Origin of the sequence: Agrobacterium vitis, assembly GCF_013337045.2 — a bacterium.
Classification (GTDB): Bacteria; Pseudomonadota; Alphaproteobacteria; order Rhizobiales; family Rhizobiaceae; genus Allorhizobium; species Allorhizobium vitis_B.
On record NZ_CP118259.1, the window covers coordinates 3,721,431 to 3,779,101 of the forward strand.

The window sequence follows — 57,671 nt, forward strand, 5'->3', positions numbered from 1 at the left end:
CCGACCGGCGGGCTGGATGTATCGGTGCAGGCCCGGCTTCTGGATCTGGTGCGTGGGTTGGTGGCTGATCTTGGCCTGTCGGTCATCGTCGTCACCCATGACCTCGCTGTTGCAAGGCTGCTGTCGCACAGGATGATGGTGATGAAGGACGGCCATGTGATCGAGCAGGGTCTGACCGACCGGGTGCTGGACGACCCGCGCGAACCTTATACGCAATTGCTCGTCTCCTCGATTCTTCAAGTGTGATTGGATAGACCCATGCCCACACCTCTTATCGTTTCCGATGTCGCCAAAAGCTTCACCATGCATCTGCGCGACGGGCTTGTCCTGCCGGTGGTGCGCAATGTCAGCTTTTCCGTGGAAAGCGGCTCCTGCTCCGTGCTGGGCGGTCCGTCCGGCATTGGCAAAAGCTCGATCCTGAAAATGCTCTACGGCAATTACGCCGTCGATAGCGGGCAGATCCTGGTGCGCCATCACGATACGGTGGTGGATCTGGCGTCGGCCATGCCACGCATGGTGCTGGATATCCGCCGCGATACGATGGGCTATGTCAGCCAGTTCCTGCGCACGGTTCCAAGGGTGTCGGCGCTGGATGTCGTGGCTCAACCGCTGACGGCGCGCGGCGTGGCCATCGACGAGGCGAGGTCGGTGGCAAGTGATCTGCTGGCCAGGCTGAACCTGCCCAAGGCGCTCTGGCAATTGCCGCCTGCCACCTTTTCAGGCGGCGAACAGCAGCGCGTCAACATTGCTCGCGGCTTCATCACCGATCATAAAATTCTGCTGCTGGATGAGCCGACGGCCTCGCTCGACGCGCAAAATCGTGCCGTGGTCATCGACCTGATTGCCGGAAAAAAGGCCGAGGGCGTCGCCATGCTCGGCATTTTCCACGACGAGGAAGTGCGCGAAGCAGTTGCCGACACCATTCTCGATGTGTCGCAATTCTCACCTAGAGGCCGTCAGGTTCAGATTGAACCAGCCATCCTCTAGCTTTCTTGTTTTCGTTTGTCTTTTCGGGAAAACCGGTACCCACTTTTCCCTGACAAACTCTAGGAGCATCGCCGCATGAGCACCCGTCTTGGGCTTGAGCCCCAAATCAACCCGACCGCCAGCGTCACGAACAGCGCGCTTGGGCGCTACACCGAAGTCGCTGAGCGCAGCCGTCTCGATGAAGTTGAGATGGGCGACTATTCCTATGTGATGCAGGATGTTTCCATCTGGTGTGCCACCATTGGCAAATTTGCCAATATTGCCGCCAGTGTCCGCATCAATGCCCCCAATCATCCCACCTGGCGCGCCACATTGCACCATTTCACCTACCGGGCCGTCGATTATTTCGAAGGGGCGGATATGGAAACGGATTTCTTCGACTGGCGGCGGGAAAACCGGGTGGTGATCGGCCATGATGTCTGGATCGGCCACGGCGTCACCATTCTGCCCGGCGTCACCATCGGCAATGGCGCGGTCGTGGGCGCAGGCGCGGTAGTTTCCAAGTCGGTGGAGCCTTATACCATCGTCGGCGGGGTGCCAGCCAAGCCGATCAAGCCCCGGTTTGGACCAGGTATCGGCGCGCGCATGGACAGACTTGCCTGGTGGGATTGGCAGCATGAGCGGCTTCACGCTGCCCTTGCCGACTTCCGCACACTTTCCGCCGAAGATTTTCTCGCCCGACATGAAGTCTTAGCCTGAAGTATAGGCCTTTCTACCCTCTGATTTTAACAGAAATGTCATGAAACTGACATGGGCGCTTCACCGACCTGAACTATAGCTCGCTCTGGATTTGGATATGACATCGGAACAAGCGCATGAATTTCGAACTGACCGAGGTGACGCGGCGTTTTGGCAAGAAGATTGCCGTGGAGGCCGTGACCCTGTCCATTCCGCATGGGCAGATGGTCGGCATTATCGGTCGCTCCGGTGCGGGAAAGTCCACTTTGCTGCGGATGATCAACCGCTTGGCCGATCCGACCTCCGGGTCGATGCGGTTCGGCGATCAGGACGTGACGCGCCTCAAAGGCTCGGCGTTGCGCAGCTGGCAGCGCGATTGTGCGATGATTTTTCAGCAGTTCAACCTGGTACCGCGCCTGGATGTGCTCACCAATGTCATGCTGGGGCGTCTCAACCATCGCTCCACGGCGCTGAGCATCCTCAATATCTTCTCCCGCGAAGAGCGGATCATGGCGATTGCCGCTTTGGAGCGGCTTGGCATCGAGCAGACGGCCTTGCAGCCAGCTGGCACGCTGTCGGGTGGTCAGCAGCAGCGGGTGGCTATTGCCCGCGCACTGATGCAGGCGCCGAAAATGCTGCTGGCCGACGAGCCGATCGCCTCGCTCGATCCGCTGAACGCCAAGATCGTCATGGATGCGCTGCGCGACATCAACGAGCGCGAAGGCATTACCGTGATCACCAATCTGCACACGCTGGATACGGCGCGGTCCTATTGCGAGCGAATCATCGGCATGGCGGCGGGCAAGGTGGTGTTCGACGGTCCGCCGGATGCGCTGACGGCGCAGGCGGTGCAGGAGATCTATGGCACTGGCCAGGATGGCAACGGCATTGACGAGAGCATGACATCGACCGCGATCCGCCTGCCGAAGCCGGAGGTTGCCCTTTCCGTGCCGATGGTGGCGGCCACCGCAAGCTGAACTGCTAATTATGCTCTAAAACCAATAGCTTTGCTGTCGAGGCTTTTCAGCCTGATGGCACCGCCTTCGCTTGCCCGCGTCAAAGGCGCCTTTCTTATACCAAGAGACAGATTCCGGCCCTGCGGGAAAACCAGACCGGAAAACCAGGAGAGAGACCATGTTGAAGAAAATTCTGCTTGCCTCCGTGACGCTTCTGTCGCTGGCCGGCGTGGCTGCTGCCGAAGACCTGAAGGAATTCCGCATCGGCATTCTCGGCGGCGAGAACGAAGCCGACCGGTTGCGCAATTACAACTGCCTGTCCGATCACCTGAAGAAGGAATTCGGCTTCACCAAGGTCTCGCTGTTCCCGGCATCCGACTATGACGGCGTTATCCAGGGTCTTCTGGGCGGCACGCTTGATTACGCCGAGCTTGGCGCTTCCGGCTATGCCAAGGCTTATCTGGCCAACCCGAAGGCCGTTGAGCCGATCCTGACCACGGTACAGACCGATGGCTCGATGGGCTATTATTCGATCATGGTGGCCCGCAAGGACAGCGGCATGACCAAAGTCACCGACATCAAGGGCAAGAAGCTCGGTTTTGCCGATCCTGACAGCACGTCTGGCTACCTGATCCCGACCGTGACCCTGCCTGACGCGCTCGGCGGCAAGCCGGTCAAGGAATATGTGGCATCGACAGGCTTTGGCGGCGGCCATGAAAACCTGGTTCTCGAAGTGCTGAAGGGCACGTTCGATGCTGGCACCACCTTCGGCTCCGGCGTTGGCAATTTCAAGGACGGCTACACGTCAGGCAACCTGCGCAAGATGGTTGATAAGGGCGTCCTCAACATGGACGACCTGGTGGAACTGTGGAAGTCGCCGCTGATCCCGAACGGCCCGATCGTCATCCGCTCCTCGATGAACGACGACATGAAGACCAAGGTCAAGGCCTTCATGATGGACCTGCCGAAGACCGACGCCGCCTGCTTCTCCGCCATCGAAGGCGGCGATTTCAAGGGCTTTGCGGCTGTGAATGTCGATTTCTACAAGCCGGTCATCGACGCCCGCAAGGCAACCATCGGCGGCTGATCGCAGCTGAAAGCATCAGAGCCGCCGGAGCAATCTCCGGCGGCTTACCCATTTGTCCATTTTGGAAAGTGCCAGATGAGCCATACCGCCAGATTGTCCTTGTTGAGCGAACAAGGGCGTGTGATCGAGAGCCACTGGAATGCGCTGGCGCAAACCCGCCGCCTTTACACAGTAGCCGGTCTTGCCGTGTTGTTTCTGGCACTGGCAGGATCGCTATGGTTTGCCAATGATACCAATTCCGGAAAATTCTTCGACCGTCTGCCGCATCTGTTCGATTTCGTCGAAACGCTCATTCCGCGCGATGGCAATGAGATCTGGCGGGCGATGTTCGACCTGCCGTCGCCCTATGACGATGGCAGTCTGAAATACAATTATCCTGAAGGGCGCTACTATCTCACCCAGACGCTTTATATCCCGGAATATTTCTACAAGATGATCGAGACGCTGAATATCGCACTGGTCTCGACCCTGATTGGCGGCATGTTGGGCTTTTGTTTTTCCTTCATGGCGGCCCGCAATATGATGCCGAACAGGTTCATCCGCTGGCCGGTGCGCCGCTTCATGGAATTGCTGCGAGCCTTTCCGGAAGTGGTGCTGGCCGGGTTTTTCCTCGCCATTCTCTCCATCGGCCCGATCCCGGCGATGATTGCGGTCTCAGTCCACACGGTCGGCGCGCTCGGCAAGCTGTTTTTCGAAGTGGTGGAAAATGCCGATATGAAGCCGGACGAGGGCCTGCGTGCCGTCGGCGGCAGTTGGCTGGAGCGGCTGTGGTTCGGCATGGTGCCGCAGGTCATGCCGAATTTCATCAGTTACGCCCTGTTGCGCATGGAAATCAATGTGCGCGCATCAACGATTATTGGTGCGGTCGGCGGTGGCGGCATTGGCGAACCCTTGCGCCTGTCGATCAGCCAGGGCCATGCGGCAAAAACCGTCGCCATCATCATCCTGCTCCTGACCACGGTGATCGCCGTCGATCAGTTTTCGGCCTGGTTGCGCCGCAAACTGGTTGGTGAGCAAGCCTTCCATGCTGTTTCCTGAGGTCCGGCCATGACACATCTCGACGCCACCCAAATGGACCTGATTGCCGCCCGCCATCCGGAGATCTTCCGCCGCAGCTTTTGGCAGCGCTACCGCGTGCCGCTGACCATTGTCCTGCTTGCGCTGTATTTCACCTTTTCCTGGTGGTTCTTTGCGGTTGGAAAAGTGGTCTCCAGCGCCAGCTGGGGGATTGCCGGCAACTACCTGGCCGATTGGGTTTCCTATGAGATCCGGCCCGAAATCAATATCGCGCCCGATGGGGCGATTTCCATTGCCTATTCGCGCTTCGACCCGATTGGTTCCAATCCGAACCCGGATTGGCTGGTGACCAAAAAAGAGATGATGACCCGCACGACTACTGCTGCCGATGCGCCAGCGGCAGCGGCACCCGCGCCAAAAGCTTCCAGCTTCAATTTCATGGCAGCAGCCCCGCAACAGGCGCCGGTCGCGGCCCAAGCAGCGCCGGTCACGCGCCAGGAAGAGGTGATCAGGGAGGCCGATGTCAACCTCGGCTCCAGCGCTTCGCTGCTGGTCAGCCCGGAAAGTGTAGTCCTGAACCGGGGCGCTGAGCGCGTCACCCTGATGCTTGACCGCAAGGCGGGCACCGTCCTTGCCGATGGGCCACTGCCGGGCTGGGTCGAACAGCGCGAACGCGGCGGCCGGGTCATGGCCTATTTCGGCTTTCAGGGCTGGGCGGATATCAGCGCCGACCGGGTCAGGGTGCGGAACCGGTTTTTTGGCTGGGCCAATTTTCTGTTCGATACCAATTCCGCATTTTTCGGCAGGCCCGCAACCGAAGTGGTCAGCCTGATCGCCACCGGTCCAAGGCTCGATCCCGACCGGTCCAACCTGTCGCTGGCCTGGAACGACATTCTCTACAATCCGTCCTGGCAGCATCTGGATGTCTGGACCAAGCTGGCGCAGACCCTGGTTATGGCCTTTGTCGGCACGGTGTTTGCCTCGCTGATCGCCTTTCCGCTGTCCTTCATCGCGGCGCGCAACATTACCCGCAACCGTCCGGTCAACCAACTGACCAAGCGGTTCTTCGATTTCCTGCGCTCGGTGGATATGCTGATCTGGGCGCTGTTTTTCACCCGCGCCTTCGGGCCGGGGCCGCTGGCCGGGATCTCGGCGATTTTCTTCACCGACACAGGCACGCTCGGAAAGCTCTATTCCGAAGCGCTTGAAAATATCGATGACAAGCAGCGCGAAGGGGTGAAATCGGTTGGCGCTTCGCCGCTCGCCGTGCAGCGCTTCGGCGTGTTGCCGCAGGTTTTGCCGGTCTTTGCATCGCAGGCTTTGTATTTCTGGGAATCCAACACCCGCTCGGCCACCATTATCGGTGCGGTCGGGGCGGGTGGCATTGGCCTGAAGCTCTGGGAAGCGATGCGCACCAACCAGAATTGGGAAAATGTCTGCTATATGGTGCTGTTGATATTGCTGGTGGTGTTTATCTTCGATGCCGTGTCCAACCTGCTGCGCTCAAAACTGATCGGCGCGCAAAAATGATCTTCCTCTGGTGCAGTTTCGGCATCGCCGCCTGCCAGACAAGGCTTGCTTCCATCGCTTGAGAAGGGTCAGATACAGGCTCTTCCAAGCTGATTCCCGGGATAGGATTGCCGTGCGTTACGCCCTTTATTTTACACCGCCCAAAGACGATCCGTTGACCCTTGCCGCCAAGCGCTGGCTGGGCCGCGATGCCTTCACCGGCGCGGATCTTGACCGGCAGCCGGTGGAAGGGTTTTCAGACGATGAGATCACCGCCTTGACCGCCGATCCGCGTCGCTACGGCTTTCATGCCACGCTGAAAGCACCGTTTTCCCTAAAGGAAGGTGAGAGCGAAGCAGCGTTGCTGGAGATGTTTTCGCGCTTCTGCAAGGCGACGCCCGCCTTTGAGATCCCGAAGGTCGTGGTCAATCAACTCGGCCCGTTTTTTGCCGTGGTTCCCGATTCGGCCCATCAACCCTTGCAGGATTTTGCCGCGTCGGTCGTTGAGGCTTTCGAGCCGTTTCGCGCCCCCTTGAGCGAGGCCGATATTATCAGGCGCAAGCCGGAAAATCTGTCCGAGCGCAAGCGAGCCCTGCTGGAAACCTGGGGCTATCCATATGTCATGGAGGAATTCCGCTTTCACATGACCCTGACCGGACCTGTGGACGCCGAGCGTAGCGATGCGATGCGCGCTGTGCTGGAGAACCGGTTCGCTGATTTTACCAACCGGGCGCTGCCGATTGGCGGGCTTGGCCTGTTTGTCGAGCCGAGCCGCAATGCGCCCTTTACCGTTCACCGCTGGTTGCCCCTTGCCGGGTCTGAAGGAAGTCTGTGATGTCGAATGAAACCGTGCTGTCCAATGCGACTGTGGTGCTGGAAAGTGGGCTGCTTCTGAAGGGCGCTGTGGTCATTCGCGATGGGTTGATTGCCGAAATTTCAGAAGGCAACAGCCGCATAGGCGAGGATTTCGGCGGCGATTATCTGATCCCCGGTCTGGTCGAGCTGCACACCGATCATCTGGAATCGCATTATTCGCCACGACCCGGCGTGCGTTGGAACAAGACGGCGGCCATTCAGGCCCATGATGCGCAGATCGTCACCTCAGGCATTACCACCGTGTTCGATTGTCTGCGGATGGGGTCGGACGAGGATGGCGGGTTTGAGAAGGGCGAAATGCGCGATATGGCCGATGCCATCCAGGCCGCCGAGAAGGATGACCGTCTCCGCGCCGAGCATCTGCTGCATCTGCGCTGCGAAGTGGCGTCTGACAATGTCCTCGACCATTTTTCTGATTTCGAACAGGACCCGCATGTGCGGCTGGTGTCGTTGATGGACCATTCCCCGGGTCAGCGCCAGTTCCAGACGATGGACCAGTACACGCTTTATTATAAGACCAAGAAGGGGCTCACCGACGAGGCCTTTGCCCGCTTTGTCGAAAAGCGGCTGGAGGCTTCCGCGCAATATTCCGGCCAGCACCGTGATACGCTGGCCCGCATCTGCGCCGAGCGCGGCATTACGGTTGCCAGCCATGATGATGCGACGCTTGCCCATGTGGAAGAGGCCAAGGGCCATGGTGTGCGTCTGGCCGAGTTTCCGACCAGTCTTGAAGCCGCCGATGCCTCGCACCAGGCGGGGATGAGCGTGCTGATGGGCGCGCCCAACGTGGTGCGCGGTGGCTCCCATTCCGGCAATATTGCCGCAACCGATCTGGCCGAGCGCGGCGTGCTCGACGTGCTGTCTTCCGATTATATCCCGCTCAGCCTGCTGCACGCGCCTTTCGTGCTCGCCCATCGCTATGAGGCGATCAGCCTGCCGCAGGCTCTGGCCATGGTGACTTCGACGCCGGCCCGCACCGTCGGGCTGGAAGATCGGGGCCGGATTGCCCCTGGCCTGCGCGCCGATCTGGTGCGGGTGCGCTACAGCGAAAATCACGGTGGCGTGCCGGTGGTACGCTCCGTCTGGCGCCAGGGCAGAAGGGTTGCGTGATGGCGCCGCATTCCGCCATGCCCGGTAACGTGCCTGATCATCCGGGTGCCAAGGCTGAAGATAAGGGCCGGATGATCGTCGTGGTCGGCCCAAGCGGAGCGGGCAAGGATAGTCTGATTGCCTATGCCAAGCGGTATTTTACCGAACAGGTTGATGCCCAGTTCTGCCCCGTACATTTCGTCCAGCGGGTCATCACAAGGGCCGCCGATGCGGGCGGCGAGGATCATCGCCCGGCCAGTCCTTCCGAGTTTGATGATCTGAAGGCCGCTGGCTGTTTTGCGGTCGATTGGGATGCGCATGGCCTAAGCTATGGCATTCCTGACGATGTGCATCGCTGGCTATCGAATGGCAGCGTGGTGATCGCCAACGGCTCACGCTCGGTACTTCCCCGGTTTGCACAGGTCTTTCCGCGAATGCTGGTGGTCAATGTCACCGCCCGCCCCGAGGTTCTGGCCGATCGGCTGGAGGCGAGGGGCCGGGAAAGCCGCGAGGACATTCTGCAAAGGCTACAACGCAGCCCGCCTGACATTCGCGGCGACTACCCTGTCGTGACCATCGACAATTCCGGCCCGTTGGAAGAGGCGGGCAGGCGTTTCATCGAGACGATTGAAGCGGCTAAAAAATTCTAATCAGCACGAACCAAACTTAAGGCGTTGCAACGTTCTTTGTGGGTTTTATAAATTGCACTGTGCTGTAGAGTTTGCTTGGTGCTGTCTCAGAGCAGACCATAGCCTTTTTTATGAAGTTACCGAAGAGGGGTTGCCGCCACGCTCGTATCCTTAGCAGGGGTCTGATCCTTAGCGGCGGGCTGGGCAGGTTTCCTGACGGGGTTCTGGGCTGTGTCCTTGGACGCCAATTGTTTCCAGGTATTCTGCTGGTTCAGCATGGTGCGCAGATAGGCCACATTGGCCTCTGCCTGGTCGGGTGAAAGTTCGGCTCTTGCAATCCGGTCGGCCTCGTCGAAACGGCCTTGAAGGCCGACGACAAGGGCAAGGTTCTGGCGAACCCGGCTGTCGGCGCCGGGTTGCTGGGATGCGCTGCGCAGATAGGTTTCAGCGGTTTTCAGATCGCCGCCGAGCAGATAGGACATGCCCATATTCGACAGGATCGAAGGTTCGTTGGGCTGGATCTGCAAGGCTTGCTGATAAGCGGCGCGCGCCTCCTGGGTGCGGCCGAGCTGGTCGAGAACCGCGCCCTGGGCAGAATACAGCCGCCAATCTGGCCGGTCGGGGGTCTGGGCACGGCCAATCGTCGTCAAGGCCTGTTCCAGCTGGCCGGCGGCGGCCTGTGCCTTGCCGTAGGCGGCAAGCACTTGGCGGTCATTTGGATTGGCGATCACCACTTGCTGCATGACAGATAAAGCCTGCGGCGCGCGGCCGCCCATCTGTAACAGATTGGCATAGGCCACGCCAACCTGCGCGTTCTTGCGATTTTTCTCATAGGCCCGGCCCATGCTATCGGTGGCCATGGCGATTTCGCCCGGCGTCATCTGATCAACGGGCTTGGTCATGCTCGGGATCGAGCCGGTCGACATTTTGTCGGTATTGGAGGTGGTGGCGCAGCCCGTCAGCGCCAGCGCCAGAGCAAACACCGAAAGAGCCGGCAGTGCCCCACAAATCTGAATGGATGAACGCCAAACAGCCATCACTCTATCCCCATACCCCTGAATTCACAGGCGGACGAATCACCGCCATCGACCCTGCAACCATAGAAAAGCAATAATCTGTTAACCCTAATGGAGTGTTAAAATGCCTCTGGTCTACGAGACCATCCGGCGTTTGACATTTTAGTCAGCCGTATATCTGCGGGAAAAATCGGACCCGGCCTTCTCACCAGAGAAAACCTCCGCGAAGGAACCGATTCTAAGGAATTTTGCGGTAAAGCTGACTGTGAAGTGATGGAACAGCAAAAGGGCAATCATGGCACCCTATCAATATATTGAAAGACCCACCCCGTTTCTGACCAAGGGCGGTAAGTCCCTGCCGATTTTCGCGGTGACGCCGGCCCATATCGAAACCGGAGCGATTGACCCTGTTGCGCTCGATTGGGCGAAGAAGGCAGGTTACAAGGCGGATGTGGGTTCGCTGCTGTTGATCCCCACCAGCGATGGACAATTGGGCGGAGCGCTCCTTGGCCTCGGCGGCGCGCCAGGAGAAAATCCGTTTCTGGCGGGCAAGCTGGCGCGGGCATTACCGGCTGGCGACTGGCATATCGAGACCGCGCCATTGACGGCCAACCGGTTGGTTCTGGGCTATGGCCTGGGCAGCTATCGTTTCGAGCGCTATAAGGCCGAGCGTTCGGATCATCCCAAACTGCTGATGCCTCAGGATGCGGATGCCAGCGACATTGCCCGCCAGCTGGCAGGCGTTTTCCTGGCCCGAGACCTGATCAATACGCCCACCAATGACATGGGGCCGGTAGATCTGGAAAAAGCCTTCCGGGCGCTGGGCGATCATTATAAGGCAGAGGTCAGCGTGGTGATCGGCGATGAGCTGCTGCACCGGAATTTCCCGCTGGTTCACACCGTGGGCCGGGCCAGCGCCCAAGCGCCGCGGCTTCTCGAAATGCGTTGGGGCAAGAAGGGCCACAAGAAGATCACCCTGGTCGGCAAGGGCGTTTGTTTCGACACCGGCGGGCTGGATATCAAGCCGTCTTCATCCATGTTGCTGATGAAGAAGGACATGGGCGGCGCGGCCAATGTGCTGGGCCTTGCCCTGATGATCATGGATGCCAAGCTGAAGGTGGATCTGCGCGTCATCGTGCCTGCCGTGGAAAATTCCATAGCCGGCAATGCGTTCCGGCCCGGTGACATCTATACAAGCCGTCAGGGCCTGACGGTTCAGATCGACAATACGGATGCCGAGGGACGGTTGATCCTGGCCGATGCCCTGACCTATGCCGATGAAGAGGAACCGGACCTGCTGATTGACATGGCGACACTGACGGGGGCTGCCCGTGTGGCGCTCGGGCCGGATGTGCCGGCCTTCTTCTCCAATGACGATGCGCTTGCCTATGAGCTGGCAGATGCAAGCCTTGAAACTGACGACCCGATGTGGCGCCTGCCGCTTTTCCCTGGTTACGAGAAAATGGTCCGCTCGCAGATTGCCGACCTCACTAATGCACCTGCGGGCGGCATGGCAGGGGCAATCACCGCTGCGCTGTTCCTGAAGCGCTTTGTCACCCGAACGGCAAGCTGGGCGCATTTCGACATTTTCGGCTGGGCGCCGCAAGAGCGGCCTCATAGCCCGGTTGGTGGCGAGGCACAGGCGATTCGCGCGCTTTATCGCTATATCGCTGCGCTCAAATAAGCGAAAGCGTTGATGATGCTGTCTTCACCCTCGAGAGGTTTGAAAATCTCTCGAGGGTGAAGGTGCGCCGAAATCTGAAATCCGGCAATCTATCTTCAGTGACCATTCCTTAAGGCCGCTGCACTCATCATTTCTCAGTTGAAGAACCTGACGCCAGTTTGGGGTTATCAGGGCCTCAGTATTGTTGTGCCGTTTGACAGACTGTTCATCATCTGTTGACGACAAAGAGGCTATCGTTCATTTTTTATTTTGACTATGATTATCGTGTTTTGAGCGCCAGGAGCCGACTATTCCCAATGCCAGGTGTAAGACCTCTCCTTGATGAGTCCAGAGCGGTTATTCACCTAAACATCGTCAGCTGATCTCGAAAGCCTTTATTTTCAAAGCATTACAGGCCTGTTTGAAAAGCCTGATATCGCGCTAAAGCGCAAAAAGAACCGGTTTGGAGGGATTTTTATTTGAATTAAAATAATTATTCGGCATTTCAATTTTTACATGTTAAATTTCAAGACTTAGAAAATTCAAATTTTTTTTATTTTACATTGGCATCTCCGCTCCACACGTTTTCGGCGCATGGAACGGAAAAAGGAGATTGATTTAATGAATTTCAATATGAGAAAAATCGTTATAAATTCAGTATTTATTGGAATGGCAACAGGTTTTGGTGGCCTGACCATTGGCGGCGTGGCAACAGCTTCGGCGCAGGATGCCCAGGGTGCGCCGCCCGCTGGTGTTTATAAGCTAGACCCGACCCATGCCGACCTGACATGGTCGGTCAAGCACAATACGATTTCCAACTACACGGCCCGGTTTGGAAAGCTGGAAGCGACGCTTTCTCTCGACCCGGCGAAAATCGAAGCCTCCAAGATCGAGGTAACCATTGATCCGACGTCGGTGGATGTACCCTATCCAGCGGATTATAAAGCCACCCACGCCAAATCGCCTTATGCGACCTGGACTGAGGAGATCAGCAAGGATCCGAAAAAGCTCAACAGTGACGCCTTCCCGAAGATCACTTTCGCATCGACCAGCGTGAAGAAGACCGGTGACAAGACAGCGGAAATCGTCGGCAATTTGACATTCCTGGGTGTCACCAAGCCGGTGACACTGAATGCAACGCTGAACGGGGCGATTGACAGCCATCCATTTGCAGGCGTTCCCGCCATTGGATTTGCCGCGGAAGGTACGTTTGACAGAACGGCGTTTGGCCAACCTGTCGGTTACGTTGGCAAGGATGTGACGATTCGCTTTGATGGTGAGTTCATCCAGGACCCGGCAGCATCTCCATCCAAGTGATGGTTGACCTGAAGTGATGATGAAAGCAGCGCGTGAGGCACAGGCTTCTGCGTAAATGCCTTTGGGCCGATGGGATTGGTGGCGTAATCAGCATCCTCAATCGGCCCAGAGCCTGCGTCGCAACGGGCATTCGGCTCGCAGAATTTTCCGAATTTTATCATTGATAAATATAGGTTTTAAGAGCCATGAACACTGCGTTTCAGCACCAGACAATACCGCGGGCTGCGGTACGCTATACCGGCGTTGCCATCGCGTTGCATTGGGCGATCGCGCTGATGATCCTGTCGATGATCCCGATGGGATGGTGGATGGTGAGGGCCTTGAAAAAGCCTGAGACCCAGCAACTGGCCTATCAGCTGTTTCAGATCCACAAATCTATCGGCTTTGCCATTCTGGCTTTGACCCTGCTGCGCATCGTCTGGCGGGCAACCCATAAGCCGCCAGCCCTGCCATCCGGCATGAAGCTCTGGGAACGCTTTCTGGCCAATGCCACGCATATCGCTTTCTACGGCCTGATGCTGATCCTGCCCTTGACCGGCTGGATCTATGTGTCTTCCGGCTGGGCGATTGCAACGGATCGCCCGCTGGATGTCGCCACCTCCTGGTTTGGCCTGTTTCCAATTCCGCACCTTCCGGGTCTTGAGGGACATCGCAGCCTCGCCTACGGCGTGATGGGTGCCCATAGTTATATGGCTTACGGCGGTGCAGTGCTGATCGTTCTGCATGTCGCAGCGGCCTTGAAGCATCATTTTATCGAGCGGGATGGTGTTTTGGCGCAGATGGTGCCTTTTCTGCGGGCCGGTAAGGCTGCTCACAGCACGTCTGGCAAAGGGAAGACCAGCGGCTTGTCGCATGGCTTCGGCTTGGCGCTTGTCGTTATGGCGGCCGCCATCGGTTGGGTCCTGCATTTGCCGCCGCCGCTTGCCGAGCAGCCATCGGCGGTGGAGGCACAAGCTGAACCGCCCGCCACAGCGCCGCAGCCATCCGCAAATGCCAGCCAGGCCAACCCTGCGCAAACCGATGTCCAAACCGCGCCAGTCCAGGCGGCAACCGCCCCTGTCTGGGTAATCGATATGGCATCGTCCAGCATCGGCTTTGGTGGCACCCATGCAGGCAATGCCTTCAATGGCCGGTTTGAAGAGTGGAGCGGTGATATTCATTTCGATCCTGCCAATCTGCCTGGTTCGAAAGCGGTGATCCTGGTAAAAACGGCCTCTGCCAGAACCGGCGATGCGACCCAGGAAGGCTCGTTGAAGAATGGTGAATGGCTCAATTCGACGCGGTTTCCGGAAGCCAAATTCGAAACCACGGAATTTCGCGCCTTGGGAGGCGATCGCTATGAGGCGAAAGGCACTCTCAGCATTAAGAACAAACCTCTGCCGGTTGTTCTGCCTTTCAGCTTGAAAATGGAGGGCAACAAGGCGCAGGTGGAAGGTGCGTTGGAACTGGATCGCGCCGCCCTTAATCTTGGGATGTTTTCCGATCCATCGGCGGAATGGGTGTCGAAATCCATCTCTGTCAAGATTGCGGTGAGCGCAACTAAATCGGGCTCTTGATCGCATCCATCCATGACAGGCCCGGCCTCTTGCAGTGTCGGGCTTTGTCGTGTGATATATAACGGGTGCGAAACGAGAGCGGAGCAGACGATGAGCCTGGAACTGACCGCAACGGCGGCGCTGGGGCTTTGGCATCACGTGACCCTGCGCCAGGTGCAGGAAGATGGCCGCGACCTGACGCTGCGCCAGCTGTCAATCCTGTTGCATATCTATCTGGTTCCGCCGCCGCATACGGTCAGGGGGCTTGCCGCCACCCTCAAGGTCACCAAGCCGGTCATTACCCGCGCGCTCGATACCATGGGCGGCATGGGGTTTGTCGACCGGGTGCGCGATGACATGGACAAGCGCAATGTCATCATCAAGCGTACTGTGGCGGGCGCGCTTTATCTGGAAAAATTCGGCGACCTGATTATCGAGCAGGCGCGAGGCATGAGGACGTGAACATGCAACTGGACCGCCGGCTGAACGCCTATCGATCTGATCTGGCCGATGCGGCCCTGCGCGACCGGGTGGACGCGGAGCGCTATGTCATCGGCACACCGGCGCGCATTGCCGTGCCGGTTATCGCCTTGCGTCCGCGCCCGGATTTTGCCTGCGGAATTGATACGGAGGTGCTGCTGGGGGAAGAGGTTACGGTCTTCGACCGTGCCGATGGCTGGGCCTGGGTGAAGGCCGATCTGGATGGTTATGTCGGCTATGTGCCTGAAACGGCGATTGCCGCCATCGAGGCGCCGCCCACGCATTGGATAACAGTGCAACGCAGTTTTCTCTATACCGGCCCGGATCTGCGCTATCCCAATGCGCGGACCATCTCGATGGGGAGCCGGGTAACGGTCACCGGTGAAGCCGAGACCCGTGGCACCCGCTATTTTCTGTTGAGTGACGGTCAGGCGGTGATTGCCGATCATTGCCGCGCCCTGGGTACACCGGCAGGCGAGGATTATGTGGCCATCGCCGCCCGTTTTCTGGAAACGCCCTATCTCTGGGGCGGACGCAGCGGGCTTGGCATCGATTGCTCCGGCCTCGTCCAGCTCTCGATGCAGATGTGCGGGCTGAGCGCCCCGCGCGACAGCGACATGCAGGCGGCAGGACTCGGCAGTGCGGTTGACCGGAGCGATCTGCGCCGGGGCGACCTGATCTTCTGGAAAGGCCATGCAGGCATCATGGAAGACGAGCGCACCCTGCTGCATGCCAACGGTCACACGATGAGCGTCGCCCGCGAAGACGTGGACGCCGCCATCGCCCGGATCGGCTGGCTCTACCAGCAGCCGACCGGCTATCGCCGACCGGAACGGATCGCCTAGAGACCCACGCTTCGACCGGTCAACCCAATCAGGCGAAGCCTGTCAATGCGCCTCGTCCCAATTGTTGGCGGCGCGGGCGTCCACTTTGAGGGGGACGCGCATGGCGATGGCGGGCATGGCGGCATTTTCCATGGTGGAGACGATCACCGGCAAGGCAGCATCGATGGCCTCATCCTCGACCTCGAAGATCAGTTCGTCATGCACCTGGAGAAGCATCCGGGTTTTGTCACCGAGACCGGCCTTGGCCAGCGCCGGTTCCACCTGCACCATGGCGCGGCGGATGACATCGGCGGCGGAACCCTGGATGGGCGCGTTGATTGCCGCACGCTCGTTGAAGGCCCGCATCGACGGGTTGGAGGATTTGATCTCCGGGTAATGGGCGCGCCGTCCAAAGATGGTTTCGACATAACCGTGCTCACGCACAAAGGCCTTGGTGCTTTCCATATAGTCCTTGATGCCGGGGAAGCGCTCGAAATATTTCTTGATGTATTCGCCCGCTTCCGACCGCTCGATGCTGAGCTGGTTGGCAAGCCCGAAGGCGGAAATACCGTAGATAATCCCGAAATTGATTGCCTTGGCGCGGCGGCGCACCTCAGACGGCATGCCGTCCACCGGCACGCCAAACATTTCAGAGGCCGTCATCGCATGAATATCGACCCCATCGGCAAAGGCCTGGCGCAATTGCGGAATGTCAGCCACATGGGCCAGCACCCGCAGCTCGATCTGGCTGTAGTCGGCAGACAAGAGCTTATGGCCTGGGGTGGAAATGAAGGCGGTGCGGATCTTGCGGCCTTCGGCCGTGCGCACCGGGATGTTTTGCAGGTTCGGCTCGGAGGAAGACAGGCGACCGGTGGTCGTGGCCGCCATGGAATAGGATGTGTGGACCCGCTTGGTCTGCGGATGGACATAGCCGGGCAGGGCGTCGGTATAGGTTGATTTCAGCTTGGTCAGCTGGCGCCAGTCAACGATCTTGCGGGGCAGGGGCTCGCCCTGGGCGGCCAGATCTTCCAGCACCTGCGCAGATGTGGACCATTGGCCAGTCTTGGTTTTCGAGCCGCCGGGAAGGTTCATTCTGCCAAACAGGATATCGCCCAGCTGTTTGGGCGAACCGACATTGAAGCGCTCGCCAGCGAGTTCGTAAATTTCGTCCTCGAAGGCGGCGGCCTTCTGCGCCAACTCGCCAGACAGCCTCGAGAGGATCTGCCGGTCAATGGTAATGCCGCGCTCTTCCATCTCGGCCAGAACCGGCACCAGGGGCCGTTCCAGCCGCTCATAGACGCGCGCTAGACCTACGGCGGCAAGCCGTGGCTTCAGCACCAGCCAGAGACGCAGCGTGACATCGGCGTCTTCTGCGGCATAGGCGGTCGCCTTGTCGATATCGACGAGATCGAAGGTGACAAGCGATTTGCCGGAGCCTGCCACCTCCTTATAGGGGATGGGCGTATGTCCGAGCCAGCGTTCCGACAGGCTGTCCATGCCATGGGCGCCGACGCCAGCTTCCAGCACATAGGACAGCAGCATGGTATCGTCGAAGCCTCTGATAACAATGCCGTGCCGCTTCATGACAAGGTAATCGTATTTCAGGTTCTGCGCTATTTTCAAAACCGATGGATCTTCCAGCAGGCCCTTCAAGGCGGCGAGTGCCGCATCCATCGGGATCTGGTTTTCCGCCAGTTTCAGGCCATCGCTGAACAGGTCGTCTCGCCCGGTCTTGTGGCCAAGCGGCACATAGGCGGCGCGAATGGTTGCTGCGCCCGGCGACGCCGCATTGTCCTGAAGCGCGAGCGACACACCGACCAGATCGGCCTGCATTGGATCAAGCGAGGTGGTTTCGGTATCGAAGGCGACAACACCGGCCTCCCGCGCTGAGGCGATCCAGCCTTCCAGGGTGGAAAGATCGCGAATGGTCACATAAGTGGACCGGTCGATGGGCTGGCCACCAAAGGCTGATTGCCGGGCAGCGGCAAGATCGGCAGGCGTCGCGCCCTCGGCCTTGGCGGATTGTGCTGAGGGTCCGGCTTCTTGGCTGGAGGCTGGCAGCTGTGCAGCCTCACCGGCGTCGAGATCCGGGCCACGGGCCGCAGCACCCCATTCCACCGAAATCGTGGCGGGCTCAATGGCGCCAGCATCACACTCGCAATTGTCGGCGACGCGCCGTGTCAGCGAGGTGAATTCCATGGCTTTCAGGAAGGCCACCAGCTTTGGCCCATCCTGCTTTTCCAGCATCAGCGCGTCCAGCGGCATGTCCAGCGGCACGTCGGTGCGCAACGTCACCAATTGCCGCGACAGCTTGACCAGTTCGACCCCTGCCAGAATGTTTTCGCGTCGCTTGTTCTGCTTGATCTCGGAGGCCCGCGCCATCAGCGTTTCCAGGTCGCCATATTCCTCAAGCAGCTGCGCCGCCGTCTTCGGGCCGATGCCGGGAATGCCGGGAATGTTATCGGTGCTGTCGCCGGTCAGCGATTGCAGGTCAATCATCTTTTCCGGCGGCACGCCCCATTTCTCGATGACATCGGGAATGCCGATCTGCTTGTCCTTCATACTGTCATACATATGGACATTGGCGGTCACCAGCTGCATCAGGTCCTTGTCGGAGGAGACGATGGTGACATCCGCGCCGATGGCTTCGGCAGCCCGGGCATAGGTGGCGATAATGTCGTCGGCCTCGAAACCCTCGGTCTCGATGCAAGGCAGGTTGAAGGCCCGCGTTGCCTGGCGGATCAGCCCGAATTGCGGCACCAGATCTTCCGGCGGGGCGGAGCGATTGGCCTTGTATTCTGGATAGAGATCCTTGCGGAAGGTTTTTGACGAATAGTCGAAAATCACCGCCAGATGGGTGGGCGTGACGCCGACTGACGTGTCACGCGCCTCGGTCAGCAGCTTCCACATCATATTGCAGAAGCCCGAGACCGCGCCGACCGGCAGCCCGTCCGATTTGCGGGTCAGTGCCGGAAGCGCATGGAAGGCCCGGAAGATGAAGCCGGAGCCGTCGACAAGAAAGAGATGATCGCCTTTTTTCATGCGCCAAGGGATAGCGCGGCGGCTCAAAAAGGTCCATGCCACATCACGCCAAAACCGTTTACAGAGTGAAGTGACGAATTTTCTGTGTCATCACGAAAAGCTTACCGCTTTGTAATCATTCCTTCCCTTGAAAAAACACATTTGGCCGCGCATTTACTAGTCAGCGGCGCACAATAAGCACCGCGGTCTGAAAGTCGGCTCGTCCCCCGCCGCTTCAGACTTCAGGACAAAGGCCTTATCCCCCCTCTCCGGGCCTTTGTCCCCTGTTACGAAAAGTCGTCACGGCGCCGCCTCCAGCCGTGACGACTTTTTTGTTTGTGCCTGGCATTTCTGCTATAAAGGTGGCCACATTGCCTCGGCTTTGAAACCGGCCTATCATCGCCGCTATGCTGTTTGATCGTCGGCAATCGCCAACCTATCTCGTGAGCCAGCTCGCCAAGGAATTTGCCCGTGCCTTGCAGGTTCGGGCCGAGGGGCTCGGCTTTTCCGCCGGTCAGTTCCCAATCCTGCTGGAGCTTTGGGAAGAGCAAGGCCTGACCCAGAAGCAATTGCTGGAGCGGGTGGCCGTGGAACAGGCGACCATGGCCAATACCCTGTCTCGCATGGAGCGCGACGGATTGATCGAACGAAAGCCGCATCCGACAGATAGGCGCGCCCAACTGGTTTTCCTGACCGCCAAGGGCGAGGGGTTGCGGGATCAGGCGATTTCCGCTGCCTGCGAGGCCGATGAGGCGCTTTTTCATGGTTTTCGACGGTTCGAGAAGGAATTGATGCTGGAATTCATCCGCCAGGCACTGGAAAATGCCCGCAGTAGCGAAAATGGCCCAAATATTTGAGGCTGCTTGTCTCGAAACTGTCGGGCTCATGGTCTATCGTCCCCGCTGATTTGAACAGTCCAGGACATGCCCATGACCGATCTAGCCCCCATTCTCGCCGAGGCCGACAAGGCGCTGCCGCAGAGCCTTGATCGGCTTTTCGACCTTGTGCGTATTGCCTCGATTTCCACCGACCCGGCCTATAAGGCCGATTGCCGCAAGGCAGCGGAATGGCTGGCGAATGAGCTGACGGACCTTGGCTTTACTGCCTCCGTGCGCGACACGCCCGGTCACCCGATGGTCGTTGGCCATCACGATGCTGACCGCGCGGACGCGCCACATGTGCTGTTTTACGGCCATTACGATGTGCAGCCGGTCGATCCGCTCAATCTTTGGGAAAACGATCCGTTCGAGCCTGCCATCAAGGAAATCGAGCCGGGCCGTAAGGTGATCACCGGCCGCGGCACCTCTGATGACAAGGGCCAATTGATGACCTTTGTCGAGGCCTGCCGGGCCTATAAGGCCGTGCATGGCGGCTTGCCTATCAAGATCACCATTCTGTTCGAGGGCGAGGAAGAATCCGGCTCGCCTTCGCTAAAGCCATTTCTTGCGGCCAATGCGGGTGAGCTGAAATGCGATTTCGCCCTGGTCTGCGACACCGGGATGTGGGACCGCGAGACCCCGGCGATTGCAGCGGCCCTGCGCGGCCTGGTCGGCGAGGAAGTGACCGTGACGGCGGCGGATCGCGATCTGCATTCCGGCCTGTTCGGCGGAGCTGCGGCCAATCCGATCCACATTCTCGCCAAGGTGCTGGCCGACCTGCATGACGAGACGGGCCGGGTCACCATTGATGGTTTCTACGAGGGTGTTGAGGAAACGCCGGCCAATATCAAGGCCTCCTGGGAAAAGCTGGGCCGCACCGCCGACACGTTTCTCAATGATGTCGGCCTGTCGATCCCCTCAGGCGAAAAAGGCCGCAGCGTGCTGGAATTGACCTGGGCGCGTCCGACCGCCGAAGTCAACGGCATTACCGGCGGCTATACCGGCGAAGGCTTCAAGACTGTGATCGCCTCGAAAGCGTCGGCGAAGGTTTCTTTCCGTCTGGTCGGTGAGCAAGACCCGGCGAAGATTCGCGAAAACTTCCGGGCTTTTGTCACGGCGCGCATTCCCGGCGATTGCTCGGTTGAATTTCAAGAGCATGGGGCATCACCGGCCATTCAGCTTCCGTATGATTCGGCCTTCCTGACCAAGGCTAAATCCGCTCTGTCGGATGAATGGCCAAAGCCCGCCGAAGTGATCGGCATGGGCGGCTCTATCCCGATTGTCGGGGATTTCCAGACCATTCTCGGCATGGATTCGCTGCTGGTTGGATTTGGCCTGGTGGATGACCGCATTCACTCACCCAATGAAAAGTATGAGCTGGCGTCCTTCCATAAGGGTATCCGCTCCTGGATCCGCATTCTGGACGCGCTGGCGCACTGACATCAAACACGCAATTACGGCAACGCCCGGACGAACTCCGGGCGTTTTCATTTGGATCGCCTATCGTAGCGGGGGGAAGGATAAGGGGCCTAGAGCATCGTACAGAAAATCGGAACCAGCACGATGCTCTAAGTTTTTGTTTACGCATCGGATTTATCCGAAAACCGGTTCCCACTTTTCGGTCCGATGCTCTAAAAAGCAAAAAGGCCGGGGAGTAAACCCGACCTTTCCAAAACTCGCTCTTATCGTTGCCAGTACATCCGTGGTCAACGAAGCGCGAGGCTTCAACCTGAAGGAGGACCGGGTTCTCACCCTGTTTGCCGCCTTTGAATGAGTATCGCGCCAAATGCCTAAACTTGTATTAAGCATCGTCAGCGACCTCGGCAGCAATGCCCCGTCCTTCACGTCTTCATTGTAAATGGCATCTCATTGCGGCTTTTCAAGGGCTCGAGTTGATTTTCTTGCCAGTTATTTTCTTGGTCATACCGATGTCTACAAGATCATCCCGATGTCTGTTAGATCATCCGATGTTTGTAAGCTCTTGCAGGTCTGCGCTCATCCTTTTATGAAAAGACTATGAGCCTTACATCCGTCCAAGATTTCTTTTCGGCCCATGCGCCGGATATAACCGTGATTGAAACCGAGCAAAGCTCGGCCACCGTGCCTTTGGCTGCCTTGGCGCATGGTGTTGAGCCGGATCAGATCGCCAAGACCCTCTGTTTGCGGGTTGGTGACGTCACAATGCTGGTGGTTGCCGCAGGCGAACGGCGGCTGGACAACAAGAAGTTCAAGGAGCGGTTCGGGGGCAAGCCCCGTATGCTGGGAGCGGAGGAGGTCGTGGCGCTGACCGGCCATCCGGTGGGTGGCGTTTGTCCTTTCGGGCTGGCGACGCCGCTTCCGGTGTTTTGCGATATGTCTTTGCAGCGTTTCGACATTGTCGTCCCGGCTGCCGGTGCCACCAATTCCGCCGTCAAGATCGCGCCGCAACGCATAGCCGATCTCACCGGGGCTGAGTGGGTTGATGTCTGCCAGTAAGATGAAGGGTCATTGGTCACAGTGACCGAATACAAAAAAGGCGGCGCATCCTGCGCCGCCTTTCCTCCTCGCCATAAAACGACGAATGCCTATCATCCGAAACTGCGTGGCAGTTTCAGACCTGTGCCTTAATACCAGCGACGGCGAGGCTCTGGGGTGGACTGGCTTGCCACCAGATAACCAATGAACGCACCCACCAGGGCAATGCCAAGCAAAGCAGTGGATGTTGCGGTCGGATGCTCGCGCACGATACCGGCAACCGATGTTGCCTCATCCTTGGCGTAGCGTGCCACGTCCTGCGCACTGCGGGCAGCGTTGCTCAGCGCGTGGGATGTGGTGCCGCGAACCTGATCGGCCACAGAATGACCCTGTTCAGCCAACTTGTCCTTCAATTGCGCGATCTGAGCCTGAAGCTCACGCATTTCAGCTTGCATACGCGTCGTATCAGCCATGGGTAACTCCCTGTTGTGTTTTCGGGAAAATAACGGTTCCATGCCGCTTTGGTTCCATTCGGTTCTCGAAAAGACCGCAATGGGATGGAATCAACGGACAGACATTGCCTATCCCATCAGTCTTCCATCCATGCCCAAGACATTATAAGCAGAGGATTGAAGCAGCCCTTACGATTACCCTTCCGGAGAACGGCCCGCGCGCCATGGCAGGCATGAAAAAGTCACGAAACCGCATTGAGCCCAGGCTTGGCGACGCTGAGAATGAGGATGGTGACGAGATCAGGCTCGACAGCAATGATCGCGTGCTCGGCGGACGCTCGGCTTCGGCTGGGAAAAAAATGCCGGCCACCAGTTCCAAACGGTCGAAAGAGGTTGCCGATCCGCGCCCGAAGCGGGAGAAAGTCCGGTCCGGCGGCCTCTTGGGTGGTATCCGCAGGCTGTTCTACTGGTGCGTGGTGCTGGGCATATGGGGAACGATCGGCGTCGTTGGCCTGGTCATTTATTTTGCCGCCCAGATGCCGAGCGCCAGTTCCTGGACCGTGCCGGCTCGCGCGCCGAATATCAAGATTGTCTCTGTCGATGGCGCATTGATCGCCAATCGCGGTGTCACCGGTGGCGAAGCCTTGTCCATCGATGAAATGTCGCCCTATCTGCCGGAAGCAATCGTGGCGATTGAGGACAAACGGTTTTACCACCATTTCGGTGTCGATTTCATCGGGGTTGGCCGCGCCTTCGTCACCAATATTCTGCTGGGCCATAAGGCCCAAGGCGGATCGACCATCACGCAGCAATTGGCCCGAAACCTGTTTCTGTCGCCCAAGAAGACCTTTGAGCGCAAAGTGCAGGAAGTGCTGCTGTCACTGTGGCTGGAGCAAAAATATACCAAGGATCAGATCCTGGCCATGTATCTGAACCGGGTCTATTTTGGCGACAATGCTTATGGCGTCGAAGCGGCATCGCGTCGCTATTTCAATACCTCTGCGCGTGACGTCAATCTGGGTGAAGCGGCACTTTTGGCCGGCCTGGTTCAGGCGCCATCGCGGTTGTCGCCGGTCAATGATCCAAAGCCAGCCCAGGATCGGGCCAAGATCGTGCTGGGCGCCATGCGCGAACAGGGCTACATCACGGACAGCGACTTTGACCGCGCCATGAAACAGTCCCCGGACCACGCCAAGCGGCAGGCCGATGGTGCAGGCCAATATGTGGCCGATATGGTGGCGGGCCAGTTGAAAGGGCTGATCGGCGAGGTCAAGCAGGACATTGTCGTGACCACGACCATCGATCCGACGCTGGAGGATGCGGCGCAGGCAGCAATTGCCGCCACGCTGGACAAGGACGGCAAGAAATCCAATGCCTCGCAAGCGGCTCTTGTCGCCATTGATGGCAATGGCGCGGTGCGCGCTTTGGTCGGTGGTCGGGATTATGCGACCAGTCAGTTCAACCGGGCCGTAACCGCCAAACGGCAGCCGGGTTCGGCTTTCAAGCCTTTCGTTTATGCCGCCGCCATGGAAATCGGCGATACACCCAGCACTGTGCGCAATGACGGTCCGGTGAAGATCGGTAATTGGACGCCAGAAAACTACGAGCAGAAATACAACGGACCGGTGACGCTTTCCTACGCATTCGCCCATTCGCTGAACACTGTGGCCGCCCAACTGGTGATGGAAGTCGGCCCGGATCAGGTCATCAAGCTTGCCCACCGGCTCGGCGTCGAATCGGATCTGCAAAGCAATGCGTCGATTGCGCTTGGCACGTCGGAAGTGTCGCTGCTGGAACTGACGGCAGCCTATGCGCCCTTCATGAATGGCGGATACAAGGCAACCCCGCATGTGATCAGCCAGATTGCCGATGCCGATGGCAAGGTGCTTTACACAGCCGATTACGGCGAGCCGCCACGGGTGCTCAATCAGCAGGTTGTCGGGCAGATGACCCGGATGATGGAATCTGTGATGACCGAGGGCACCGGCAAGGCGGCCAAGCTCAAGAATTGGCAGGCGGCTGGCAAGACCGGGACGACGCAATCATTCCGCGATGCTTTGTTTGTCGGCTTTACCAGCAATCTCACCACCGGCGTCTGGTTCGGCAATGACGACGGGGCGCCGATGAAGAAGGTGACCGGCGGCGGTCTTCCTGCCAAGACCTGGAAGGATTTCATGACGGTTGCCCATAAAGGCCTGACACCGGTGCCGTTGTTTGGCGATCCGACGCCACAGACCGAGGAAAGCCCGTCGCTGACGACGATGATCCAGCAGGTCCTGTCCGGCACGCCGTCCACGCCTGCCCCCGCCGATCAGGAAAACAGCTATCCGCCGGCACCACCAGCGCCTGTTAACACCCCGGGTCCGCTGTCCGGCAATGCTTCCGGCACTCAGCCTGGCGATGCCAACCAGGCCTATCCACCTCAGGCACGCCAGATACCAAACCAGAATACGGGACAAATCCCGGGCCAGGCCCCATTACAGCCGCGTCCGCCGGTCAATCCACGCGATGGCGCCGTTCTGGAGGGCCGGGTGCCGCCGGGGGCTTTGCGCCGCAACGATCCGATGCCTGAGGATGGCTATCCGGGTGAAGATCCCGACAGCAATCCTTACGGTGCCGATGGTGGCTATGCGCCTCCGGCTGACGTGGGTGAAGGACAACAGCCCCACGCGCAGACCCGTGGCGATGGAAAAACCACGTTGCTGGACGTGATCATGGGGCGGTAATGGCTTGATTTCGTATACGATGTCGCGTCTTTCACGTCCCGCATGCCTCAGGCAAGCAAAGTCTGTCACATCTGGCGGGATTTGGTCCAGATTGTATGGCGCCTTCACCTTGGGACTATCCGCAATACCTTGTTTTGCGGGAAATGCGTAAACGTGCTGGCTGCTGCATAATTCCTTAAATCGGCGTGGATTTAAGGGGAAATTATGCAACAGATATAAAGTGCTACAGCGAACCTTTGTGCGCCATATTGGGCGCACGGCGCTGTAGGGTGAATTTGGTGTCTTGCAGTCGCAAATTTCGGTTCTTATATAGCCCGCATAAGGCAGCGTCGCTGCGCAATCCCGTAGACCACAATCCACGTCGAGGGGCTGTCACTGGAATGCCTGTCGGGGTTCGGACAGCCTGCTTCAAGGAGAGAATAAAATGGCAAAAGTAATCGGTATCGACCTTGGAACGACCAATTCCTGCGTTTCTGTCATGGACGGCAAGGATGCGAAGGTCATTGAAAATTCAGAGGGCGCGCGCACTACGCCGTCCATGGTGGCCTTTTCGGACGATGGTGAGCGCCTTGTCGGCCAGCCGGCCAAGCGCCAGGCGGTGACAAACCCCACCAACACACTCTTCGCTGTCAAGCGCCTGATTGGCCGCCGCTACGAAGATCCGACCGTTGAAAAGGACAAGGGCCTCGTGCCTTTCCCGATCGTCAAGGGCGACAATGGTGATGCCTGGGTCGAAGCTCAGGGCAAAGGTTACTCGCCAGCCCAGATCTCTGCGATGATCTTGCAGAAGATGAAGGAAACGGCAGAAGCTTACCTCGGCGAAAAGGTCGAAAAGGCTGTTATCACCGTTCCCGCTTACTTCAATGACGCCCAGCGTCAGGCCACCAAGGATGCAGGCCGCATCGCTGGTCTCGAAGTTCTGCGCATCATCAACGAGCCAACCGCTGCGGCTCTGGCTTACGGTCTCGATAAGACCGAAGGCAAGACCATTGCCGTTTACGACTTGGGCGGTGGTACCTTCGATATTTCCGTTCTGGAAATCGGCGATGGCGTGTTTGAAGTGAAGTCCACCAACGGCGACACCTTCCTCGGTGGTGAAGACTTCGACATGCGTTTGGTCGAATATTTGGCTGCCGAGTTCAAGAAGGAACAGGGCATTGAGCTGAAGAACGACAAGCTCGCTTTGCAGCGTCTGAAGGAAGCCGCTGAAAAGGCCAAGATCGAACTGTCTTCGTCGCAGCAGACCGAAATCAACCTGCCGTTCATCACCGCTGACGCTTCTGGTCCAAAGCATTTGACCATGAAGCTGACCCGCGCCAAGTTCGAAAACCTGGTGGACGATCTGGTTCAGCGCACTGTTGCACCGTGCAAGGCAGCCCTCAAGGATGCTGGCGTCACCGCCGCTGACATTGATGAAGTTGTTCTGGTTGGCGGCATGAGCCGCATGCCAAAGGTGCAGGAAGTTGTGAAGCAGCTGTTCGGCAAGGAGCCACACAAGGGTGTGAACCCGGACGAAGTGGTTGCCATGGGTGCTGCCATTCAGGCTGGCGTTCTGCAGGGCGACGTCAAGGACGTTCTGCTGCTCGACGTTACCCCGCTGTCGCTCGGCATTGAAACCCTCGGCGGTGTCTTCACCCGTCTGATCGACCGTAACACGACGATCCCGACCAAGAAGAGCCAGGTGTTCTCGACCGCTGACGACAATCAGCAGGCCGTGACCATCCGCGTGTCTCAGGGTGAGCGCGAAATGGCGCAGGACAACAAGCTGCTCGGCCAGTTCGACCTCGTTGGTCTGCCACCATCACCACGCGGCGTTCCACAGATCGAAGTGACCTTCGATATCGACGCCAACGGTATTGTGCAGGTCTCGGCCAAGGACAAGGGCACCGGCAAGGAACAGCAGATCCGCATTCAGGCCTCCGGTGGTCTGTCGGATGCTGACATCGAGAAGATGGTCAAGGACGCTGAAGCCAATGCTGAAGCCGACAAGAACCGTCGCGCTGTGGTTGAAGCCAAGAACCAAGCTGAAAGCCTTGTTCACTCCACCGAGAAGTCGGTGAAGGATTACGGTGACAAGGTATCGGCAGAGGACCGCAAGGCGATCGAGGATGCGATTGCAGCCCTGAAGGCGTCGGTTGAAACCTCGGAGCCGAACGCCGAGGACATTCAGGCCAAGACCCAGACCTTGATGGAAGTGTCCATGAAGCTTGGTCAGGCGATCTACGAGTCCCAGCAGGCCGAAGGCGGTGCCGAGGGTGGGCCAAGTGGTCACCATGATGATGGCATCGTCGATGCCGATTATGAAGAAGTGAAGGACGACAACACGAAGAAGTCTGCTTGATGCGGAATTCGCGGCGTCATACCTTTGTGAGATGGCTGGCCTTCGGGCCAGCCGCGTTTGCTTTGGCAGGGTGCCTCGCCGCGCATGCGGCAGCGGGGGCCGATGTTCACCAGAAAGTCAGTGCTGCCGAAGCGTCTATCCTCCAGGCGATTGCCAAGCGGGATACGGCGCTGCTGCGGCGAACCGTTGGTGGTCTCGGTCCGCTGATCGAGGATGCCTTGAAGCGCAAGAAGTCCGGTGGGCAGGTCTCTTCCTGCGATCTGGCGGCCCACTCCCTGGGCTTTGCCGGCATGTCGCTGTCGGAGGCGGTCACGCAAAAGGGCGCGGCGCGAAAAATGCTGATGGATGATGCCCGCCAGGCGGCGGCAGATTTTAACAGGGACATGTCTGCCTGCGATGCGCAGGTGGGACAGAAGACAAGCAACCACGCGGGTGTGGAAAAAGCTTTGAGAGCTTTGTAGGACGATGGCAAAAGCAGATTTCTACGAGACCCTCGGTGTCTCCAAAACCGCAGATGAAAAAGAGCTGAAAAGCGCCTTCCGCAAGCTGGCGATGAAGTTTCACCCGGACAAAAATCCGGGTGATGCGGAATCCGAGCGGAAGTTCAAGGAAATCAACGAGGCCTATGAAACGCTGAAGGACCCGCAAAAACGGGCCGCCTATGACCGTTTCGGACACGCTGCCTTTGAGCAGGGTGGCATGGGCGGTGCTGGTGGCGGTGGTGGTTTTGCCGGCGGCGGCTTCTCGGATATTTTCGAGGACATCTTTGGCGAGATGATGGGCGGCGGTCGTGGCGGCGGTGCGCGTGGACGCTCCAGCGGCGGCCGTGAACGTGGTGCCGACCTGCGCTACAATATGGAAATTTCGCTGGAGGAAGCCTTTACCGGCAAGACGGCGCAGATCCGGGTTCCGACCTCGATTACCTGCGAAGTCTGTTCCGGTTCGGGCGCCAAGCCCGGCACCAAGCCGACCACCTGCGCCACTTGCCAGGGGTCTGGCCGGGTGCGGGCTGCTCAGGGCTTCTTTTCCATCGAGCGGACCTGCCCGACCTGCCAGGGCCGGGGCCAGACGATCAGCGATCCCTGCGGCAAGTGCCACGGCCAGGGCCGCGTTACGGAAGAGCGTCAGCTGTCCGTTTCCATTCCGTCCGGTATTGAAGATGGAACGCGCATTCGTCTTCAGGGCGAGGGCGAAGCGGGCCTGCGAGGCGGGCCTTCAGGCGATCTCTATATCTTCCTGTCGGTCAAGCCGCACCAGTTCTTCCAGCGCGAAGGTGCCGATCTCTACTGCTCTGTGCCGATCTCGATGACAACAGCCGCACTGGGCGGCACGTTCGATGTGACCACGCTGGACGGAACCAAGTCGCGGGTCACCGTGCCTGATGGTACCCAGCCCGGCAAGCAGTTCCGTTTGAAGGGCAAGGGCATGCCGGTGCTGCGCTCGGCGCAGATGGGGGATCTCTACATCCAGATCCAGATCGAGACGCCGCAGAAGCTCACCAAGCGTCAACGCGAGCTGCTGCAGGAATTCGACCAGATTTCCTCCAAGGAGAACAATCCGGAATCGACTGGATTTTTCGCCCGGATGAAAGAGTTCTTCGAGGGTTGATGAAAAAAGGCCGGTGCGTTTCGCATCGGCCTTTTCCATGGTCAATAATGCGGTGGCTTGGTGATCGGCACACTGTCGGCTGATTGTTCTTCGAGACTGAGAAACCGTTCCGTCAGCCGATCAAGCTTGGCGCGGGTCTGCTCCACCACCTTCCACTGCTCGGTCAACTGATCCGAAAGCTCTTCGATGGTCTTGGCCTGATAGGCAACCGTTTCTTCAAGCCGGATCAGGCGGTCTTCTGGATCGGGCTCTTTTGCGTTAGCCATGGTGTGCTCCTTCCGGTTGCTACTTGGCCGGTGTGCTGCTGCCATTGTCTTCGTCAGGACGAGCTACTGCATAATTGCCTGAAACGGAATTGCTTTGGGCTTGATGCAGAAAATAAAATGATACAGCTTCTTTCGTGTCTTACATATGACGCTACAGCTTTGTCCCGTGAGACGGTTTGATATGGGAATGCATGGCTGAAAAAACCTTCATCAACCGGCTGCAGCTGACAGATTTCCGCAATTACGGTTCTGCCTCCTTGCGGCTCGATAGTCGGCATGTGGTGCTGACCGGCAATAACGGCTCCGGCAAGACCAATTTGATGGAAGCGGTTTCATTTCTCTCGCCAGGGCGCGGGTTGCGCCGGGCGGTCCTATCGGATGTGGCGCGGGCTGGTGCGGCAGGTGGATTTTCGATTTTTGCCAGCCTGGAGGGCATGGCCGGCGACGTGGAACTAGGCACCGGCTCGGAGGTTCTGGACGAGACGGCGGTGCGGCGTCTGCGCATCAATGGAGCCACGGTGCGCTCCGTCGATGAATTGACCGATCATCTGCGAGTCCTCTGGCTGACGCCAGCCATGGACGGTCTCTTTACCGGCTCCTCGTCCGAGCGGCGCCGGTTTCTGGATCGGCTGGTCCTGTCGATCGACCCGCAGCATGGTCGTCGCGCCAGCGATTTCGAGCGTGCCATGCGCAGCCGCAACAAACTGCTCTCTGAAGGCCGCTTCGATGCCAGTTGGCTTGCCGGGATCGAGCAGCAGATGGCAGCACTCGGCATTGCCATGGCGCTCGCCCGTCAGGAAATGATGCGCTTGCTGGCCGCCCTTATCGAGCAGCGACGGGAGCCTGAAACTTTTCCGGGAGCAGAACTGATGCTGTCGGGCTTCATGGATGACCATCAAGGCACGGCGGCTATCGATCTTGAAGACAGCTATCGCGATCGTCTGGCCGGTTCCAGGGGTAGGGATGCAGCGGCAGGCCGCACGCTGGAGGGACCACATCGCAGCGATCTTCTGGTGCGTCACCGGGAAAAAGACATGGAAGCCGAGCGTTGCTCGACCGGCGAGCAAAAGGCTCTGCTGATCGGCCTGATCCTTGCCCATGCCGAACTGGTGGCGACCATGACCGGCTTTGCGCCGATCCTGCTTTTGGATGAAATTGCCGCCCATCTCGACGAGGGCCGCCGTGCTGCCCTGTTCGACCGGATCGACGTGCTCGGCGGCCAGGCCTTCATGACCGGCACCGATGGGCAGATGTTTGCAAGTCTGGGTGATCGGGCACAATTCGTGACCGTGGATGACGGTCATCTTTCATTGTGACTATTCGGAAAGCCAAAGACATGCGACAACAGGCCATGGAGCCGCTTTCACCCGAAGAAATCCAGCGTTATCAACGCCACATCCTGTTGCCGGAAATCGGCGGGGCAGGCCAGCAGAAGCTGAAAGCCGCCCGCGTGCTGGTGATTGGCGCAGGCGGGCTTGGCGCGCCCGTGCTGCAATATCTGGCGGCAGCCGGTATCGGCACGCTGGGCATCGCCGATGACGATCACGTCTCGCTCTCCAATCTGCAACGGCAGGTGATCCATGATAGCGGCACGCTGAACGACCTGAAGACGGAAAGCGCCGCAAGGGCCATTGCCAGGCTCAACCCCCATGTGCGCGTGATACAGTTCGAGCAGCGCTTCGATGCGGATTTCGCGGCAATACATCTGCCCGGGTTTGATCTGCTGATCGACGGTTCGGACAATTTCGACAGCCGCTATGCCGCCGCCGATGCCGGACAACAACATTGCCGCCCATTGGTGACGGGAGCTGTCGGGCGCTTTGAAGGCTCGCTGACAGTGCTGAAACCCTATGAGACCGGGCCGGATGGGGTGCTCTATCCTGGCTACCGCGATCTTTTTCCGGAAAAGCCACCTGCGGGTCTCATTCCCACCTGCGCCGAGACCGGCATTATCGGTGCGCTGACCGGGGTGATCGGCACCTTGATGGCGATGGAAGCGATCAAACTTATGACCGGCATTGGGGAACCGTTAGTAGGGCGTCTGCTAATGTATGATGCCCTGTCCGCCCGGTTCGACACGGTGCGATACCGGCGTCGTGACAGCAACAAGTCCACGCCATGACAAAACAGACCAGAGCGATGACAGGAACAGGAAAGGCTGACCATGGTCGAGATCATTCAGATCGACGAGCATTTTGAAAATTGGGATGATCTTCTGGCGCTGGTGCTGGAAGCTTTCGACTACATGCACCCGCTGATCGATCCGCCGTCTTCGGCGTTGAAGCTGACGCCGGAAGCCCTGAAAGCCAAGGCGCATGAGGAAATCGGCTATGCCGCCCTGATCGATGGCAAGTTGGTCGGCTGTCTATTCTGCCGCCAGAGCGAGGCGGATCGGCTCTATGTCGGCAAGGTCGCCGTTCTTCCAGGCCTTCAGGGACAAGGGATTGGCCGCGCCATGCTGAAAGCGGCAGAAGGTGTTGCTCATGCCTGTGGTGTCAGGCACTTGCAGTTGGAAACGCGTATTGAGCTTGACAATAATCACAGGCGTTTCGAAAAATGGGGTTTCCATGTTGTCGGCGAAAAAAGCCATCCCGGTTATGACCGGGCAACGTTCGTGCTGATGGAAAAGCCACTCGTCTGATTGATACGAACAGCCATTGAACATGGCTGTTCGTATTTCGGTTTCGACTATCTCAAGCCTTTTATGAAAGCATCTGTGATCAGTCGCGCCCCGGCAAAACCCGGTTTGGCGGTCTGTGGCCATCGAAATAGGTGCGAATATTGATGATTACCTTGTCACCCATATCGATCCGGCCTTCAATCGTTGCTGATCCCATATGCGGCAGCAATACGACCTTGCCGTCTTCCGCCAGCTTCAACAGCTTCGGATTGACCGCCGGTTCATTCTCGAACACATCCAGGCCCGCGCCCGCGATCTTGCCCTCGCGGATGCATTGAATGAGGGCGCTCTCATCGATAATGCCGCCCCGGGCGGTGTTGACGATATAGCTGGTCGGCTGCATCAGCGCCAAGCGCCGTGCCGACAGAAGATGATAGGTGGCCGGTGTTGAGGGACAATTGACCGAGACGATATCGACCCGCGCCAGCATCTGGTCAAGACTGTCCCAATAGGTTGCCTCCAGCTCATCTTCCGTCTGCGGGCTGACCCGTTTGCGGTTGTGATAGTGGATGGCGAGGCCGAAAGCCTTGGCGCGCCGCGCGACTGCGGTGCCGATCCGGCCCATGCCGACAATGCCGATTCGCTTGCCCCAGATCCGCCGTCCGAGCATCCAGGTCGGAGACCATCCGGCCCATTCGCCGGGCTGGTCGGTTAGAATGCGCGAGCCTTCCGCCAGGCGCCGTGGTCCGGCGAGAATCAGCGCCATGGTCATATCGGCAGTATCTTCGCTCAGCACATTCGGCGTATTGGTCACGGTAATGCCCTTGCGGGCCGCTGCATCGACATCGATATGGTCGGTGCCGTTGGAAAAGCTGGCAATCAGCTTCAGTTGCGGGCCAGCCGCCTCGATCAATCCGGCATCGATTCGGTCGGTCACGGTCGGCACCAGAACATCACAGGTTTTCACCGCATCCATCAGTGCGTCCCGGCTGCGTGGTGTGTCGTCAATGTTCAACTCTGCCTCGAACAATTCCCGCATGCGGGTTTCCACTGCGTCCGGCAGTTTGCGTGTGATGTAAACCTTGGTCTTTTTCCGCTGGGTCATGAAGACTTTCGATGCTTTGTAAACAGGTCCTTAACCAACACAGGCGATGATTCCGGCCAGTCGTCGCGCGTCGCTGGCGCGGGACGGATGTTTCAAGAGGTTTCGCCAGCTCCGCATTATTATTTTCGAGCCACAGGGTCGAAAGAAATATTGCGCAGTCAGGTTCATTTCTATCAAACCTGTCCGGGAAGACAAATACATCTTCGCCGTCAAGGATCACATACAGGCGACGGAACCGCTGGCGGGGGCTTCGGGTTTCGTTCGATCTATCGACCAACGGAAATGCCATGCCCAACGGGTTCAAACGCTCCTGTCTCATTCCTTTCATCGCCGCTCTCTGTGTCATATGGGCAGGCGCCGCCGTCGCGCAAGGTCCAACCAAGGGCATGAGCGGCCTGCCGCTGCCGCGCTTCGTGACGTTGAAATCGGCACGGGTCAATCTGCGCATCGGTCCCAGTACGGATTATGCGACATCCTGGATGTATACCCGTTCAGGTTTGCCGGTGGAAATCATTCAGGAGTATGACAATTGGCGGCGCATTCGCGACGCTGATGGCACTGAGGGCTGGGTGAACCAGACATTGCTGTCCGGCGAACGCAGTGCGCTTGCAGCGCCGTGGATGAAGGGCAAGGGCGACGATATCTATGTGAACATGCGCCGCGATGGGCAGGCCGGAGCAGGCGTGGTCGCCAAGCTTCAACCCGGCGTGCTGATCAAGCTGCTGGAATGCAATGGCAATTGGTGCCGCGCCGAAGTGGACGGCACCAAAGGATGGGTCGCCCAGGGGGAAATCTGGGGCGCCTATCCCGGAGAAGCCTTCAAGTAAGAGAGGCCTTCAAATAAGGGGAAGCCTCCAAATTACAGAAGGCTTCCCATAACCGGGAGTTTTAAATAAGCCCTGCTTCGGCGGCTGCCTCTTGCAGCGAGGCCAGCGGTCTCGGTCCCATCTGCTGGATGACCAGACCGGCTGCAAGGCAACCGAGCTTGCCACATTCTTCCAGAGACCGCCCCTGCGTATAGCCGTAAAGAAAACCGGAGGCGAACAGATCGCCAGCACCGGTCGTGTCGACCAGTTCGGCGATGGTGGTGGCAGGCACATGGATGCGCTCGCTGCCGCGGATGATCATCGCTCCCTCTTCGCTCATGGTCACGGCGGCCAGTTTGCAATCCTTGGCGATCTGGTCCAGCACTGCGTCGAAATCCTCTGTCTCATAGAGGGCGAGCGCTTCCTGCCGGTTGGCAAACACGATATCGACGGTGCCTGAGCGCATCAGGTCGAGGAATTCGGCGCGGTAGCGATGCACGCAGAAACTGTCGGACAAAGTCATCGACATTTCCCGCCCATGCTCATGGGCAATACGGGCGCAATCGACGATCGCCTGCTTGGCGCGTGGCGGGTCCCAGAGATAGCCTTCGAAATAGGTGACCTTGGCCTGTTTCACCACCTCCGGCTCGACATCTTCAGGACCGAACTCCACGCAGGCGCCGAGATAGGTGTTCATCGAGCGTTCGCCGTCCTCGGTGACGAAAATCATGCAGCGAGCGGTCGGCGGATGCTGGCCCTTGGCCGTGGTCTGGTAATGAACGCCCTGGGCGCGAATGTCATGGGCGAAAATCGTCCCGAGCTGGTCTTCGGCGACCTTGCCGAAATAAGCAGCCTTGCCGCCGAAATTAGCAATACCTGCCGCCGTATTGCCCGCACTGCCGCCGGAGGCCTCGATGGCTGGCCCCATCAGGCTGTAAAGCCGTGTGGCGCGTTCCGCATCGATCAGGTTCATGGCGCCCTTGACGATGCCGTTTTCTTCCAGGAATTGATCCTCACAGCGGGAGATGATGTCAACGATAGCGTTACCGATGGTGAGCACGTCGAATTGCGTCATGGGAGGCTGCATCCGTCCATTGATATTACGATAAGCTCTTAGCGAATTTTGGCGTTCAGGAAAGACAAAATCGCAGCACTTAATGGGTTCTCCGGTTGTTGGCGTATTTTTAGCGCGCCACAGTTGCTGCATCTGGTTTTATTGTGGCATCCTTCGTCGTTAACGACAGCGCTTCTTCTGCCGGTAACGCCTTGCTGAATAAGAAGCCCTGACCGAAATCGCAGCCAATGCTTTTCAGAAAGGCCAGCTGATTTTCGTCCTCGATGCCCTCGGCAGTGGTGGCAATGCCAAGGCCCTGCCCAAGGCCAAGAATGGCGCGCATGATGTCTTCCTGTTTTTTATCGACGTCGTAGCTCATGACGAAACTCCGGTCGATCTTGATCTTGTCGAAGGTGAATTTCGACAATTGCGACAGGCTGGAATAGCCGGTGCCAAAATCGTCCAAGGCAATGCGGATGCCGCTCTGTCGGAGGTCGGCCAGGATCTGGGATGCCAGTTCGATATCATGCACCAGCGCTGTCTCGGTGATCTCGATTTCCAGCCGGCTGGGCGGAAATCCTGTCTCCATCAGGATCGACATGATCCGCAGGCTCAACTGCCGGTCAATGAATTGCGTTGGCGAGATGTTGAAGGCCAGCCGCACCGTGTCGGGCCATTGCAGCGCGTCAAGACAGGCCTGGCGAAACAGACTATCCGACAGCTCAACGATCAGCCCGGCGGTTTCCGCCAATTCGATGAAGTCGCTGGGGGGGACATAGTGGTTGGGGCCGGTCTTCCACCGCGCCAAAGCCTCGAATCCACGCAATTCACCGGACTTGAGGTCAATCAATGGCTGGTAGTAGGGAACAATCAGATTGTCGCGGATCGCACGCTTCAGCGCCATTTCGGTTTCGGCCCGCCGCATGACCCGGTCTTCCATGATCCGCTCGAAGCCATAGACGCTGTTCTGCCCGGCTTTCTTGGCGACATACATCGCCACATCGGCACAGTGCGTGGCATCCTTGAAATCGTCGCTGTCTTCCGGAAACAGCGCAAAACCGACACTGGCGCCGATTTCGCTGGTCATGCCGCCAATATCGTAAGCATTGCACAGAAGCCTGACAATATGCTGGCCGGCATGGCGATAATCCATATTCGCCGAGCGAGGGCTGACCAGCAGGAATTCGTCACCGCCCATCCGGTAGACATCGGCATTGGGCAAGGCATGCGTCAAGCGCTGCGCCACTTCGCGCAAAAGCAGGTCGCCGCCCTGGTGGCCTACGAGGTCGTTGACCTTCTTGAACCCGTCGAGATCTATGGAATAGATCACCCAATGGCGTCCATCCTGCACGGCTTCCATCTCCGCCTGCCGATCGGACAGCGCCCGGCGATTGGGAAGGCCTGTCAGGGGGTCGTGATGGGCCAGCCAGTCCATATTGTCTTCGGCGGCATTTCTCAACCGGATCTCGGCTTTCAGTTCGCCGATCCGTCTGGCCGCGAAGATAAGGCTGAGCAGGCCGGTGATAGCGACGGCATTGAAGAGTTCATCGAGCTGTAAGGCTTCGTTGCGATGCAGGAAGGCGTCGAGATGTTCATGGAGGTCGAAACGGATGGCAATCGTCCATATCGCAGCCCCGACACTCAGCAAAATAGCAGCGTCTTTTATAGGCTTGTTCTGAAATATGGATGCCATCTTCACGCTGTCGATCTCCCCAGCCACGGTCAACCCCGTTTGCCAGCCATGACGAAAGCACATTCACTGTGAAATAGGAGTTAAAAATATTCCTTAAATAGAAAATACGCGGATGTGATGGGTATAGGCCCGATGCTCGATCTGGTCACCACCCGGACTATGCTCATTCCAGAGCGTGGTTATTGCATCCCGGATGGCTATCCAGTGTAGAAAGACCAGTCCCGATTAAACGGCGATCTTCAGCTAGTGCATGTGTTCGGTGGCCTGCGTGTCGTTCATTGGCACCCATTGCAGACCGCCATTGTACCGCCCGGCCATGCGGCCCTGCTCGTCGAGGGAGAAGAGGTTTAGCCAGCCGTTATCGAACAGGGCGCGCACTCCGTCATGGCGTCCCAGGACCTCGCTGATTGCCTCAACAGGCGCCTCAAGGCAGACCGACAAGCGCAGCGGTTCATGTGCATAATCCTGTCCGTCATGGACCGATTGCCAGGGAAGACCGGCCCGCAAAAGCCCGCCATTGCCTTCCACCACGCCGATACCGCCGGTGACATTGTGCAGAAGCTTGTTGCCACCGCCGAAAGCCTCGGGCGCTACGGTCGAGCCGTAATATTGCAGGCTGATCCAGCTCGCAACGATGACCGGGGCGGTCAGGATCAGTTCGAGCGTGCTGAATCCGTTATCCTGCGTCCAATCATAATCATGCAGGAAGGCCCGCCCTTCGAGATTTTTAGCAGCAGTACGCGATCTGGGGGCGGCGATAAAGGCCTTGCAGCCAGCCAACGCCCATTCTGGCCGGATCTCTGCCCAATCTCGGCTGCGTTTCGAGACGGTCGCTTCGTCTAGCGCGCGCGGTAGGCGAAGGGCACGCTCGCCTCTTGCAAGCCTGCCGGCATCGGCAAGCCAGGTTCTGGCCTGCGCGATATCGGCCTCATGGGTTTGGGAGGGATGATCATCCGCATAGAGCATCACCCGGTCGGTGGTCGTATCATGAAGGGCTGCCAGAAACAGTGTATCCTGCGGGATCGCGATACCGGTCTCGATCAGTCCGGCCCGGACATCAGGGTCATTCAGCAAGACCGCCAGCAACCGGGCATTGACCTCTCCCGAATAGCCGCCGCAGGCACCGCAATGCAGGCCACTGGCATGGGGATTGTTGACGGTATTGGCGCCGTGCCCTGTCAGAAGCACCAGCCGTGCAAAGCCCGAGGTCAGCGACATGGCGCGCAGCACCGCACCGGCGGCCTTGATCCGGGTCGCTACATCAAGCGCCGGGTCGAGTTGGGGGGCGGGATCATTTGGAACTGGAGCGTGGGGGAGGCCGAGGGCATCACTCAGCAATTTGCCGACATAGATCGGCCCTGTGGCCTCGACGAAAGCGAAGGAAGAGACGGCGGCCAGCTTGAACCGGCCCCAGGCCCGCTTCGCCCGCGCCTTGACCCGCTGCGGCTCGGCATCCTCGGCCCTGTTGGGTCCGCCAGCGCTGGATTTGAGTGCAGGGTTGAGGAGAACCGGAAGCCGCAATTCCTCGACATCGGAGGCAAAGCGGCGATGCGCCGTGCCCAGACCGAAAAAGCCTGCAAAGCCAAGCGTCTGGATCTGTGGATCGGTGCTCTCTAGCGCACGGCGAAACACTTCCGAGCGCACATCGATGCAGAAGGCGGCCTGAACCAGAGGCCGGGTTTCGCATTTCTGCGGGGCAGTTTTTGTCAAAGTCCGAGCCAGTTCCCGCTGTGCCGCCCGTTCGGCTGCGTCCTGAAGGATGGCGTCGATTAACAGATCGGGCGTCGCCACGACCGGTGCCGCATGGGCCGCCCGCATATGCGCCCAGGCTTCGCCGATTTGGTCGCCATAGCGCAGAAACAGCGCCTCCTCCCATATCAGCCGGATTGCCAGAAGGTCCGTAATCGTTTGGTCGGCACCACCGGCCAGTTCCGCTTGCCAGAGCTTGTAGCGTGCATATTGCCCCCAACCGCCCAATGACATCAGCATCTGATGAAAATAGGTCTCCAGCGCCCCGGCAGGCAGACTGAGACGGATGGATGCACGGGCGATAACCGCCATCGCCGTTTCCGGCGCCTCCGACACATGCCGTGCAAAACCGCGCAGACCGGCGATTTCCGGCGTCAGGTCATGGGTTGCCACGGCCCGCCAGGCGCTATAGGCGCTTTTGCCACGCGGCGCGGCCCACAGCGCCTGTCCCTCATCGAAATAGCCCGCCATCCAGGCGCCGAGCCGTTCAGTGATGAGACCCGGCCATTCCACCCCGGAGACCTGCGCCGCCAGATCCGCCACTGAGGACAGTGCTTTTGGCCTTGGTGGGTTGAGAGTGGCTGCAGCCTTCAGGGCGGCAAGATCGGTTGGCCGCAGATCGGCAGGCGCGCAGGCCCAGGCGGCCAGCAGATCCGCATCGGAAATCTCGCCTGCGGCGATCTTCTGCTGGTACCAGTGGCGCGGCATGGTGATGGTGATGCCTGCCACGCGCGCCAGCCGGGCGCCCGCCTGGGCTAGGGTTTCGCCAGCCTGCCCGAGAAAGGGATTGACGGCGACGCTCGACATCAGCGGCCAGACGGGGGGAATGGCACGCGCGGCACGGTCCGCCGCCGTCTCGAAGATCATTGGATCGGCTTGGGTCGGGATATGGCTATGCAACATGGTCAAAACTCCGATTTCATCAAGACAGGCTGCGGATCGACCAGCCACCGACCAGGCGGTCGAAGATGGCATTGACGTAGAAGCCGTTGGAAAGATGGACGCGCAGGCCCGCCGCTGCCGGATGATAGGCCCAGAGCGGAAACATGGCCTGCACCACGGCAACCAGACCGAAGCTGACGACGGCCAGCACGATCAGCGCCCATTCCAGCGGTTGCGGTGCAGGCGTGGGGGGCAAGATCCCTGAGGTCATCAGGGTGGCAGCCATTTGCAGTGCGAAATAGCCGACCGAGGTCGCTATGGCATAAACCGCCGTGCGCCGGGTCAATGCCTTGGGGGCTGCATCGGCAAAGCCTTGGGCGAGCATGTAGGCGACACCGAAAATCAGGATGGCGCCAAGTGCAATGGCCTGTGGCGATTTATGTGTCAGCCCGAAACACAGACCCACGACGCAGTAGATGGCAAGGGCAGACAGAAAGGCTCGCCCGACCGCGCCCGCATCGGGTACGGCCACCGGGCCGGGCCGGGGAAGTGCTGCAACCCGCTCCACCGCGCCACCAGAGGCCAGAAATGAGTGGGCCTTATAGAGCGAATGCGCCACGATATGCAGCAGGGCCAGCGCAAACAGCCCCAGGCCGCATTCGAAGATCATGAAGCCCATCTGAGCAACGGTGGACCAGGCCAGCGAGGTTTTGACCGCCGGTTGGGTCAGCATCACCAGACTGCCGAACAAGGCCGTGAAGCCGCCCAGTATGACCAGCGCTGCCAGCACGCCGGGAGCGAGCAGCATGACATCGGCAAAACGGATCAGCAGAAAGCCACCGGCATTGATCACCCCGGCATGCAAAAGCGCTGAGACGGGGGTTGGCGTTTCCATCACTTCGGTCAGCCAGCCATGGGTGGGAAACTGCGCGGATTTAAGCGCGGCTGCCAGCGCCAGCAGGCCTGCTGCGGCAACAATAAGGGCTCCGCTCTGTCCTGCGTCATATCCGGCACGGGCAGCATTGAGATTTTCACCGATATCGGCGGTTCCATAGGCGATTGCCAGCAAAGCGGCCGCACCGGCCAGCGCTGCATCGCCGAGGCGGGCGGTGATGAATTTCTTGCGTGCGGCGCGCTGGGCCGCCACCCGGCCCGGATAAAACAGCAGCAATTTGTGGAGAAACAGACTGGTGGCGATCCAGGCGAGCACCAGTTGCAGCAGGTTGCCCGCCATGACCAGCATCAGCACCGAGGCGAGGGTGGCGCAGAGCCAGCCGGTGAACGGCCCCTGCCGGTCTTCGCCGTCCAGATAAGTGGCGGCATAGCGTGTGACCACCCAGCCGATGAATGTCACCAGAACCAGCATGGTGGCGCTGACGGCATCCAGCCGAACCGATAGACCCACCGTGGCAAACCCAATCAACGGGCTGTTGCCTGGGCCAATCATGATCAGCGTGATAACTGAGGCCAGTGCGACTGCAAGCGCCAACAGCGCGGCTGCTTGGGCCAGTCGAGGACTATGTCTGGGCCGTTGCTGTTGTTGCGTAAAGCTGATGGCGGCGCTTACAAGCAGGGCAAGGGGCGCCAGCAAGGGTAGGAAATGAATGGACACGGAGGTATTCCCTTCAGGCAGGATCGCTTCGGGAGCCACTACTATCCAAGACCTGTTCCCAAGAAAAATTCATTGTTTTGTCGATATCGTTCGTTTTAAAAGAACGATATGAGAGATCTTAATTTCAATCATCTGCGCTATTTCTGGGCGGTCGCGCATGAAGGCAGCCTGACACGTGCCGCTCAACACATGAACCTGTCGCAATCGGCACTCTCGGTTCAGATCCAGAAACTTGAACATCAGATGGGGCATGCGCTGTTCGAGCGTGTCGGCAAGAAGCTTGTGCTGACAGAGGCTGGGCAGATCGCGCTCGATTATGCAGATACGGTGTTCAAGGCCGGTGACGAATTGATGAGCACGCTCAGTGGCCGCCCCACCTCCAGCCGCCAAGTGCTGCGGGTCGGGGCGCTGACGACGCTGTCGCGCAACTTCCAGCTGGAATTCCTGCGCCCGCTGGTCGGTCGCTCCGACGTGGAACTGATCGTGCGGTCCGGCAATATGCGCGATCTTCTGGCGCAACTCGAAGCCCATGCCGTCGATGTGGTGCTGGCAAATAGCGCTGCCCCGCGTGATGCACGCTCACTGCTGCGCAATCATCTGCTGAACGAGCAACCGGTCAGCCTGGTCGGTCGCCCCCGGCTTGGTGGGCAGAGTTTCACATTCCCCCACGATCTGAGCACCGAGCCATTGCTGCTGCCCAGCCTCGACAGTGATATCCGCGTGGCCTTCGACCGGATTCTCGAAATGGCTGGCATCAGACCGGTCATTCTTGCCGAGGTGGACGATATGGCGATGCTTCGCCTTTTGGCACGCGAGCGTGAAGGTGTCACACTGGTGCCACCCATTGTCGTGCGCGACGAACTGGAGACTGGCTTGCTCATTGAGCATTGCCGTATTCCCGAAGTGACGGAGAGCTTTTACGCTATAATTCAGAAGCGGCGGTTTCCAAACACATTGCTGGCTGAATTGCTAGAGCATCGCACCGAAAAGTGGGAACCGGTTTTCGGTGCGATGCAGTGACTAAAACTGAGAACAACGTGCCGTTTGCGATTTTCTTCTCAATGCTCTGACGATGCGAGAGCGCCAAGGATCTGGGCAAAAGGGGACGGAAACTGATCCCGTCCCGGATTTACATCATTCCCACTCGATCGTGCCGGGCGGCTTGGATGTCACGTCATAGACGACACGGTTGATGCCGCGGACTTCGTTGATGATGCGGGTGGCGGCGCGGCCTAGGAACTCCATGTCATAGTGGTAGAAGTCAGCGGTCATGCCATCGACGGAGGTGACGGCGCGCAGCGCGCAGACGAATTCATAGGTACGGCCATCGCCCATCACGCCGACGGTCTGGACCGGCAGCAGCACGGCGAAGGCCTGCCAGATAGCATCGTAAAGGCCAGCCTTGCGGATTTCGTCCAAATAGATGGCGTCTGCTTCGCGCAGGATGTCGAGCTTTTCGCGGGTGACGCCGCCCGGGCAGCGGATGGCAAGGCCAGGGCCGGGGAAGGGATGACGGCCAATGAACGAGTCGGGCAGGCCAAGCTCCTTGCCCAGAACGCGCACTTCGTCCTTGAACAATTCACGCAGCGGTTCCACCAGCTTCATGTTCATCCGGTCCGGAAGGCCGCCGACATTGTGGTGGCTCTTGATGGTGACAGACGGGCCGCCGGAGAAGGAAACGCTTTCGATGACGTCAGGATAGAGCGTGCCCTGGCCGAGGAAGTCTGCGCCGCCGAGCTTCTTGGCTTCTTCCTCGAAGGTCTCGATGAACAGGCGGCCAATGATCTTGCGCTTGGTTTCCGGGTCGGACACGCCTTCCAGCTCGCCGACGAAGCGGTCGATGGCATCGACATGGATCAGATGGAGATTGTAATGTTCCTTGAACATGGCAACGACATCTGCCGCCTCGTTCTTGCGCATCAACCCGTGGTCAACCAGAATGCAGGTCAACTGGTCGCCGACCGCCTCATGGATCAGCAGAGCTGCGACCGAACTATCGACCCCGCCGGACAGGGCGCAGATCACCCGCTTGTCACCGACCTGGGCACGGATCTGCTCGACCGCCTTGGCGCGGTAGGCCGACATGCTCCAGTCGCCGGTAATGCCAGCGATATTATGGACGAAATTCTGGATCAGCTTGGCACCATCAGGCGTATGCACCACTTCCGGGTGGAACTGTACGGCGTAGTATTTGCGGGCCTCATCGGCAATGAACGCGAAGGGCGCATTGGACGAGGTGGCCAGAACCCGAAAGCCCGGCGGGATCGCGGTGACGCGGTCGCCATGCGACATCCAGACCTGATGGCGTGAGCCAACCGACCAGAGGCCTTCGAACAGCTTGCAATCCTGCTCGATCTCAAGGAAGGCACGCCCGAATTCGCGGTGATGTCCGGCTTCCACCTTGCCACCCAGTTGGGCGCAGATGGTTTGCTGGCCATAGCAGATACCGAAGATCGGCAGGCCGCTGTCGAAAATCACCTGGGGAACGCGAGGACTGCCTTCATCCAGTGCCGAGGCGGGGCTTCCAGACAGGATAACCGCCTTTGGCTTCAACCGCGCGAAGCCCTCTTCGGAGGACTGGAAAGGGACGATTTCGCAATACACGCCGGTTTCACGAACGCGCCGCGCAATCAGCTGCGTTACCTGGCTGCCGAAATCGATGATGAGAACGCTGTCGGGATGTGCTGTCTGGGTCATGTCGAGCCTTTAATGAAAAGCAGTGTCCGTGGCAATCCGGGAAATGCCGGCATGGCAAAAAATCTCTTGTTCGGCGCGGCCGGATCAGAACCAGAAGGTGCCGTATTCCACCGCCTTGACCAGCGCGTCTACCGCCTGGGCCAGATTGCGGTCAACGACACCAAGATACTCCGTCCAGTCGCCGACATGTTTCAGTTCCGCCTTGCCATCAGAAATGCCGCGAAGGCCGATCAGCGGCAGGTTGAAGGTCTGGCAGGCGCGCAGCACCGCATAGGTTTCCATATCGACCATGTCGGCGGAGATACTGTCATAGACCGGGCCTGAGACGATATTGCCGCCGGTCGACAGGCTGGCCACGGCAACGCCGGGAATGCGCAGCGGCAGGTCCACCGTAGCTGGCAGATCGAGGAAGGGTGTACGGCCTTTCTCGAAACCGAGCGGCGAGGCGTCCATATCCCGGTAAGCGACTGAGGAGACCTGGTAGACCGCGGTCTGTTCCAGCCGTGACGAGCCTGCCGAACCCAGCGAGACGACGAGATCGGGAAGCGTTCCTGCTGCCTGGAGGTCTCTTAGGGCATTGGTGGTGACAATGGCGCTTTCCACCGGACCGACCCCGGTCATCAGCGGTTGGATGCGCAGGCGCAGGAGCGGGCCATATTCGGCATCGACGGCCATGACGAACAGAATGGACTTGCTGCACACCGATTTCAGATCAAACGTCATTCCCTGATATCCTCACGGCCCCGCATCACCATCAGTGTGCTGGTCATCGAGGCAATTAATTTGGCTGGGCCGTCGGAGATGGCATAGCCACGGCCGTCGGCGACGATAATGGTGGAGCCGGGCTTGGTGATCTCGCCGCGAAACAGAAACCGGTCGCCGCGCCCGGGCGACATCATATTGACCTTGAATTCGATGGTCAGCAGCGAGGTCTCCGGTGCGATCACCGTATAGGCGGCGTAGCTGCAAGCTGTGTCGAGGGCGGCGGAAATCACGCCTGCATGCAGGAAGCCATGCTGCTGGGTGAGCTTGTCGTGAAAAGCCAGCTCGATTTCCACCAGTTTATGGCTGATGCGGGTCAATTCCGCGCCGATGGTCTGCATGGCGCCCTGCCGTGCAAAGCTTGCCGTGATCCGTTGCTGGATATCCGCGTCCATGTGGCTGCCGCCTCTTTCCCTCTCGTCTGCCTGCCATTTGGCATGACAGAACCGGTTCGGCAAGCCTGTTGATCGGGTTTGGCCTGTTGATGGGCTTTGGGCACGACGGTTTTGCGGCGGTGGTTAATTCAGCAGGAAAAGCGCGCCGTTCAGCACAGTGGCGAAAGAAACCCAGGCGAAATAGGGGATGAAGCATAGCATCGCCACCCGGTCCAGGCGCCGGACCTGCCAGACAAAGGCGAGGATCAGCGCCAGCATCGGCAGGATGACAATCAGGCCAAGACCGGTGCTGTGTGCGCCGAAGAACGCCGGAGACCAGAGGAAATTCAGCAGCATCTGGCCAAACCACAGCGCCATGGCACGCGATGCGCCCCGCGATTGCCGCATCCGCTGCCAGATCCGAGCGCCTGCAAGGCCGATCAGCACATAAAGCACGGTCCAGACTGGCCCGAAGATCCAGCCGGGCGGATTGAAAAAAGGCTTTTCTAGCCCGTCATACCAGTCGCCCGGCAGATTGGTCAGGCCGATCATTGTGCCGATACCGGTGACGGCGGCCATGAAGATGAGATTGGTGAGAGCACTGCGCATGACGAGACTATCTATAGCATCAAGCCCTGGATGGAAGGGGATAAGCGATCCTTAGATGCGAATGATGTGCTGGTCCCAGTTCACGGTCTCTGATCTGTCCAGGAACCGGCCATCATAGGAGGACGTCGCAAAGCCATGGGCCGCAGGCGCGATACCAGCCGCCTCGCTCAGGCTGGCGGTGTCCAGCACCTTGCCGCTATCGGCATCCAGTGTTACCGAAAGGCCGCCATTTGGTGAGGTGATACCGACCAGTCCCTCGCGACGGTTGACGGCAATCGCCCCGACATAATTGGCAAGTCCACGGGTGATATCCGGCGGCAGATCGAGCCAGTGCAGGGCTTCGCCCCGCCTGAAATGGCCGACCAGTGGCGGCAGGTCGCGGCGTGGGCCTTCATACTGGCAGGCAAACCAGATCCGGCCACGCGCGTCGAGATCGATATGCCGGGTGGAAAGCTGGCGCAGGGCGTCTGGCAGCGCGTGTTTTTCAATCAATGCGCCGGTCCTGGCATCGGCCAGCACCAGAGATGGCTGCATATGGTCGAGATTGAGCTTGGTGCGGCCAAAATCTGGATTGGTCTCAATGCCGCCATTGGCGATGATCAGCAAGCTGCCGTCATCGCTGACGCTCATGTCATGGGTGCCAATGCCATGGGCGGAAAATTCGCCGATCCGGCTAAACCCGTTAGTCGCATCGTAAAGCCCGATCATGCCGCGATTGTTGTCGAAATCGTTCTCGCTGGCATAGAGCAGCTTGCCATCGGGGGAAAAATGCCCGTGGCCGTAGAAATGGCGGCCCGCCGGGGCGTTGACGACCACGGGTGCCACCTGCTGTTGCCGGTCGAAGATGAAAATGAATGTGCCGGGACGCCTCGCAAAGGCGGCCACCTTATTGGCGCTGGCCGCAAGCCCATGGGCGCGGCCTGGCAGGGCGACGCGCGCAACGATCCGGCCATCTTCGCTGAGCAAGGCGGCGCCAAACGATCCATCTTGGCCACGAAAGGCGGAGGCATAGACGGCATCGGTTGCCGTCAGCGCTTGCGCCTGCGCCTCAGTCAGCCCGGCCAGATAAACGGCGCCTGCGGCTTTCAGAAAGTGTCGTCGGTCCATCAACGCGCCGCGCATCGGGATCAATCCCCGTCCGCGAAGGAAAAACCGGCACTGAGGCCGACGCCGCCGCCCAGTCCGTCGCTGAGATCGGTGATCATGCTGCGGCTGTCATCGAGCAGGCTGACCAGTTTCTTGCGGTTTTCTGGTTGACCGACTGCCGCCTCGATATCCGGCGTCATGGATTGGGTGGTCTGGATCAGCCGGTCGGCCAGCGTATTGATGGCGGGGATGACACTCCGCTTGCCCTCCGGCAACAGGTTTGCAGCGCCGGTGTCGTTGAGAAGCTGTTTGAGGCCGTTCAGGTTTTCCTGCATGCTGACGAAGGTCAGGCCGGAGCGCCAGAAAATCGCCTGCTTGGGCGCGATACGGCCCCCTGCGCCTTTGAAGAATGTTTCGATCCGCTCGTCGCGCACGGTTTCGGTTCCGTGGACGAGAATGCCGAGCAGGCCGGTGACGGCCTCCGACGGGGTGCGGAAGACATCATTGTCCGGGCCCGGCTGTTTCCAGGCGGTCTGGATGCCGCCGGGCGCTTCCCAGAGGCTGGACAATTCACCGGCCATGTTTTCGATATTGCCAGCAATTGCTGCGCCATAGCGGCAGCGGAACGCGCCGTCGGCCTGGTTCAAAGTCTCGGAGCCGGTGCCGTAGAGGACATATTCCAGCGCGCCAAGACCCTGGATCGCCACGCTTTTCTCATGCAGGGCTTCCGGCTTGGTGAAGCTGTCGTCATTGGAGGCGATGGCACCCTGGATCTGCTTCAGCGCCAGCCCCTTGCGGTCCGGGTAAAACAGGATGTGTTCAAAGCGGTTTTCCTCGATCACCGGCCCGACCCGGACGATCTCGATCCGCGCCCAGGCGCGCACGGCCTGCTCAAAGCCATCCTTGGCCGCTTTGACGGTTTGGTCGGAAGGGGTCGCGCAGAGGGCATTCATCCCGGCATGCAGGGCCTTGGCCTTGTCGAGGAAATTGCGATAGCCGGGGCGGATAAAGCCATCCACGGTCTTTGCCATCACATCTGGAACTGCGGCGGTTTGCAGGGCCGTCGCATGGGGGGCGGCGTCCTGCGCCAAGACTGGCAAGGCCTGGAGCGGGAGGAAGGAAAGTGTCAGGGCGAGGGTCAAAATCCGGCATCGAGCATTGGGCATCAGAGTGACTCCAGAAATGTAATCAACGCCTTGCGGTCGCCCGGCGTCATGGATGCAAAGGCGTTGCGGGCTTTTTCCGCCTCGCCGCCGTGCCAGAGAATAGCTTCTGGCAGGGAGGTGGCGCGCCCGTCATGCAGATAGGCCTGGCGACCGCCCACTTTGGCTGTGAGACCGAGGCCCCAGAGCGGCGGCGTGCGCCATTGCTGGCCGCTGGCCAAGCCGACCTGTTGCCCGTCGGACAGATCGGGACCCATATCATGCAGCAGGAAATCGGAATAGGGCCAGATCAGCTGGAAGGAAAGGGCCGGGTAGGCGGCATTGCGCCGCGTCACATATTTCGGCTGGTGGCAGCTGGCGCAACCGGATGCATAAAACAACGCCTTGCCGGCCAGAACCTGGGGCTTTGTCACGTCGCGGCGCTTGGGAGGGGCCAGCGTTTCGCTATAGAATGTCATCAGATCCAGCACCGGCGGCGGTGCCTCGACCGGGCCAAGCCTTACCTGCACGCCGTTCGGCATTGCCAGGCATTGCGGCTGGTTTGCCGTGCAATCGCCTGCATGACGCGGATCGTCGGGAGAGGAGATGCCGATGTCACCGGCCAAGGCGCTCGCCGCCTGATCGCGGACCGTGGCGTTTTCCGCTTTCCAGCCGAAACGTCCGATCTTTATTTCGCCGCTCAGATGGTCGCGCACCTTGGCAACAGTACCCGAAACGCTATTGCCCGCTTGCGCCTGCCGCTCGGCATTGGCCAGAATATCCTCGTCGGCAATCGCCTCGATCAGGCCCATGCCGATCATCGGATTGGCGATGCGGGGCGACAGCGTGGTGTCTGCTCCAAGCGGACCATAACCGAGCGCGTCGATGCTGTAGGTGGGAACCCGCAGCGTCTCCGTTTCACCGCCGGCAAGCGTTACGGTTTTCGGTTGATAGGTCACGGCCAGCCGCCCCTCGGCGGCAAGACCGGGTACGGCGCGGTCCTGCAATTGCCGGCCATAGGTGTCATCGCCAAAATTCAGCGCCTTCAAGGCGGCAATCGCGGCCTTTTCCTCGTCGGTATGCGCGGGTCGAGCCAGTCTTAGAAACATCGAGGTGGCATCGCCATCCGGTCCGGGTGGATGGCCACGACCGCCGCGCTGATGACAGCTTTCGCAGGAGCGGGCGTTGAACAGCGGCCCCAATCCGTCCGAGGCCTGGGTGGAGGAGGGAGCGGAGACCCAGAATTTCTGAAAAAGCGCTTCGCCAAGTGAAAATTGCTGCTGCTGCTCGAAACTCAAGGTGGCGAGCGGATGGGTAAAGGCCTTGGCATCGGCGGGACCAGTAGAACTCGCAGCGCCCGCCGTCATCGCCTCAAAGGCTTCGGCTTTTGAAAAGTCGTTGGTGGGGACTGTAACGGCATTGACCTTGATGCGATCGGCCGGTGTGAGATCCGGGCGCAGCTCCGCTGCAAAGGCGCCTGCTATCAGGCTGCTTTCGAGCAGGCTTCCCATCAGCAGGGCACCGCCAAGCAGGATTATCGTCGCTGTCTTCAGCCGCACGTTCGGCATCCCTATGATAATGGCCGCCGCCCGGTGGTGGGCAGCGGCCATCTGTTTTTAATGGTATTTTACTTGAAGACGGCGCTGGGGTTGTCGAGGCTGTCGGAGCCTTCCAGCTTGACTTCGCCGAGATCGAGGGCAGCCACGACGCGCTGGATCGACTTGGTCTGGTCGATCAGGCCGTCGATACCAGCCTGAACGGTGGCATTGCCTTCCTTGTTGTTCTCGGCAATCATCTGGTCATAGTGCTCGACGGTCTTGGCACGCTTCACGAGAGCGGTCATCGCCTTCATGGTGGTGTTCAGCTTGGACTTCATTTCCTTGTCCAGAGCCTTGTCCTTGGCGGCAACCAGATCCGACAGGGACGGACCAGTCATCTTGGTGCCATCGACGCGGGTATATTTGCCGGTATAGGCCGAGCGGATGCCGAGTGCGTCGTAATAATGCGAATTATGGGTGTTGTCGGAGAAGCAGTCATGCTCTTCTTCCGGATCGTGCAGCAGCAGGCCGAGCTTCATTCGCTCGCCAGCCAGTTCGCCGTAGGACAGCGAGCCCATGCCGGTCAAAATAGCTTTGAGGCCGGAGGTTGGATCGGCCAGCAAGGTCTTGGTTGCTTCGCCTTCCGGCTTCCAGGCATCGACCATTTCCTGAAGGTCGGAGACCAGCAGGGTCGAAGCCGACTTCAGATATTGGGCGCGCCGGTCGCAATGGCCGCCGGTGCAATTCTTCAAGTCGTAATCGGTAAAGGGACGGTTGCCAGCGCCTGGGCCGGTGCCGTTCAAATCCTGTCCCCAGAGCAGAAATTCGATGGCATGGTAGCCGGTTGCCACATTGGCCTCGACGCCACCGGCTTCCTGGAGCTTGTTGGCCAGGAAATCCGGTGTCAGATTGGTGGCATCCACCTCTTCGCCGTTGATCTTGATCTTGGTATTGGCAATCACATTGGCGGTGTACAGCGCATTCGTATCGCTTTCCGTGCCGTAGGATTTATCGACATAGTCGATCAGGCCTTCGTCCAGCGGCCAGGCATTGACCTTGCCTTCCCAGTCATCAACGATCTTGTTGCCGAAGCGATAGACTTCCGACTGCTGATAGGGCACGCGAGCCTTGATCCAGGCGGAGCGAGCCTTGTTGAGCGTCGATTTGCTGGGCTTGGCAAGCAGCGCGTCAACGGCAGCATCCAGCGTCTTGGCTGTGGTGAGCGAATCCTGGTATTTCGCCTCTGCCAGCTCTGCATAATGCTTCAGCACTGCATCTGCTTCCGGCGCTTTTGCTGCCGGGGCAGCAAAGCTGGTCGAAGCGATGAAAAGCGCCAGTCCGGCGCCGATCATGAATGGTCGAGACATGCCCTCTCCTCTGGCGCCTTTGGCGCCGCTTATGAACTGTGGATGTGGTCTGTGGGCATGTCATGGAACAAAATTAAACTAGTGTCAAACAATCAGGAATAGCCCTCAATATTTAGGGCGCATCCTGATTTCAAGCCTTGACCATCCGGCAGAAGAAAAACCCGTCCGTATCGGTTGCGGCAGGGCTTAAGGTCAGGCTTTTGCCATTGGCAGAGGTGGGCTTGGCGACAGATGCGCCAAACAGCGCCGTCCAACGCTCGAGCATCGGCAACGGTGAAAATTGCGGATGGGCGGCGGTAAAGGCTTCGATCTGCCGGTCGTTTTCCTCTGGCAGCACCGAGCAGGTGACGTAGATTAACTCGCCGCCGGACCGGACATAGGTGGCGGCTTCGGCAAGGGCTTGGCTCTGCTGTTCGATCCGCTCCTGCAAATTGCGGTCAGTCAGCCGCCATTTGGTGTCGGGCCTGCGGCGCCAGGTGCCGGTGCCGGTGCAGGGAGCGTCGACCAGCACCTTGTCGAACCGACCGGCCAAAGACTGCAGGGCGGCAACCCGGTCATGGACCTGGATATTATGGGTGCCTGCGCGTTTCAGCCGCTCGATGATCGGCGCCAGCCGCTTGCGGTCGCTATCATAGGCATGCACCTGGCCCTTGTTGCCCATGGCGGCTGCCATCGCCAGCGTCTTGCCACCGCCGCCTGCGCAGAAATCCAGTACCTGGTGGCCTTCTGACGGTTCGACCAGCGCCGAGACGATCTGCGACCCCTCGTCCTGAACCTCGAACCAGCCTTTCTGGAAGCCAAGCTCGGCGGTGACATTCGGCAGGCGCGACGGGCCTTCGCCCGGTTCGATGCGGATGCCGATGGGAGAAATAGTGGCAGGCCTGGCCTGCGTATGGGATAGCGCCTTGAGGACCTTGTCCCGATTGGCCTTCAGCGTGTTGGCGCGCAGATCGAGGCTGGGGCGCACGGCGAGCGCCTGTGCCTCGCGCAGCCAGTTTTCGCCAAACACAGCTTCGAAGGATGGAACCACCCATTCTGGAATATCGCCTTGGATAAACTGCGGTGCGTCCTCCAGCGTGCGGCTGGAAAAGGCCGCCGTCTGAGCCTGCGTCAAGGGAACCGGGGCAAAACTGTCGCCATCAAGGTCCGCGGCAAGACTTTCGGGTGCCATCCCCCATTGCCGTAACAATACGGCATAGCCGAGTGCTGCGGGGCTGTCGTCATCCATGATGTAGGCGTGGGAGAGCTTCATGCGCAAGGCATCATAGACGATATTGCCGATGGCGGCGCGGTCACCTGATCCGGCAAAGCGATGCGCCAGGCCCCAATCCTTCAGGGCATCGGCCACTGGCCTGCGGCGTGTCTCGATATCGCTCAGAACTTCTATTGCCCCGGCTAGCCTTCCGCCCAAACGCATGGTCTTCTCCTTGGTGATCCATCAGACCTTGCGTGGTAGCGATGAAATGCCGTTGGGGCAAGCTGCGTTACTGTATCCCATCAAAAAGTGGGGGCAGATTTTCGATGGAAGCAATAAGCATCAGGATAACAGAGCACCTTTGCGGGTGTTTAAAGTCATCTGCCATGCTCAGGGTTTGTTGAGATTTAGGTCTGGGTGTGGCGAAAACGGTGATTTTCGAGAACCGGAGCGCAGTGTACTTGAGTACATGAGCACCGGAAGCGCAGAAAATTGCCGTTTGCAGCCCGACCAGGCCTGAATATCGACAAACCTAGCCGATCAACTCGTAGCAGACCTTGGCGGTGCCGCTGCCGACCATGCCGATATCGGCTGCTGCTGCTTTTGAGAGATCCAGAACCCGGCCCTTGATGAATGGACCGCGATCATTGATCCGCACCACGACCGTCTTGCCATTGTTGCGGTTGGTGACCTTTACCTTGGAGCCGAAGGGCAGCCACTTGTGAGCGGCGGTCAATGTGGTGGGGTTCATGCGTTCGCCGGAAGCAGTGCGCGAGTATAGGGCATACCAGGAAGCGCCACCGCAGCCATTTGCTGCAAAGGCCTGGATAGGGCTGAAAGCAACAAAAGAGGTAATAGCTGCTGCGATGAGGACTGACCGACTTAAAGGCACCAAGTTTTCGTTTCCCTTTGCTATTTCTGAGATGAAATTTGCGTAGGGAGGCTTAAAGGTAGGCAAAAATGGCAAAAAAGTGCCTTAGTCGATCACGGAATGTTACGTTAAGATATATTTGTGATGATAGGGTCAGATTAACGTTTTGGAAGGAATTTAGAAAAACTGTTTAAAAACAGCCTAAAAACGCAAAAATATTGCGCGCTATGGAAATTCTAATCGATCACGAAATATTTTTCCGTTGTATCGAAAAAATACGCTCCAAATGCTGGGGCAGTCACTGGAATATGGCGAAATTGGCGCAATTTTTGAGCGAAATAGCGGGTCATTCAGAAATGAATGTGCTGATTTATCCTCGCCAGCTGCCGGAAGACCAGAGTTGGTGGAGTGAAACCCGGTAGTCGGGATAGGCAAAGGCAAAGCCCAGCGCCCTGATTTTGGCGTTCATCACCCGCTTGTTCTCGCCGTAAAAGGATCGCGCCATCGGCGACAGTTCCGCTGTCTCGAAGGCCTGTTCCGGCGGCGGCTCGACCCCCATCAACCGGGCAGCCTCTGCCACTACATCCTGCGGCGGGGCGGGTTCGTGGTCGGTGATATTGAAGATCCCATGCTCGTTTTGCCCGGCCAGAAGCCATGTCGCGGTGGCAATATCTTCGACGCGAATACGGTTGAACACCTGATCCTTTTTCACCAGACGCCGCGCAGTGCCTTCGGCCAGATTGACAAGACCATTGCGACCCGGTCCGTAAATGCCTGAGAGCCGCAGTGTCGAGAGCGGCACACCTGCTGCAAGCGCTGCCCTGTCCCAGGCCTGTTCTGCTTCCACTCTCTCCACGGAGCGTACCGAGACTGGTTTGCAGACCGTGTCTTCATCCACCCAGGCGCCCTGATGGTCGCCATAGACGCCGACGGTCGACAGATAGGCCAGCCATTGCACTTGCGGCATCCATGTCTTGAACTGGCCCTCCGTCAGCCGCAGCAGTGGGTCGCCGTCGCTGCCCGGAGCAATCGATTGGACGACATGGGTGGCGCAGGCCATGGCCTGGATGATCTCATCTGAAAGATGCTGCCCATCGAACACCAGTGTTTCGATGCCGAGATCGCTCAAAGCCTTGGCCTTGGCCGATGAGCGCGTTGTGCCACTGACGGGAATGCCCTGCTGGATAAAGTACTGGCCAATCGCCTTGCCGGAATATCCGGCACCAAAAATCATCAGTCTCATGGGGTCACTCCGGCTGCTATCCATTCCGCCCTGACATCGCTATCGGGCTCATTCTCTATAGAGTGTGCGAGAGCGCCAAAGGCTTGCGGCTCCATCAGGCGCGACAGCGCCCAGACGGCCATGCCACGCACATCCGGTGAGGCATCGGCGAGCAGGTCCAGGCAGGGGGTGATCAGCGTTGACAGTCCCGAATTGCCAGCAGCGATCAGCACATTGCGCACAAACCTGTCGCGTCCGATCCGCTTGACCGGCGAGCCACTGAAATGGCTGCGGAAGCCCGGATCGTCAAGGGTCAGAAAGAAAGCGATGTCCGGTGCCGTCAGGTCTTCGCGCGCCTGGAGCTTGATCTCGCGGGCCTGCGCCGCAAACTTGTTCCAGGGACAGGCGGCCAGACAGTCGTCGCAACCATAGATCCGGTTGCCGAAGGCTGGGCGCAGATTACGGTCGATCACGCCCTTATGCTCGATAGTGAGATAAGAGATGCAGCGGCGGGCATCGATCTGGTACGGGGCCGGAAAGGCCGATGTCGGGCAGGCGTCGAGACAGGCGCGGCAGGAGCCGCAATGGTCACGCTCCGCTGCATCCAGTTGCAGTTCGGCTGTGGTGAACAGGCTGCCGAGAAACAGCCAGGAGCCGTATTCGCGGCTGACCAGATTGGTATGCTTGCCCTGCCAGCCAAGCCCGGCGGCGGCGGCCAGCGGCTTTTCCATGACAGGCGCTGTATCGACGAAGACTTTCACATCCTCACCAGCCCGGGCGGCAAAGCGCGTGGCGATCTCCTTCAGCTTGCCCTTGATGATGTCGTGATAGTCACGGTTGCGGGCGTAGACGGAAATCGCCGCCTTGTCGGGTTGCGCCTGTAGAGCGCGCGGATCGGTCTCAGGGCCATAATTCAGGCCGAACATCACGATGGAGCGGACCTGCGGCCACAGCACTTTCGGATCGCCGCGCCGGTCGCGCGTCTCCTCCATCCAGGCCATGGTGCCGTGATAGCCAGCGTCCACGAACTCCAGCAACCGGGCAGGGGCCTGGGGAATGCTCTCCGGCCCGGTGATCCGACAGAGGTCGAAACCCTTGTCGGCTGCTTCCTGGCGGATGAAGGCGGAAAGCTTTGCGGCCCGCGCCCTGGCCTTTTCTGCCGTCCGCTCCGGGCTGCCTTCCTTTGCCATGGTTTTTTCCGTCAGAAATCCAGATCCGCATAGTGGGAAACCGGGGTGAGGCCGCGCACCCGCTCGGCCAGCAGTGGCCGGAACGAGGGGCGCGATTTCAGCCGCTGATACCAGTCCTTGGCAATGGGTGATTCGGCCCAGTCGATCTCGCCGAGGTAATCCAGCACCGATACCGCCGCACCGGCGGCAAGGTCGCCATAGCTGAGCCGGTCGCCAGCCAGCCAGGTGCGTGAGCCAGCCAGCCAGCTCAGATATTTCATGTGCTGGCGAATATTGCCACGGGCGGTGCGCAGCACCTTGGAATCCGGCGCGCCGCCGCCGAGACCGTTGGGGATCTGCAATTTGAATACCCGCTCGCGGGCCAGTGGCCGGGTGACGTCCTGTTCCATCTTTTGCAGGAACCAGTCCACCAGCCGGCGGATTTCGGCGCGCTGGAAGGGGTCTTCGGCCAAAAGCCTCCGGTCCCGCTTCAACACGCCATGGGTTTCGTCGAGGAATTCCGATATGACCGTGGAGCCACACAGCGTGCGCATATTGTCATCGACATAGACGGGCAGGGTGCCTGCGGGATTGAGCGTGAGAAATTCCCGGCGCTTTTCCCAGGTCTGTTCTTCGACCAGATCTGTCTGAAAACCGTATTCCGACAGGATCAATCGGACAAAGCGGGACGTGGTTGACATCGGATGGTGATACAAAGTGGGCATTGATGGGGCACTGTTCCGGTTGGGGGCGATGATCGGGGCTGTCTGGTTTCTCTTGGCTGGCCATTCCATCTGGCCATAACATCTGGCCAGGGGGCCAACCTTGCGTCTATAGGAATTTCATTCCGTCATACAAGCGAATCGCTTTCCTTGTCACGCCTATCAAAGGACAATCCATGGAAGATCAATCGATCGTTAGCGCCCTTCTTCTCGGTCTTATCGAGGGCCTAACGGAATTCATCCCGGTGTCTTCGACGGCGCATGTGCTGTTGGCCGGTCATTTTCTCGGCTTCAAATCGCCCGGAAATACCTTTGCAGTGCTGATTCAGCTCGGTGCCATTCTTGCTATTTTGGCCGTCTATATCCAGAAATTGCTGGGGATTGCGCTGTCTTTGCCCAGCAATCCCAAAAGCCGCCATTTTGTGCTGGCTGTGCTGGTGGCTTTCCTGCCCGCTGCGATTATCGGCGCGCTGGCCCATGACTTCATCAAGGCGGTGCTGTTTGAAACCCCGATGCTGATCTGCGTGATGCTGATCCTGGGCGGGGTAATTCTTCTGTGGGTTGACCGGATGACCTTCAATCCCCGCTATACTGACGTCATGGATTATCCGCTGTCGCTGGCTCTGAAGATCGGCCTGTTCCAGTGCCTGGCGATGATTCCCGGCACATCGCGTTCGGGCGCAACCATTGTTGGCTCGCTGCTGATGGGCACCGACAAGCGCTCAGCTGCCGAGTTTTCGTTTTTCTTGGCGATGCCGACCATGCTGGGGGCCTTCGTGCTGGATCTCTACAAGAACCGCAATGCGCTCAGCATGGATGACGGCCTGCTGATCGGCGTCGGTTTCCTTGCGGCGTTCATTTCGGCGCTGTTGGTGGTGCGTGGACTGCTCGATTTCGTCTCCCGCCGCGGCTATGCGCCTTTTGCCTGGTGGCGGATTGCTGTCGGCGTTGCGGGTCTGATCGGTCTTCTGGTCTGGGGATAAGGCAAAGCCAAAGGGTCCTTGCCCTGTCCACCCTGGGGCGTCGCCAAATGATTGGCGGCGTCAAGCCCACATATTATGACAGCGCCGCGCGTTTTATGAACGCGCGGCGCTGTCATGTTTTTCAAAGAAAAATGGAAACCCACGTCCATAAGCGCAAACGAGAGAAACAATCTCTTTGTTTTACGCCTGCATATCCTGACGGAAAACCGATTTCTACGGTCCCGGGGCATGGTCTATGAAGGGAAGTGGGGGTGACCCGCAGATCTTAGCGGGCGATAGAGCCCGTGCTGCAGGGGTCAACACCGTAGGCGGGGGCGCAATTGCCCTTGCGGGCCGCGACCGTCGATGGAGCGACGAAGGAACCTGCGATGACAACCAATGCCGCACACGCAAAAAACAGTGCGATAGATTTGCCCATGAAATCAGAACCTCAGAAGAATGTGAAATGGCGGGTGCGAAGATCGCTGGCCCCATGCATCGATCCGTCTTTACGCATGGCCCACCTCAACATCAATAGCTGAATGTGCTGAATTGGCGGTTAATGAAACTAATTAATTTCTGCGTCTTTTGTGCAACGCCGACACAAAGCCACAGCCGTTCTGGAGGCGGAGTTTGTCGTCCCTTGAAAGCTGGATTCAGCTTCCCCCTGACCAACCCTAACCCGCCGTTCATGCGCCGTATGGAGCGCATGAACAAGTCCCAAGAGTGATTCTCAATCCGATGCCGATCAGGCTGCCTTGCCGGAGCGGCTATACTGTCCATGCGGACGGAAATGGATGAGATAGGAGGGCAGAACGGCGGCAACGGCTGTCGGCGTAATGCCAAGCGCTGCGAGCGTCCTGCCTTCCTTCTTGGCGGCCTCGGAGATGACGGTATCGCTTTTCAGCAGCGTCAGCTGATCGTTGGTCAGTGGCGGGTTGATCAGCGGAATAGCCGAGGCGACGGAGGCAAGCAGCGAAGCGATACCGAAGGGCAGCGACACCAGCGGATTAGTGCGGTCGATA

Annotated in this window: 51 protein-coding genes and 1 pseudogene (2 of these 52 cut by a window edge); 28 read left to right on the top strand and 24 right to left on the bottom strand. The window is 59.0% G+C overall.

All coding sequences use genetic code 11. The annotated features are described in order from the left end of the window. The 10 genes from phnK to phnN all read left to right on the top strand — a co-directional run. On the top strand, window positions 1-246 hold the 3' end of the coding sequence (gene phnK, locus G6L01_RS17535) for a phosphonate C-P lyase system protein PhnK (protein WP_012654706.1). It extends 531 nt beyond the left edge of the window; only the last 246 of its 777 coding nucleotides appear in the window; its start codon lies off the left edge, out of view; its stop codon occupies window positions 244-246. 12 nt (window positions 247-258) lie between these two features. Next, on the top strand, window positions 259-987 hold the full coding sequence (gene phnL / locus G6L01_RS17540) for a phosphonate C-P lyase system protein PhnL (RefSeq protein ID WP_070163948.1): 729 nt from the start codon (window positions 259-261) through the stop codon (window positions 985-987). A 75-nt stretch (window positions 988-1,062) separates the two neighbouring features. Beyond that, on the top strand, window positions 1,063-1,686 hold the full coding sequence (locus G6L01_RS17545) for a DapH/DapD/GlmU-related protein (RefSeq protein ID WP_070163947.1): 624 nt from the start codon (window positions 1,063-1,065) through the stop codon (window positions 1,684-1,686). Between the two features lie 116 nt (window positions 1,687-1,802). After that, window positions 1,803-2,642 carry a phosphonate ABC transporter ATP-binding protein gene (phnC, locus tag G6L01_RS17550; protein WP_070163946.1) on the top strand — a complete coding sequence of 280 codons (840 nt, stop codon included), beginning with the start codon at window positions 1,803-1,805 and terminating at the stop codon, window positions 2,640-2,642. Window positions 2,643-2,799: 157 nt separating this feature from the next. Next, window positions 2,800-3,708, top strand: a complete 909-nt coding sequence (gene phnD / locus G6L01_RS17555) for a phosphonate ABC transporter substrate-binding protein (protein ID WP_070163945.1) — start codon at window positions 2,800-2,802, stop codon at window positions 3,706-3,708. Between the two features lie 75 nt (window positions 3,709-3,783). Continuing rightward, entirely contained in the window at window positions 3,784-4,746 is a 963-nt protein-coding gene (gene phnE, locus G6L01_RS17560) for a phosphonate ABC transporter, permease protein PhnE (protein ID WP_070163944.1), read from the top strand. A 9-nt stretch (window positions 4,747-4,755) separates the two neighbouring features. Then, on the top strand, window positions 4,756-6,255 hold the full coding sequence (gene phnE / locus G6L01_RS17565; RefSeq protein ID WP_070163943.1) for a phosphonate ABC transporter, permease protein PhnE: 1,500 nt from the start codon (window positions 4,756-4,758) through the stop codon (window positions 6,253-6,255). 112 nt (window positions 6,256-6,367) lie between these two features. Continuing rightward, window positions 6,368-7,069, top strand: a complete 702-nt coding sequence (locus tag G6L01_RS17570) for a DUF1045 domain-containing protein (protein ID WP_070163942.1) — start codon at window positions 6,368-6,370, stop codon at window positions 7,067-7,069. Beyond that, on the top strand, window positions 7,069-8,220 hold the full coding sequence (locus G6L01_RS17575) for an alpha-D-ribose 1-methylphosphonate 5-triphosphate diphosphatase (RefSeq protein WP_070163941.1): 1,152 nt from the start codon (window positions 7,069-7,071) through the stop codon (window positions 8,218-8,220). Before G6L01_RS17570 ends, G6L01_RS17575 begins: the two co-directional genes overlap by 1 nt. Beyond that, window positions 8,220-8,849: a phosphonate metabolism protein/1,5-bisphosphokinase (PRPP-forming) PhnN gene (phnN, locus tag G6L01_RS17580; protein WP_420359823.1), complete on the top strand. Its 630-nt coding sequence runs from the start codon at window positions 8,220-8,222 to the stop codon at window positions 8,847-8,849. The genes G6L01_RS17575 and phnN overlap by 1 nt, the downstream gene beginning before the upstream one ends. 206 nt (window positions 8,850-9,055) lie before the next feature. Here phnN and G6L01_RS17585 read toward each other — a convergent pair. Further along, window positions 9,056-9,865 (bottom strand): annotated as a pseudogene (locus G6L01_RS17585) (tetratricopeptide repeat protein); the annotation flags it as partial. A 274-nt stretch (window positions 9,866-10,139) separates the two neighbouring features. On the opposite strand from G6L01_RS17585, the gene G6L01_RS17590 reads away from it, so the two are divergent. The 5 genes from G6L01_RS17590 to G6L01_RS17610 all read left to right on the top strand — a co-directional run bounded on the left by G6L01_RS17590 (window position 10,140) and on the right by G6L01_RS17610 (window position 15,684). Next, window positions 10,140-11,528, top strand: coding sequence for a leucyl aminopeptidase family protein (locus G6L01_RS17590; protein ID WP_070163940.1), 1,389 nt, complete (start codon window positions 10,140-10,142; stop codon window positions 11,526-11,528). A gap of 648 nt (window positions 11,529-12,176) precedes the next feature. Continuing rightward, window positions 12,177-12,824, top strand: coding sequence for a YceI family protein (locus tag G6L01_RS17595; RefSeq protein ID WP_070163939.1), 648 nt, complete (start codon window positions 12,177-12,179; stop codon window positions 12,822-12,824). A gap of 185 nt (window positions 12,825-13,009) precedes the next feature. Next, window positions 13,010-14,380 (top strand): cytochrome b/b6 domain-containing protein, encoded by a 1,371-nt coding sequence (locus G6L01_RS17600; protein WP_070163938.1) that lies wholly within the window; start codon window positions 13,010-13,012, stop codon window positions 14,378-14,380. A 90-nt stretch (window positions 14,381-14,470) separates the two neighbouring features. Further along, window positions 14,471-14,821, top strand: a complete 351-nt coding sequence (locus G6L01_RS17605; RefSeq protein ID WP_012654721.1) for a MarR family winged helix-turn-helix transcriptional regulator — start codon at window positions 14,471-14,473, stop codon at window positions 14,819-14,821. 2 nt (window positions 14,822-14,823) lie between these two features. Further along, window positions 14,824-15,684, top strand: a complete 861-nt coding sequence (locus G6L01_RS17610; protein ID WP_070163937.1) for a C40 family peptidase — start codon at window positions 14,824-14,826, stop codon at window positions 15,682-15,684. A 42-nt stretch (window positions 15,685-15,726) separates the two neighbouring features. Here the strand turns inward: G6L01_RS17610 and polA are convergent, their stop codons facing one another. After that, window positions 15,727-18,705 (bottom strand): DNA polymerase I, encoded by a 2,979-nt coding sequence (gene polA / locus G6L01_RS17615; RefSeq protein WP_070163936.1) that lies wholly within the window; start codon window positions 18,703-18,705, stop codon window positions 15,727-15,729. 386 nt (window positions 18,706-19,091) lie between these two features. Here polA and G6L01_RS17620 point away from each other — a divergent pair, with 386 nt between their 5' ends. The 3 genes from G6L01_RS17620 to G6L01_RS17630 all read left to right on the top strand — a co-directional run bounded on the left by G6L01_RS17620 (window position 19,092) and on the right by G6L01_RS17630 (window position 22,037). Beyond that, window positions 19,092-19,541: a MarR family winged helix-turn-helix transcriptional regulator gene (locus tag G6L01_RS17620; RefSeq protein WP_070163935.1), complete on the top strand. Its 450-nt coding sequence runs from the start codon at window positions 19,092-19,094 to the stop codon at window positions 19,539-19,541. Between the two features lie 72 nt (window positions 19,542-19,613). Further along, the gene (locus G6L01_RS17625) at window positions 19,614-21,002 is read left to right on the top strand and encodes a M20/M25/M40 family metallo-hydrolase (protein WP_070164049.1); all 1,389 of its coding nucleotides are present in this window, start codon (window positions 19,614-19,616) and stop codon (window positions 21,000-21,002) included. Window positions 21,003-21,578: 576 nt separating this feature from the next. Beyond that, window positions 21,579-22,037 (top strand): YbaK/EbsC family protein, encoded by a 459-nt coding sequence (locus G6L01_RS17630; protein ID WP_070163934.1) that lies wholly within the window; start codon window positions 21,579-21,581, stop codon window positions 22,035-22,037. Between the two features lie 128 nt (window positions 22,038-22,165). On the opposite strand, the gene G6L01_RS17635 is transcribed toward G6L01_RS17630, so the two are convergent. Continuing rightward, window positions 22,166-22,489, bottom strand: a complete 324-nt coding sequence (locus G6L01_RS17635; protein ID WP_012654727.1) for a hypothetical protein — start codon at window positions 22,487-22,489, stop codon at window positions 22,166-22,168. A 203-nt stretch (window positions 22,490-22,692) separates the two neighbouring features. Here G6L01_RS17635 and G6L01_RS17640 point away from each other — a divergent pair, with 203 nt between their 5' ends. From G6L01_RS17640 to dnaJ, 4 genes are all read left to right on the top strand, one after another. After that, window positions 22,693-25,194, top strand: coding sequence for a PBP1A family penicillin-binding protein (locus tag G6L01_RS17640; protein ID WP_070163933.1), 2,502 nt, complete (start codon window positions 22,693-22,695; stop codon window positions 25,192-25,194). A gap of 424 nt (window positions 25,195-25,618) precedes the next feature. Next, window positions 25,619-27,535 carry a molecular chaperone DnaK gene (dnaK, locus tag G6L01_RS17645; RefSeq protein ID WP_070163932.1) on the top strand — a complete coding sequence of 639 codons (1,917 nt, stop codon included), beginning with the start codon at window positions 25,619-25,621 and terminating at the stop codon, window positions 27,533-27,535. After that, entirely contained in the window at window positions 27,535-27,996 is a 462-nt protein-coding gene (locus G6L01_RS17650) for a hypothetical protein (RefSeq protein ID WP_012654730.1), read from the top strand. The genes dnaK and G6L01_RS17650 overlap by 1 nt, the downstream gene beginning before the upstream one ends. A 4-nt stretch (window positions 27,997-28,000) precedes the next feature. Next, complete coding sequence (gene dnaJ / locus G6L01_RS17655) at window positions 28,001-29,143, top strand: molecular chaperone DnaJ (RefSeq protein ID WP_070163931.1); 1,143 nt, start codon at window positions 28,001-28,003, stop codon at window positions 29,141-29,143. Window positions 29,144-29,184: 41 nt separating this feature from the next. Here the strand turns inward: dnaJ and G6L01_RS17660 are convergent, their stop codons facing one another. Further along, a complete protein-coding gene (locus G6L01_RS17660) occupies window positions 29,185-29,409 on the bottom strand; it encodes a SlyX family protein (protein ID WP_070163930.1) in 225 nt (74 codons plus the stop codon). A gap of 191 nt (window positions 29,410-29,600) precedes the next feature. On the opposite strand from G6L01_RS17660, the gene recF reads away from it, so the two are divergent. From recF to G6L01_RS17675, 3 genes are read left to right on the top strand one after another with little or no spacing between them, the layout of a single operon-like run. Then, the gene (recF, locus tag G6L01_RS17665; protein WP_070163929.1) at window positions 29,601-30,725 is read left to right on the top strand and encodes a DNA replication/repair protein RecF; all 1,125 of its coding nucleotides are present in this window, start codon (window positions 29,601-29,603) and stop codon (window positions 30,723-30,725) included. A 20-nt stretch (window positions 30,726-30,745) separates the two neighbouring features. Next, complete coding sequence (locus tag G6L01_RS17670) at window positions 30,746-31,531, top strand: molybdopterin-synthase adenylyltransferase MoeB (RefSeq protein ID WP_070163928.1); 786 nt, start codon at window positions 30,746-30,748, stop codon at window positions 31,529-31,531. A 42-nt stretch (window positions 31,532-31,573) separates the two neighbouring features. Continuing rightward, a complete protein-coding gene (locus G6L01_RS17675; RefSeq protein ID WP_081343974.1) occupies window positions 31,574-32,050 on the top strand; it encodes a GNAT family N-acetyltransferase in 477 nt (158 codons plus the stop codon). Between the two features lie 79 nt (window positions 32,051-32,129). Here the strand turns inward: G6L01_RS17675 and G6L01_RS17680 are convergent, their stop codons facing one another. Next, window positions 32,130-33,134, bottom strand: coding sequence for a 2-hydroxyacid dehydrogenase (locus G6L01_RS17680; protein ID WP_070163926.1), 1,005 nt, complete (start codon window positions 33,132-33,134; stop codon window positions 32,130-32,132). Window positions 33,135-33,421: 287 nt separating this feature from the next. Here G6L01_RS17680 and G6L01_RS17685 point away from each other — a divergent pair, with 287 nt between their 5' ends. Beyond that, entirely contained in the window at window positions 33,422-33,961 is a 540-nt protein-coding gene (locus G6L01_RS17685; RefSeq protein ID WP_070163925.1) for an SH3 domain-containing protein, read from the top strand. Between the two features lie 61 nt (window positions 33,962-34,022). Here G6L01_RS17685 and G6L01_RS17690 read toward each other — a convergent pair whose 3' ends face one another. From G6L01_RS17690 to G6L01_RS17705, 4 genes are all read right to left on the bottom strand, one after another. Continuing rightward, window positions 34,023-35,015, bottom strand: coding sequence for an adenosine kinase (locus G6L01_RS17690; protein WP_070163924.1), 993 nt, complete (start codon window positions 35,013-35,015; stop codon window positions 34,023-34,025). Between the two features lie 109 nt (window positions 35,016-35,124). Then, a complete protein-coding gene (locus tag G6L01_RS17695; RefSeq protein ID WP_234891955.1) occupies window positions 35,125-36,687 on the bottom strand; it encodes a putative bifunctional diguanylate cyclase/phosphodiesterase in 1,563 nt (520 codons plus the stop codon). 243 nt (window positions 36,688-36,930) lie between these two features. Continuing rightward, window positions 36,931-39,339, bottom strand: coding sequence for a YbcC family protein (locus tag G6L01_RS17700; RefSeq protein ID WP_070163923.1), 2,409 nt, complete (start codon window positions 39,337-39,339; stop codon window positions 36,931-36,933). A gap of 19 nt (window positions 39,340-39,358) precedes the next feature. Next, window positions 39,359-40,930, bottom strand: coding sequence for an NADH-quinone oxidoreductase subunit L (locus G6L01_RS17705; protein WP_070164047.1), 1,572 nt, complete (start codon window positions 40,928-40,930; stop codon window positions 39,359-39,361). 108 nt (window positions 40,931-41,038) lie between these two features. Here G6L01_RS17705 and G6L01_RS17710 point away from each other — a divergent pair, with 108 nt between their 5' ends. After that, window positions 41,039-41,950, top strand: coding sequence for a LysR family transcriptional regulator (locus G6L01_RS17710; protein ID WP_070163922.1), 912 nt, complete (start codon window positions 41,039-41,041; stop codon window positions 41,948-41,950). A gap of 114 nt (window positions 41,951-42,064) precedes the next feature. On the opposite strand, the gene guaA is transcribed toward G6L01_RS17710, so the two are convergent. The 13 genes from guaA to G6L01_RS17775 all read right to left on the bottom strand — a co-directional run bounded on the left by guaA (window position 42,065) and on the right by G6L01_RS17775 (window position 55,687). Then, window positions 42,065-43,627 carry a glutamine-hydrolyzing GMP synthase gene (gene guaA, locus G6L01_RS17715; protein ID WP_012654745.1) on the bottom strand — a complete coding sequence of 521 codons (1,563 nt, stop codon included), beginning with the start codon at window positions 43,625-43,627 and terminating at the stop codon, window positions 42,065-42,067. Between the two features lie 84 nt (window positions 43,628-43,711). Continuing rightward, a complete protein-coding gene (locus G6L01_RS17720) occupies window positions 43,712-44,350 on the bottom strand; it encodes a 5'-methylthioadenosine/S-adenosylhomocysteine nucleosidase (protein WP_070163843.1) in 639 nt (212 codons plus the stop codon). Beyond that, complete coding sequence (locus G6L01_RS17725) at window positions 44,347-44,784, bottom strand: PaaI family thioesterase (protein WP_070163841.1); 438 nt, start codon at window positions 44,782-44,784, stop codon at window positions 44,347-44,349. The genes G6L01_RS17720 and G6L01_RS17725 overlap by 4 nt, the downstream gene beginning before the upstream one ends. 123 nt (window positions 44,785-44,907) lie before the next feature. Further along, window positions 44,908-45,372 carry a TspO/MBR family protein gene (locus tag G6L01_RS17730; RefSeq protein ID WP_070163839.1) on the bottom strand — a complete coding sequence of 155 codons (465 nt, stop codon included), beginning with the start codon at window positions 45,370-45,372 and terminating at the stop codon, window positions 44,908-44,910. A 51-nt stretch (window positions 45,373-45,423) separates the two neighbouring features. Beyond that, on the bottom strand, window positions 45,424-46,494 hold the full coding sequence (locus G6L01_RS17735; protein WP_070163838.1) for a DUF1513 domain-containing protein: 1,071 nt from the start codon (window positions 46,492-46,494) through the stop codon (window positions 45,424-45,426). 5 nt (window positions 46,495-46,499) lie between these two features. After that, on the bottom strand, window positions 46,500-47,624 hold the full coding sequence (locus tag G6L01_RS17740; protein WP_070163836.1) for an imelysin family protein: 1,125 nt from the start codon (window positions 47,622-47,624) through the stop codon (window positions 46,500-46,502). After that, window positions 47,624-49,168 carry a di-heme oxidoreductase family protein gene (locus G6L01_RS17745; RefSeq protein WP_420359827.1) on the bottom strand — a complete coding sequence of 515 codons (1,545 nt, stop codon included), beginning with the start codon at window positions 49,166-49,168 and terminating at the stop codon, window positions 47,624-47,626. Before G6L01_RS17745 ends, G6L01_RS17740 begins: the two co-directional genes overlap by 1 nt. A 59-nt stretch (window positions 49,169-49,227) precedes the next feature. After that, window positions 49,228-50,505 carry an imelysin family protein gene (locus G6L01_RS17750; protein ID WP_070163833.1) on the bottom strand — a complete coding sequence of 426 codons (1,278 nt, stop codon included), beginning with the start codon at window positions 50,503-50,505 and terminating at the stop codon, window positions 49,228-49,230. Window positions 50,506-50,635: 130 nt separating this feature from the next. Beyond that, window positions 50,636-51,922, bottom strand: coding sequence for an RsmB/NOP family class I SAM-dependent RNA methyltransferase (locus G6L01_RS17755; RefSeq protein ID WP_070163832.1), 1,287 nt, complete (start codon window positions 51,920-51,922; stop codon window positions 50,636-50,638). 310 nt (window positions 51,923-52,232) lie between these two features. After that, window positions 52,233-52,568, bottom strand: coding sequence for a septal ring lytic transglycosylase RlpA family protein (locus tag G6L01_RS17760; RefSeq protein WP_409050036.1), 336 nt, complete (start codon window positions 52,566-52,568; stop codon window positions 52,233-52,235). Window positions 52,569-52,941: 373 nt separating this feature from the next. Then, on the bottom strand, window positions 52,942-53,814 hold the full coding sequence (locus tag G6L01_RS17765) for an SDR family oxidoreductase (RefSeq protein WP_070163829.1): 873 nt from the start codon (window positions 53,812-53,814) through the stop codon (window positions 52,942-52,944). Next, window positions 53,811-54,983 carry a tRNA epoxyqueuosine(34) reductase QueG gene (gene queG / locus G6L01_RS17770; RefSeq protein WP_070163827.1) on the bottom strand — a complete coding sequence of 391 codons (1,173 nt, stop codon included), beginning with the start codon at window positions 54,981-54,983 and terminating at the stop codon, window positions 53,811-53,813. The genes G6L01_RS17765 and queG overlap by 4 nt, the downstream gene beginning before the upstream one ends. A gap of 11 nt (window positions 54,984-54,994) precedes the next feature. Next, a complete protein-coding gene (locus G6L01_RS17775; protein WP_070163825.1) occupies window positions 54,995-55,687 on the bottom strand; it encodes a glutathione S-transferase family protein in 693 nt (230 codons plus the stop codon). A gap of 173 nt (window positions 55,688-55,860) precedes the next feature. Here G6L01_RS17775 and G6L01_RS17780 point away from each other — a divergent pair, with 173 nt between their 5' ends. Next, window positions 55,861-56,667 (top strand): undecaprenyl-diphosphate phosphatase, encoded by an 807-nt coding sequence (locus G6L01_RS17780; RefSeq protein ID WP_070163823.1) that lies wholly within the window; start codon window positions 55,861-55,863, stop codon window positions 56,665-56,667. Between the two features lie 265 nt (window positions 56,668-56,932). Here the strand turns inward: G6L01_RS17780 and G6L01_RS17785 are convergent, their stop codons facing one another. Continuing rightward, window positions 56,933-57,085, bottom strand: a complete 153-nt coding sequence (locus G6L01_RS17785) for a hypothetical protein (RefSeq protein WP_085946581.1) — start codon at window positions 57,083-57,085, stop codon at window positions 56,933-56,935. Between the two features lie 309 nt (window positions 57,086-57,394). Then, window positions 57,395-57,671, bottom strand: the 3' portion of a protein-coding gene (locus G6L01_RS17790) for a complex I NDUFA9 subunit family protein (protein ID WP_070163821.1). The gene runs 701 nt beyond the window's last position; only the last 277 of its 978 coding nucleotides appear in the window; the start codon falls outside the window, past its right edge — the gene reads right to left on this strand; it ends in the stop codon at window positions 57,395-57,397.

Coding starts and splice junctions, on each gene's coding strand:
- phnL (WP_070163948.1), top strand. CDS start 259: ATGCCCACACCTCTTATCGTTTCCGATGTCGCCAAAAGCTTCACCATG.
- G6L01_RS17545 (WP_070163947.1), top strand. CDS start 1,063: ATGAGCACCCGTCTTGGGCTTGAGCCCCAAATCAACCCGACCGCCAGC.
- phnC (WP_070163946.1), top strand. CDS start 1,803: ATGAATTTCGAACTGACCGAGGTGACGCGGCGTTTTGGCAAGAAGATT.
- phnD (WP_070163945.1), top strand. CDS start 2,800: ATGTTGAAGAAAATTCTGCTTGCCTCCGTGACGCTTCTGTCGCTGGCC.
- phnE (WP_070163944.1), top strand. CDS start 3,784: ATGAGCCATACCGCCAGATTGTCCTTGTTGAGCGAACAAGGGCGTGTG.
- phnE (WP_070163943.1), top strand. CDS start 4,756: ATGACACATCTCGACGCCACCCAAATGGACCTGATTGCCGCCCGCCAT.
- G6L01_RS17575 (WP_070163941.1), top strand. CDS start 7,069: ATGTCGAATGAAACCGTGCTGTCCAATGCGACTGTGGTGCTGGAAAGT.
- phnN (WP_420359823.1), top strand. CDS start 8,220: ATGGCGCCGCATTCCGCCATGCCCGGTAACGTGCCTGATCATCCGGGT.
- G6L01_RS17590 (WP_070163940.1), top strand. CDS start 10,140: ATGGCACCCTATCAATATATTGAAAGACCCACCCCGTTTCTGACCAAG.
- G6L01_RS17595 (WP_070163939.1), top strand. CDS start 12,177: ATGGCAACAGGTTTTGGTGGCCTGACCATTGGCGGCGTGGCAACAGCT.
- G6L01_RS17600 (WP_070163938.1), top strand. CDS start 13,010: ATGAACACTGCGTTTCAGCACCAGACAATACCGCGGGCTGCGGTACGC.
- G6L01_RS17605 (WP_012654721.1), top strand. CDS start 14,471: ATGAGCCTGGAACTGACCGCAACGGCGGCGCTGGGGCTTTGGCATCAC.
- G6L01_RS17610 (WP_070163937.1), top strand. CDS start 14,824: ATGCAACTGGACCGCCGGCTGAACGCCTATCGATCTGATCTGGCCGAT.
- polA (WP_070163936.1), bottom strand. CDS start 18,705: ATGAAAAAAGGCGATCATCTCTTTCTTGTCGACGGCTCCGGCTTCATC.
- G6L01_RS17620 (WP_070163935.1), top strand. CDS start 19,092: ATGCTGTTTGATCGTCGGCAATCGCCAACCTATCTCGTGAGCCAGCTC.
- G6L01_RS17625 (WP_070164049.1), top strand. CDS start 19,614: ATGACCGATCTAGCCCCCATTCTCGCCGAGGCCGACAAGGCGCTGCCG.
- G6L01_RS17630 (WP_070163934.1), top strand. CDS start 21,579: ATGAGCCTTACATCCGTCCAAGATTTCTTTTCGGCCCATGCGCCGGAT.
- G6L01_RS17635 (WP_012654727.1), bottom strand. CDS start 22,489: ATGGCTGATACGACGCGTATGCAAGCTGAAATGCGTGAGCTTCAGGCT.
- G6L01_RS17640 (WP_070163933.1), top strand. CDS start 22,693: ATGGCAGGCATGAAAAAGTCACGAAACCGCATTGAGCCCAGGCTTGGC.
- dnaK (WP_070163932.1), top strand. CDS start 25,619: ATGGCAAAAGTAATCGGTATCGACCTTGGAACGACCAATTCCTGCGTT.
- G6L01_RS17650 (WP_012654730.1), top strand. CDS start 27,535: ATGCGGAATTCGCGGCGTCATACCTTTGTGAGATGGCTGGCCTTCGGG.
- dnaJ (WP_070163931.1), top strand. CDS start 28,001: ATGGCAAAAGCAGATTTCTACGAGACCCTCGGTGTCTCCAAAACCGCA.
- G6L01_RS17660 (WP_070163930.1), bottom strand. CDS start 29,409: ATGGCTAACGCAAAAGAGCCCGATCCAGAAGACCGCCTGATCCGGCTT.
- recF (WP_070163929.1), top strand. CDS start 29,601: ATGGCTGAAAAAACCTTCATCAACCGGCTGCAGCTGACAGATTTCCGC.
- G6L01_RS17670 (WP_070163928.1), top strand. CDS start 30,746: ATGCGACAACAGGCCATGGAGCCGCTTTCACCCGAAGAAATCCAGCGT.
- G6L01_RS17675 (WP_081343974.1), top strand. CDS start 31,574: ATGGTCGAGATCATTCAGATCGACGAGCATTTTGAAAATTGGGATGAT.
- G6L01_RS17680 (WP_070163926.1), bottom strand. CDS start 33,134: ATGACCCAGCGGAAAAAGACCAAGGTTTACATCACACGCAAACTGCCG.
- G6L01_RS17685 (WP_070163925.1), top strand. CDS start 33,422: ATGCCCAACGGGTTCAAACGCTCCTGTCTCATTCCTTTCATCGCCGCT.
- G6L01_RS17690 (WP_070163924.1), bottom strand. CDS start 35,015: ATGACGCAATTCGACGTGCTCACCATCGGTAACGCTATCGTTGACATC.
- G6L01_RS17695 (WP_234891955.1), bottom strand. CDS start 36,687: ATGGCATCCATATTTCAGAACAAGCCTATAAAAGACGCTGCTATTTTG.
- G6L01_RS17700 (WP_070163923.1), bottom strand. CDS start 39,339: ATGTTGCATAGCCATATCCCGACCCAAGCCGATCCAATGATCTTCGAG.
- G6L01_RS17710 (WP_070163922.1), top strand. CDS start 41,039: ATGAGAGATCTTAATTTCAATCATCTGCGCTATTTCTGGGCGGTCGCG.
- guaA (WP_012654745.1), bottom strand. CDS start 43,627: ATGACCCAGACAGCACATCCCGACAGCGTTCTCATCATCGATTTCGGC.
- G6L01_RS17720 (WP_070163843.1), bottom strand. CDS start 44,350: ATGACGTTTGATCTGAAATCGGTGTGCAGCAAGTCCATTCTGTTCGTC.
- G6L01_RS17725 (WP_070163841.1), bottom strand. CDS start 44,784: ATGGACGCGGATATCCAGCAACGGATCACGGCAAGCTTTGCACGGCAG.
- G6L01_RS17730 (WP_070163839.1), bottom strand. CDS start 45,372: ATGCGCAGTGCTCTCACCAATCTCATCTTCATGGCCGCCGTCACCGGT.
- G6L01_RS17735 (WP_070163838.1), bottom strand. CDS start 46,494: ATGCGCGGCGCGTTGATGGACCGACGACACTTTCTGAAAGCCGCAGGC.
- G6L01_RS17740 (WP_070163836.1), bottom strand. CDS start 47,624: ATGCCCAATGCTCGATGCCGGATTTTGACCCTCGCCCTGACACTTTCC.
- G6L01_RS17745 (WP_420359827.1), bottom strand. CDS start 49,168: ATGCCGAACGTGCGGCTGAAGACAGCGACGATAATCCTGCTTGGCGGT.
- G6L01_RS17750 (WP_070163833.1), bottom strand. CDS start 50,505: ATGTCTCGACCATTCATGATCGGCGCCGGACTGGCGCTTTTCATCGCT.
- G6L01_RS17755 (WP_070163832.1), bottom strand. CDS start 51,922: ATGCGTTTGGGCGGAAGGCTAGCCGGGGCAATAGAAGTTCTGAGCGAT.
- G6L01_RS17765 (WP_070163829.1), bottom strand. CDS start 53,814: ATGAGACTGATGATTTTTGGTGCCGGATATTCCGGCAAGGCGATTGGC.
- queG (WP_070163827.1), bottom strand. CDS start 54,983: ATGGCAAAGGAAGGCAGCCCGGAGCGGACGGCAGAAAAGGCCAGGGCG.
- G6L01_RS17775 (WP_070163825.1), bottom strand. CDS start 55,687: ATGCCCACTTTGTATCACCATCCGATGTCAACCACGTCCCGCTTTGTC.
- G6L01_RS17780 (WP_070163823.1), top strand. CDS start 55,861: ATGGAAGATCAATCGATCGTTAGCGCCCTTCTTCTCGGTCTTATCGAG.
- G6L01_RS17785 (WP_085946581.1), bottom strand. CDS start 57,085: ATGGGCAAATCTATCGCACTGTTTTTTGCGTGTGCGGCATTGGTTGTC.